This window comes from Vibrio sp. GLN_1, from assembly GCF_043106015.1.
GTDB lineage: Bacteria > Pseudomonadota > Gammaproteobacteria > Enterobacterales > Vibrionaceae > Vibrio > Vibrio parahaemolyticus.
In genome coordinates, this window is record NZ_JBICMD010000035.1 from 1 (window position 1) to 57671 (window position 57671).

General features: G+C 45.5%; 53 protein-coding genes and 9 tRNA genes. 33 read left to right on the forward strand and 29 right to left on the reverse strand.

The window, feature by feature from the left end:
- Nucleotides 1-41: 41 nt before the first annotated feature.
- The 13 genes from ACF8OV_RS15060 to lolB form a co-directional block, all read right to left on the reverse strand.
- A tRNA-Gln gene (locus ACF8OV_RS15060) sits at nt 42-116 on the reverse strand.
- Between the two features lie 48 nt (nt 117-164).
- Nucleotides 165-249, reverse strand: a tRNA-Leu gene (locus ACF8OV_RS15065).
- A 30-nt stretch (nt 250-279) separates the two neighbouring features.
- A tRNA-Leu gene (locus ACF8OV_RS15070) sits at nt 280-364 on the reverse strand.
- 77 nt (nt 365-441) lie between these two features.
- A tRNA-Met gene (locus ACF8OV_RS15075) sits at nt 442-518 on the reverse strand.
- A 77-nt stretch (nt 519-595) separates the two neighbouring features.
- Nucleotides 596-670, reverse strand: a tRNA-Gln gene (locus tag ACF8OV_RS15080).
- Nucleotides 671-701: 31 nt separating this feature from the next.
- Nucleotides 702-786 (reverse strand) — tRNA-Leu (locus ACF8OV_RS15085).
- Nucleotides 787-826: 40 nt separating this feature from the next.
- A tRNA-Met gene (locus tag ACF8OV_RS15090) sits at nt 827-903 on the reverse strand.
- 18 nt (nt 904-921) lie between these two features.
- A complete protein-coding gene (locus ACF8OV_RS15095; RefSeq protein WP_011105709.1) occupies nt 922-1182 on the reverse strand; it encodes a hypothetical protein in 261 nt (86 codons plus the stop codon).
- Nucleotides 1183-1186: 4 nt separating this feature from the next.
- Entirely contained in the window at nt 1187-2278 is a 1092-nt protein-coding gene (gene ychF, locus ACF8OV_RS15100) for a redox-regulated ATPase YchF (RefSeq protein ID WP_203504870.1), read from the reverse strand.
- A 10-nt stretch (nt 2279-2288) separates the two neighbouring features.
- Nucleotides 2289-2879, reverse strand: coding sequence for an aminoacyl-tRNA hydrolase (pth, locus tag ACF8OV_RS15105; protein ID WP_005496173.1), 591 nt, complete (start codon nt 2877-2879; stop codon nt 2289-2291).
- A gap of 152 nt (nt 2880-3031) precedes the next feature.
- The gene (locus ACF8OV_RS15110) at nt 3032-3976 is read right to left on the reverse strand and encodes a ribose-phosphate pyrophosphokinase (RefSeq protein ID WP_005496171.1); all 945 of its coding nucleotides are present in this window, start codon (nt 3974-3976) and stop codon (nt 3032-3034) included.
- Between the two features lie 28 nt (nt 3977-4004).
- Entirely contained in the window at nt 4005-4877 is an 873-nt protein-coding gene (ispE, locus tag ACF8OV_RS15115) for a 4-(cytidine 5'-diphospho)-2-C-methyl-D-erythritol kinase (RefSeq protein ID WP_015296354.1), read from the reverse strand.
- Entirely contained in the window at nt 4874-5512 is a 639-nt protein-coding gene (lolB, locus tag ACF8OV_RS15120) for a lipoprotein insertase outer membrane protein LolB (protein WP_015296355.1), read from the reverse strand. Before lolB ends, ispE begins: the two co-directional genes overlap by 4 nt.
- Nucleotides 5513-5646: 134 nt before the next feature.
- Here lolB and hemA point away from each other — a divergent pair, with 134 nt between their 5' ends.
- The 8 genes from hemA (at nt 5647) to ybaK (ending at nt 13516) form a co-directional block, all read left to right on the forward strand.
- Nucleotides 5647-6903 carry a glutamyl-tRNA reductase gene (gene hemA, locus ACF8OV_RS15125; protein ID WP_025793415.1) on the forward strand — a complete coding sequence of 419 codons (1257 nt, stop codon included), beginning with the start codon at nt 5647-5649 and terminating at the stop codon, nt 6901-6903.
- A gap of 29 nt (nt 6904-6932) precedes the next feature.
- Complete coding sequence (gene prfA, locus ACF8OV_RS15130) at nt 6933-8021, forward strand: peptide chain release factor 1 (RefSeq protein ID WP_005456867.1); 1089 nt, start codon at nt 6933-6935, stop codon at nt 8019-8021.
- 3 nt (nt 8022-8024) lie between these two features.
- Nucleotides 8025-8882 (forward strand): peptide chain release factor N(5)-glutamine methyltransferase, encoded by an 858-nt coding sequence (gene prmC, locus ACF8OV_RS15135; protein ID WP_020904133.1) that lies wholly within the window; start codon nt 8025-8027, stop codon nt 8880-8882.
- A gap of 41 nt (nt 8883-8923) precedes the next feature.
- A complete protein-coding gene (locus ACF8OV_RS15140) occupies nt 8924-9307 on the forward strand; it encodes a SirB2 family protein (protein ID WP_005468486.1) in 384 nt (127 codons plus the stop codon).
- A 5-nt stretch (nt 9308-9312) separates the two neighbouring features.
- Nucleotides 9313-10122: a SirB1 family protein gene (locus ACF8OV_RS15145; RefSeq protein ID WP_005481357.1), complete on the forward strand. Its 810-nt coding sequence runs from the start codon at nt 9313-9315 to the stop codon at nt 10120-10122.
- Between the two features lie 54 nt (nt 10123-10176).
- On the forward strand, nt 10177-11028 hold the full coding sequence (gene kdsA / locus ACF8OV_RS15150) for a 3-deoxy-8-phosphooctulonate synthase (RefSeq protein ID WP_005457350.1): 852 nt from the start codon (nt 10177-10179) through the stop codon (nt 11026-11028).
- Nucleotides 11029-11251: 223 nt separating this feature from the next.
- Nucleotides 11252-12934, forward strand: a complete 1683-nt coding sequence (ushA, locus tag ACF8OV_RS15155; RefSeq protein WP_203504860.1) for a bifunctional UDP-sugar hydrolase/5'-nucleotidase UshA — start codon at nt 11252-11254, stop codon at nt 12932-12934.
- A gap of 108 nt (nt 12935-13042) precedes the next feature.
- On the forward strand, nt 13043-13516 hold the full coding sequence (ybaK, locus tag ACF8OV_RS15160; RefSeq protein ID WP_025552458.1) for a Cys-tRNA(Pro) deacylase: 474 nt from the start codon (nt 13043-13045) through the stop codon (nt 13514-13516).
- Nucleotides 13517-13572: 56 nt separating this feature from the next.
- Here ybaK and rluF read toward each other — a convergent pair whose 3' ends face one another.
- The 3 genes from rluF to ACF8OV_RS15175 all read right to left on the reverse strand — a co-directional run bounded on the left by rluF (nt 13573) and on the right by ACF8OV_RS15175 (nt 15641).
- The gene (gene rluF, locus ACF8OV_RS15165) at nt 13573-14688 is read right to left on the reverse strand and encodes a 23S rRNA pseudouridine(2604) synthase RluF (protein WP_005496155.1); all 1116 of its coding nucleotides are present in this window, start codon (nt 14686-14688) and stop codon (nt 13573-13575) included.
- Nucleotides 14689-14787: 99 nt separating this feature from the next.
- Entirely contained in the window at nt 14788-15369 is a 582-nt protein-coding gene (gene smrA / locus ACF8OV_RS15170) for a DNA endonuclease SmrA (protein ID WP_005481355.1), read from the reverse strand.
- A gap of 131 nt (nt 15370-15500) precedes the next feature.
- Nucleotides 15501-15641, reverse strand: a complete 141-nt coding sequence (locus tag ACF8OV_RS15175; RefSeq protein ID WP_005489851.1) for a DUF3149 domain-containing protein — start codon at nt 15639-15641, stop codon at nt 15501-15503.
- 259 nt (nt 15642-15900) lie between these two features.
- On the opposite strand from ACF8OV_RS15175, the gene ACF8OV_RS15180 reads away from it, so the two are divergent.
- Nucleotides 15901-15977, forward strand: a tRNA-Pro gene (locus ACF8OV_RS15180).
- 305 nt (nt 15978-16282) lie between these two features.
- Here the strand turns inward: ACF8OV_RS15180 and ACF8OV_RS15185 are convergent.
- Nucleotides 16283-17155, reverse strand: coding sequence for a TraB/GumN family protein (locus tag ACF8OV_RS15185; protein WP_025521421.1), 873 nt, complete (start codon nt 17153-17155; stop codon nt 16283-16285).
- Between the two features lie 560 nt (nt 17156-17715).
- Between ACF8OV_RS15185 and ACF8OV_RS15190 the strand changes: the two genes are divergently transcribed.
- Together ACF8OV_RS15190 and ACF8OV_RS15195 are read left to right on the forward strand one after the other, a co-directional pair.
- The gene (locus ACF8OV_RS15190) at nt 17716-20367 is read left to right on the forward strand and encodes a beta-N-acetylhexosaminidase (protein ID WP_005489828.1); all 2652 of its coding nucleotides are present in this window, start codon (nt 17716-17718) and stop codon (nt 20365-20367) included.
- Nucleotides 20368-20802: 435 nt separating this feature from the next.
- Nucleotides 20803-21495, forward strand: a complete 693-nt coding sequence (locus ACF8OV_RS15195) for an oligogalacturonate-specific porin KdgM family protein (RefSeq protein ID WP_005453980.1) — start codon at nt 20803-20805, stop codon at nt 21493-21495.
- Nucleotides 21496-21559: 64 nt separating this feature from the next.
- Here the strand turns inward: ACF8OV_RS15195 and ACF8OV_RS15200 are convergent, their stop codons facing one another.
- Both ACF8OV_RS15200 and ACF8OV_RS15205 read right to left on the reverse strand, forming a co-directional pair.
- Entirely contained in the window at nt 21560-22009 is a 450-nt protein-coding gene (locus ACF8OV_RS15200; RefSeq protein ID WP_005454003.1) for a DUF411 domain-containing protein, read from the reverse strand.
- Between the two features lie 21 nt (nt 22010-22030).
- Nucleotides 22031-24766, reverse strand: a complete 2736-nt coding sequence (locus ACF8OV_RS15205; RefSeq protein ID WP_203504847.1) for a heavy metal translocating P-type ATPase — start codon at nt 24764-24766, stop codon at nt 22031-22033.
- Between the two features lie 475 nt (nt 24767-25241).
- On the opposite strand from ACF8OV_RS15205, the gene chiP reads away from it, so the two are divergent.
- The 4 genes from chiP to ACF8OV_RS15225 all read left to right on the forward strand — a co-directional run bounded on the left by chiP (nt 25242) and on the right by ACF8OV_RS15225 (nt 30282).
- Nucleotides 25242-26363, forward strand: a complete 1122-nt coding sequence (gene chiP, locus ACF8OV_RS15210) for a chitoporin (RefSeq protein ID WP_203504845.1) — start codon at nt 25242-25244, stop codon at nt 26361-26363.
- A gap of 122 nt (nt 26364-26485) precedes the next feature.
- Entirely contained in the window at nt 26486-27082 is a 597-nt protein-coding gene (locus tag ACF8OV_RS15215) for a DUF2057 domain-containing protein (RefSeq protein ID WP_005453993.1), read from the forward strand.
- A gap of 178 nt (nt 27083-27260) precedes the next feature.
- Nucleotides 27261-28685, forward strand: coding sequence for a glutamate--tRNA ligase (gene gltX / locus ACF8OV_RS15220; protein WP_392404381.1), 1425 nt, complete (start codon nt 27261-27263; stop codon nt 28683-28685).
- Between the two features lie 637 nt (nt 28686-29322).
- Nucleotides 29323-30282 (forward strand): OmpA family protein, encoded by a 960-nt coding sequence (locus ACF8OV_RS15225; protein ID WP_025500673.1) that lies wholly within the window; start codon nt 29323-29325, stop codon nt 30280-30282.
- A gap of 244 nt (nt 30283-30526) precedes the next feature.
- Here ACF8OV_RS15225 and ACF8OV_RS15230 read toward each other — a convergent pair whose 3' ends face one another.
- The 3 genes from ACF8OV_RS15230 to ACF8OV_RS15240 all read right to left on the reverse strand — a co-directional run bounded on the left by ACF8OV_RS15230 (nt 30527) and on the right by ACF8OV_RS15240 (nt 32692).
- Nucleotides 30527-31033 carry a hypothetical protein gene (locus ACF8OV_RS15230; RefSeq protein WP_005482262.1) on the reverse strand — a complete coding sequence of 169 codons (507 nt, stop codon included), beginning with the start codon at nt 31031-31033 and terminating at the stop codon, nt 30527-30529.
- A gap of 269 nt (nt 31034-31302) precedes the next feature.
- A tRNA-Arg gene (locus ACF8OV_RS15235) sits at nt 31303-31379 on the reverse strand.
- A gap of 179 nt (nt 31380-31558) precedes the next feature.
- Nucleotides 31559-32692: a flagellar assembly protein FlgT gene (locus ACF8OV_RS15240; protein ID WP_005496141.1), complete on the reverse strand. Its 1134-nt coding sequence runs from the start codon at nt 32690-32692 to the stop codon at nt 31559-31561.
- Nucleotides 32693-32862: 170 nt separating this feature from the next.
- Between ACF8OV_RS15240 and ACF8OV_RS15245 the strand changes: the two genes are divergently transcribed.
- Together ACF8OV_RS15245 and flgP are read left to right on the forward strand one after the other, a co-directional pair.
- Entirely contained in the window at nt 32863-33501 is a 639-nt protein-coding gene (locus ACF8OV_RS15245) for a FlgO family outer membrane protein (RefSeq protein WP_005382013.1), read from the forward strand.
- A 9-nt stretch (nt 33502-33510) separates the two neighbouring features.
- Nucleotides 33511-33942, forward strand: coding sequence for a flagellar assembly lipoprotein FlgP (gene flgP / locus ACF8OV_RS15250; RefSeq protein WP_005453982.1), 432 nt, complete (start codon nt 33511-33513; stop codon nt 33940-33942).
- 113 nt (nt 33943-34055) lie between these two features.
- Here flgP and ACF8OV_RS15255 read toward each other — a convergent pair whose 3' ends face one another.
- The 3 genes from ACF8OV_RS15255 to flgA all read right to left on the reverse strand — a co-directional run bounded on the left by ACF8OV_RS15255 (nt 34056) and on the right by flgA (nt 35699).
- Entirely contained in the window at nt 34056-34481 is a 426-nt protein-coding gene (locus tag ACF8OV_RS15255; RefSeq protein WP_005454011.1) for a flagella synthesis protein FlgN, read from the reverse strand.
- A 26-nt stretch (nt 34482-34507) separates the two neighbouring features.
- Nucleotides 34508-34825 (reverse strand): flagellar biosynthesis anti-sigma factor FlgM, encoded by a 318-nt coding sequence (flgM, locus tag ACF8OV_RS15260; protein WP_005453996.1) that lies wholly within the window; start codon nt 34823-34825, stop codon nt 34508-34510.
- Between the two features lie 127 nt (nt 34826-34952).
- Entirely contained in the window at nt 34953-35699 is a 747-nt protein-coding gene (flgA, locus tag ACF8OV_RS15265) for a flagellar basal body P-ring formation chaperone FlgA (protein WP_005486752.1), read from the reverse strand.
- Between the two features lie 76 nt (nt 35700-35775).
- Between flgA and ACF8OV_RS15270 the strand changes: the two genes are divergently transcribed.
- The 16 genes from ACF8OV_RS15270 to ACF8OV_RS15345 all read left to right on the forward strand — a co-directional run bounded on the left by ACF8OV_RS15270 (nt 35776) and on the right by ACF8OV_RS15345 (nt 53439).
- The gene (locus tag ACF8OV_RS15270; RefSeq protein WP_005462297.1) at nt 35776-36702 is read left to right on the forward strand and encodes a chemotaxis protein CheV; all 927 of its coding nucleotides are present in this window, start codon (nt 35776-35778) and stop codon (nt 36700-36702) included.
- 11 nt (nt 36703-36713) lie between these two features.
- Nucleotides 36714-37541 carry a protein-glutamate O-methyltransferase gene (locus ACF8OV_RS15275; protein WP_017448766.1) on the forward strand — a complete coding sequence of 276 codons (828 nt, stop codon included), beginning with the start codon at nt 36714-36716 and terminating at the stop codon, nt 37539-37541.
- 312 nt (nt 37542-37853) lie between these two features.
- Nucleotides 37854-38249, forward strand: coding sequence for a flagellar basal body rod protein FlgB (gene flgB / locus ACF8OV_RS15280; protein ID WP_005462294.1), 396 nt, complete (start codon nt 37854-37856; stop codon nt 38247-38249).
- 5 nt (nt 38250-38254) lie between these two features.
- Nucleotides 38255-38668, forward strand: a complete 414-nt coding sequence (gene flgC, locus ACF8OV_RS15285; protein ID WP_005462293.1) for a flagellar basal body rod protein FlgC — start codon at nt 38255-38257, stop codon at nt 38666-38668.
- A 17-nt stretch (nt 38669-38685) separates the two neighbouring features.
- A complete protein-coding gene (gene flgD / locus ACF8OV_RS15290) occupies nt 38686-39393 on the forward strand; it encodes a flagellar hook assembly protein FlgD (protein WP_005462292.1) in 708 nt (235 codons plus the stop codon).
- Nucleotides 39394-39424: 31 nt separating this feature from the next.
- On the forward strand, nt 39425-40738 hold the full coding sequence (gene flgE, locus ACF8OV_RS15295; protein ID WP_005462291.1) for a flagellar hook protein FlgE: 1314 nt from the start codon (nt 39425-39427) through the stop codon (nt 40736-40738).
- Between the two features lie 293 nt (nt 40739-41031).
- On the forward strand, nt 41032-41781 hold the full coding sequence (locus ACF8OV_RS15300; protein ID WP_005462290.1) for a flagellar basal body rod protein FlgF: 750 nt from the start codon (nt 41032-41034) through the stop codon (nt 41779-41781).
- Nucleotides 41782-41799: 18 nt separating this feature from the next.
- Nucleotides 41800-42588, forward strand: coding sequence for a flagellar basal-body rod protein FlgG (flgG, locus tag ACF8OV_RS15305; RefSeq protein WP_005382032.1), 789 nt, complete (start codon nt 41800-41802; stop codon nt 42586-42588).
- 30 nt (nt 42589-42618) lie between these two features.
- Complete coding sequence (flgH, locus tag ACF8OV_RS15310; protein WP_005462288.1) at nt 42619-43398, forward strand: flagellar basal body L-ring protein FlgH; 780 nt, start codon at nt 42619-42621, stop codon at nt 43396-43398.
- Nucleotides 43399-43442: 44 nt separating this feature from the next.
- The gene (locus ACF8OV_RS15315) at nt 43443-44534 is read left to right on the forward strand and encodes a flagellar basal body P-ring protein FlgI (protein WP_203488644.1); all 1092 of its coding nucleotides are present in this window, start codon (nt 43443-43445) and stop codon (nt 44532-44534) included.
- A gap of 16 nt (nt 44535-44550) precedes the next feature.
- Nucleotides 44551-45477: a flagellar assembly peptidoglycan hydrolase FlgJ gene (gene flgJ, locus ACF8OV_RS15320; RefSeq protein WP_005454015.1), complete on the forward strand. Its 927-nt coding sequence runs from the start codon at nt 44551-44553 to the stop codon at nt 45475-45477.
- A gap of 161 nt (nt 45478-45638) precedes the next feature.
- Nucleotides 45639-47579: a flagellar hook-associated protein FlgK gene (flgK, locus tag ACF8OV_RS15325; protein ID WP_005482264.1), complete on the forward strand. Its 1941-nt coding sequence runs from the start codon at nt 45639-45641 to the stop codon at nt 47577-47579.
- 13 nt (nt 47580-47592) lie between these two features.
- The gene (flgL, locus tag ACF8OV_RS15330; RefSeq protein WP_005482245.1) at nt 47593-48786 is read left to right on the forward strand and encodes a flagellar hook-associated protein FlgL; all 1194 of its coding nucleotides are present in this window, start codon (nt 47593-47595) and stop codon (nt 48784-48786) included.
- 440 nt (nt 48787-49226) lie between these two features.
- Entirely contained in the window at nt 49227-50390 is a 1164-nt protein-coding gene (locus tag ACF8OV_RS15335) for a flagellin (RefSeq protein ID WP_025795297.1), read from the forward strand.
- A gap of 671 nt (nt 50391-51061) precedes the next feature.
- Nucleotides 51062-52198, forward strand: a complete 1137-nt coding sequence (locus tag ACF8OV_RS15340) for a flagellin (protein ID WP_005481079.1) — start codon at nt 51062-51064, stop codon at nt 52196-52198.
- Nucleotides 52199-52314: 116 nt separating this feature from the next.
- Nucleotides 52315-53439, forward strand: a complete 1125-nt coding sequence (locus tag ACF8OV_RS15345; protein ID WP_203505148.1) for a flagellin — start codon at nt 52315-52317, stop codon at nt 53437-53439.
- A 93-nt stretch (nt 53440-53532) separates the two neighbouring features.
- Here ACF8OV_RS15345 and crr read toward each other — a convergent pair whose 3' ends face one another.
- From crr to cysK, 4 genes are all read right to left on the reverse strand, one after another.
- Complete coding sequence (crr, locus tag ACF8OV_RS15350; RefSeq protein ID WP_005382041.1) at nt 53533-54042, reverse strand: PTS glucose transporter subunit IIA; 510 nt, start codon at nt 54040-54042, stop codon at nt 53533-53535.
- Between the two features lie 121 nt (nt 54043-54163).
- A complete protein-coding gene (ptsI, locus tag ACF8OV_RS15355) occupies nt 54164-55888 on the reverse strand; it encodes a phosphoenolpyruvate-protein phosphotransferase PtsI (protein WP_005489822.1) in 1725 nt (574 codons plus the stop codon).
- Between the two features lie 140 nt (nt 55889-56028).
- Nucleotides 56029-56286, reverse strand: coding sequence for an HPr family phosphocarrier protein (locus ACF8OV_RS15360; RefSeq protein ID WP_005436894.1), 258 nt, complete (start codon nt 56284-56286; stop codon nt 56029-56031).
- A 298-nt stretch (nt 56287-56584) separates the two neighbouring features.
- Nucleotides 56585-57553, reverse strand: coding sequence for a cysteine synthase A (cysK, locus tag ACF8OV_RS15365; protein ID WP_005489833.1), 969 nt, complete (start codon nt 57551-57553; stop codon nt 56585-56587).
- Between the last annotated feature and the right edge of the window lie 118 nt (nt 57554-57671).

A 57671-nucleotide genomic window follows, 5' to 3' on the forward strand; every position in this document is an offset into this window, starting at 1 on the left:
TTCCGCATAGTTACTGAGTAAAACTCAATAACGTAAAATAATGGCAGGTCTACCTGGATTCGAACCAGGGAATGGCGGCATCAAAAGCCGCTGCCTTACCGCTTGGCGATAGACCTGCAGACAATAGTCATGAGACTATATCATCTCTATTTCTAGAGAAAGAATGGTGCGGAAAGAGAGACTTGAACTCTCACACCTTGCGGCGCCAGAACCTAAATCTGGTGCGTCTACCAATTCCGCCATTTCCGCATATATTCTTTATATAGAGTTGAATCAAGATGGTGCGGAAGGAGAGACTTGAACTCTCACACCTTGCGGCGCCAGAACCTAAATCTGGTGCGTCTACCAATTCCGCCACTTCCGCGTCTTGAACTCTATAAACCATCAGTTAATTGGTAAAAACTAACAGTTATATTTCTTATTTCTTTCATTAAGAAAGAATGGTGGCTACGACGGGATTCGAACCTGTGACCCCATCATTATGAGTGATGTGCTCTAACCAGCTGAGCTACGTAGCCATCTTTTGGAGCGAGACAATATAAACCTTCGCGCTCTCAGTGACAACCCTTTTATCAAGGAATCTCACTTTGAATAATGGCAGGTCTACCTGGATTCGAACCAGGGAATGGCGGCATCAAAAGCCGCTGCCTTACCGCTTGGCGATAGACCTGCAGGCAGTAGTTTTTCAACTACTTAAAATATGGTGCGGAAGGAGAGACTTGAACTCTCACACCTTGCGGCGCCAGAACCTAAATCTGGTGCGTCTACCAATTCCGCCACTTCCGCATATATTCCTAAGTACTCTTAATTAAAGAACGTTTAGGAATGGTGGCTACGACGGGATTCGAACCTGTGACCCCATCATTATGAGTGATGTGCTCTAACCAGCTGAGCTACGTAGCCAAAACCACATTTTTGCTCTCAACGCTTTGTTGCCTTGTCGTTGGGAACGGCGCGCATTATGCGAAGTTGAGTGAGATCCGTCAACAGTTTTTTTAAATAAATCCCCCAAAAAACATCGTTCGCTTTCTTTTTAAACAAAGAGGCGTGTTTATGATCTAAAACTGGAAATAAATTAGCTTGAAGCAAGGAACTTAACTTTGTGGCGTTTATTGCAGACATAAAAAAAGCCAGCATTACTGCTGGCTTTTTATGTAAATGAAGTGTTTGAATTTCATTCACTTAATTATACGTTGAAGCGGAAGTGTACAACGTCACCATCTTTTACGATGTAGTCTTTACCTTCAAGACGCCATTTACCTGCGTCTTTTGCTCCGTTTTCACCGTTGTATTGGATGAAGTCTTCGTAACCAACGACTTCTGCACGGATGAAGCCTTTTTCAAAGTCAGTGTGGATCTTCGCTGCTGCCTTTGGTGCTGTTGCGCCAACAGGAATTGTCCATGCACGAACTTCTTTTACGCCAGCTGTGAAGTACGTCTGTAGACTTAGCAGTTCGTAACCAGCACGAATTACGCGGTTTAGACCAGGTTCTTCGATGCCTAGATCCGCTAGAAACTCTTCGCGTTCGTCGTCTTCTAGTTCAGCCATTTCTGATTCGATCGCTGCACATACAGGAACAACCACGTTGTTTTCTTTTGCTGCGAACTCACGTACTGCGTCTAGGTACGGGTTGTCTTCAAAACCATCTTCATTTACGTTTGCAATGTACATGGTTGGTTTTAGCGTTAGGAAGTTTAGGTAACTTACTGCTGCTAATTCTTCTTTAGAAAGCTCAACGGTACGCGCTGAACCACCTTCTGTTAGTACAGGAAGCAGCTTTTCTAAAACTGTCAGCTCGAACTTCGCGTCTTTGTCGCCGCCTTTTGCTTTCTTCGCGTTACGCTGAATCGCGCGCTCACAAGAATCAAGGTCAGCCATAGCTAGTTCAAGGTTGATTACTTCAATATCTTCGATTGGAGATACTTTACCTGCAACGTGAACGATATTTTCGTTTTCGAAACAGCGTACAACGTGACCGATAGCGTCTGTTTCACGGATGTTCGCTAGGAATTTGTTACCTAGGCCTTCACCACGAGATGCGCCCGCAACCAAACCAGCGATGTCTACGAATTCCATTGTAGTAGGTAGAACTTTCTGTGGGTTAACGATCTTTGCTAGTGCGTCTAGACGTAGATCTGGCACAGGAACCACACCAGTGTTTGGTTCGATGGTACAGAACGGGAAGTTTGCTGCTTCAATACCCGCTTTAGTTAGTGCGTTAAACAGAGTTGATTTACCAACGTTAGGTAGACCAACGATGCCACATTTAAAACCCATGATAGTAACCTTATTCAGCTTTGAACGTGTGGAGGCGGTTTTGTGCTTTGGATAGGCCATCCTTAATCAGGATGTCTAGACAACGAACAGCTTCATCTGCTGCGGCATCTAGTAGCTCTTGCTCTTTCGCTGGAGCTTTACCTAATACAAAACCTGCCACTTTATCTTTGTGTCCCGGATGGCCAATGCCGATACGAAGACGATAAAAATCTTTGTTGTTGCCCAGTTTGCTTATTGTGTCACGTAGTCCGTTGTGGCCCCCGTGGCCACCACCTTTCTTAAACTTAGCGACACCTGGCGGTAAGTCTAGCTCGTCGTGAGCAACCATGATCTCTTCTGGCTTAATTTGGTAAAACTTCGCCAAAGCAGCGATCGCTTTTCCAGAGAGGTTCATGAAAGTGGTAGGGATAAGCAAACGGAGATCCTGGCCGTTGACCATGATGCGTCCGGTTAGGCCAAAGAACTTTGGTTCGTTCTTCAGGGTAACGTTATGGACGCGTGCTAATTCTTCTACAACCCAAGCGCCCGCATTATGGCGAGTTTTGGCATATTCTGGTCCCGGATTAGCAAGACCAACAAGAAGTTTGATTGGTTGAGTCAAGGTTAGGATCTCTCTGGAATCTCAAAAAGCGCAGTATAATAGCACAGAATTCTCACAGTGGGCGACCAAGGGATTTTCTGCCTATCGATACAAATAAAAAAAACACCCCATAGAGGGGTGCTTTTGAAATCAGTCTAACTGAAATGTTCAGATTAGTTGAACATTGCAGAGATTGACTCTTCGTTGCTGATGCGACGGATTGCTTCAGCTAGCATACGAGATAGGCTTAGTGTGGTTACTTTGCCTGTCGCCGCCATCTCTTTAGAAAGAGAGATAGAGTCAGTTACGATAACTTGGTCAAGAACAGAGTTCTTAATGTTGTCTGCAGCGTTACCAGAGAATACAGCGTGAGTTGCGTAAGCGAATACACGCTTAGCACCGCGCTCTTTTAGCGCTTCAGCTGCCTTACATAAAGTGCCACCTGTATCGATCATGTCATCAACGATCACACAGTCGCGACCTTCAACATCACCGATTAGGTTCATCACTTCAGAAACGTTTGCACGTGGACGACGCTTATCAACGATAGCAATATCGATGTCGCCTAGCGCTTTCGCCGTTGCACGAGCTCGAACCACACCACCTAGGTCAGGAGAAACCACTACTGGGTTATCTAGACCGCGAGATTGCATGTCTTCAAGTAGTACAGGAGTACCGAAGATGTTATCTACAGGAACATCGAAGAAGCCTTGGATTTGCTCTGCGTGTAGGTCGATAGTAAGAACGCGGTCAACACCAACGTTAGATAGGAAATCAGCAACAACTTTTGCAGTAATTGGCACACGAGCAGAACGTACACGACGATCTTGACGGGCGTAACCAAAGTAAGGGATAACTGCAGTGATACGGCCTGCTGAAGCACGGCGCATTGCATCAATCATAACAACCAATTCCATTAGGTTGTCGTTAGTCGGTGCACAAGTGGATTGAATGATGAAAACATCGCTACCACGAACATTCTCATTGATTTGAACTGCAACTTCGCCATCAGAAAAGCGAGAAACAGATGCATCACCAAGAGAGATGTAAAGACGATCAGCAATACGTTGGGCTAGTTCAGGTGTTGCGTTACCAGCAAATAGCTTCATATCAGGCACGGTGGAAACCTCGGGTTTGCGTCCAGTTTTAAATAGGTCGGTGTGAGGCTGATTGGTATTCAGCCAAAGTCTCTTTTAGTGGCGAAATATTGCGCCCTTGAGCGACAAATGCCGAGACTTTATCAGAGAGTTGTGCAAGGATAGTTTCTGCTTCCGATTTGCTCGAAAATTCAGCAAAAACGCAAGATCCTGTCCCCGTCAATCTTGACGGCGCGTATTGTAGCAGCCATGAAAGTTGCTTATCAACCTCTGGGTAGAGCATTCGTACAATTTTTTCGCAATCGTTTACGCTCGGCGCGTTCAAAAGTGTTTCTAGATCTCGTTTTGGTGTGTTTCGTGTCAGATCTGGATGACGGAATATATCCGCTGTCGCAATAGAAACATTTGGTCTCACGACGAGATACCACTTTTCTTCCGGGTTGGCTGGAGAAAGCTTCTCACCCACACCTTCAGCAAAAGCGGAAAAACCGCGCACAAAAACAGGCACGTCAGCGCCCAGTTTTAGGCCAATTTCGGCTAATTCATCATCAGTTAAATTGAGCTGCCACAAGTAGTTGAGTGCCACAAGTGTCGTAGCGGCATTTGAAGAGCCGCCGCCAATTCCACCACCCATTGGTAAAACTTTGTGCAGTTCGATATGTGCACCAAAAGAGCAGTGAGTGTAATTTTGCAGCGCAGTTGCAGCTTTCCAAATTAAATTGTCTTGAAGAGGCACACCTTCTATCTCTGGAGAAATCGTAACATCACCAGAATGGTTTGCTTGAATGGTGAGCTCATCTCCATGATCGACGAATTGGAATAAGGTTTGTAACTCGTGATAGCCGTTTTCTGTGCGGCCATTGATGTATAGAAAGAGATTCAATTTCGCCGGAGACGGCCAGCGGGTTGAAGTTTCGATCATTGGGTGATGTTCCATTTTGTGATCACTAGATTGATTTTTACGTCTGATGTCGTCAGCTTTAGTTTATTCGGTAATGGAAGCGTCTGTTCGTGCCATTCTACGTCGCCATAACGTTCGTAAGCGATTTTCCAGTCGTTAAGACCTATCTGTTTGTCTAAGGTTTGCAGTGTGTTGGCTGGAGAAAGCTGGAATGTATCTGCATCGGTAGGTAAACCGAGTAACCAGTCGGGCATGTGGTCAACTGGCATCATCAAGCCTGTGAGGCGATAAATCAGTTGATTAGCGTTGCGTGCGGAAAGGACTTGGTCATCATACGTTTCAACCGTTGCCCCTTGTGGGGTAATCGTCAGTTTTAATGCGGTTTGTCCCAAGACAGTGGTTAATCGAAGTTGGCTTAAAGCGGTGGAGTGCTTCCAAAAAAAGTTCAGACTTTGTCTTTGGTCGGGGCCGATGTAGCCTAATTTCCCGGTCGCTTGAAAATCATGGATGGTTTCAAGACGTTGTTCATGAGCTTGCCATTCGACGCTGGTGACGCTTTCAGGAACGGAACTACACCCAGCGAGAATAAGGCTCGACAAGAGAAAGATGAGAAAGGAACGTAAGGTCATGTTTGATGGCTTATTAATCAGTTTCATCGGGAATCGCTCACAACTATAGCATTGAAAAGACGGACTTAGGAAAACAAATCCGGCTTACCCTTTCAATAAATGCGTGCTTACAGTAAAATTCTGAACCTATTTTATAACCGATCTCAGAGATACCACGTTAGATGTCCTTGCTTGCTATTGGAATTAATCACAATACAGCGTCTGTTGACTTGCGAGAGAAAGTGGCGTTCGGGCCTGATAAGCTCGGCCCTGCACTTGAGCAACTCAGAGAGCACGAAGCGGTTAACGGCAGTGTGATTGTTTCAACCTGTAACCGTACTGAGTTGTACTGCGACGTTAAGCAAGGAGCGCGAAACAAGCTGATCGATTGGCTCGCTCAATTTCACCAAGTGAGCCGTGAAGACCTGATGCCAAGTTTGTATGTACACGAAGAACAAGCGGCAATTAAACACTTGATGCGCGTCTCGTGTGGCCTTGATTCACTGGTACTTGGTGAGCCGCAGATCTTAGGTCAAGTGAAACAGGCATTTTCTGATTCACGTGATCATCAAGCTGTAGACTCGTCGATTGATAAGCTGTTCCAAAAAACGTTTTCTGTTGCAAAACGAGTTCGTACGGAAACTGATATCGGTGGCAATGCTGTGTCGGTGGCTTACGCCGCATGTACATTAGCAAAACACATTTTCGAATCGTTATCTGACTCGACAGTCTTACTCGTCGGGGCAGGTGAAACCATCGAACTGGTCGCGAAGCACTTAGCGTCGAACGGCTGCACAAAAATGATAGTCGCAAACCGCACCAAAGAGCGTGCTCAAGGGTTAGCTGAGCAGTTTGGTGCAGAAGTAATCAGCCTGAACGAAATCCCAGACCACCTCGCAAGAGCGGACATCGTGATTAGCTCAACAGCGAGTCCGTTGCCTATTATTGGTAAAGGCATGGTCGAAACAGCGCTGAAACAACGTCGTCATCAACCTATTCTGTTAGTCGATATTGCTGTACCACGTGATGTGGAAGCGCAAGTTGGCGAATTGAACGATGCTTATCTGTATTCGGTGGACGACTTGCAGTCGATCATCGATAGCAATATTGAGCAACGTAAAGTTGAAGCGATTCAGGCCGAAGCCATTGTTAGTGAAGAAAGTGCGTCGTTTATGACGTGGCTACGCTCACTGCAAGCGGTTGATAGTATTCGCGATTATCGCAATTCGGCGAACGAAATACGTGAAGAGTTACTGAGTAAAAGCCTGCAATCATTGGCAGCTGGCGCAGATCCGGAGAAAGTACTGCGCGAACTTAGTAATAAACTCACCAACAAACTGATTCACGCCCCAACACGCGCACTACAAAGTGCGGCGGAACAAGGCGAACCAGCAAAATTAACGATTATCCGCCAAACGCTTGGCTTAGATGATCTGTAACTCACGCTTTTTATTAAGAAAACGACACTATGAAAGCCTCTATTCTGACTAAGCTAGAAACGCTAGTAGAACGTTACGAAGAAGTTCAACATCTTCTTGGTGATCCTGATGTAATTGGAGATCAGGACAAATTCCGTGCTCTATCAAAAGAGTACTCTCAGCTAGAAGAAGTAACTAAGTGCTTCCAAGCTTACCAACAAGCTCAAGACGATCTTGCTGCCGCTGAAGAGATGGCAAAAGAAGACGACGAAGAAATGCGTGAAATGGCTCAAGAAGAGATCAAAGACGCGAAAGAAGCGATTGAACGTCTTGCTGATGAGTTGCAAATTCTTCTTCTTCCAAAAGATCCAAATGATGATCGTAACTGTTTCCTTGAAATCCGCGCTGGTGCTGGCGGTGATGAAGCAGGTATCTTCGCTGGCGACCTATTCCGTATGTACAGCAAATACGCAGAAAAGCGTGGCTGGCGCATTGAAGTGATGTCTTCAAACGAAGCGGAGCACGGTGGTTACAAAGAGATGATCGCGAAAGTGAGCGGCGACGGTGCATACGGCGTGCTGAAGTTTGAATCTGGCGGTCACCGTGTACAACGTGTACCAGCGACAGAATCTCAAGGTCGTGTGCATACTTCTGCGTGTACAGTAGCGGTCATGGCGGAAATCCCAGAGGCGGATCTGCCAGAAATCAAAGCGGCAGACCTAAAAATCGATACGTTCCGTGCATCTGGCGCGGGTGGTCAGCACGTTAACACCACGGATTCTGCAATTCGTATTACCCACTTACCAACGGGTACAGTGGTAGAGTGTCAAGACGAGCGTTCACAGCATAAGAACAAAGCGAAAGCGATGGCAGTACTGGCTGCTCGTATCGTTCAAGCGGAACAAGAGCGTCGTGCAGCAGAAGTGTCTGACACGCGTCGTAACCTACTAGGTTCTGGTGACCGCAGTGACCGTATCCGTACTTACAACTACCCGCAAGGCCGTGTTTCTGACCACCGAATCAACCTAACCATCTACCGTTTGAACGAAGTGATGGAAGGCGACCTACAAAGCTTGATTGACCCAGTGGTTCAAGAACACCAAGCAGACCAACTAGCGGCGCTAGCTGAGAACGCTTAATCGATGAGCCAAGTTCAATCCATTGAGCAAGCACTGAAAAGTGCGACGGCAAAACTGACAGAAGGCGGCAAAGAGTCGCCTTCTCTCGATGCAGCTGTCCTTCTTTGCCATGTTCTTGGCAAACCGCGAACCTATTTGCTAACGTGGCCAGAAAAAGCATTAGAACCAGAGCAACAAGCGCAGTTTGATGCTTTACTCGCAAGGCGCTTAGCAGGCGAACCCGTTGCTTACATTATTGGTGAGCGCGAGTTTTGGTCTCTACCTCTCAAAGTTTCTCCTACTACCTTGATCCCAAGACCAGACACCGAGCGTTTGGTGGAAGTTGCTTTGGATAAAACCTATGGGCAGACCGGATCGATTCTAGATTTAGGCACAGGGACAGGAGCAATTGCGTTGGCATTAGCGTCTGAGCTACCGAATCGTCAGGTAATGGGAGTTGACCTCAAACAAGAGGCCAAAGAGCTTGCTGAGTACAATGCCGCGCAGCTAAACATCAAAAATGTGACGTTTGACCAAGGTAGCTGGTTCGAGCCTATTGCAGAGGGAACAAAGTTTGCTTTAATTGTTTCCAATCCGCCGTATATTGACGAGAAAGATCCGCATTTATCCCAAGGTGACGTTCGTTTTGAGCCAAAATCCGCGCTGGTCGCTGATGAAAATGGCTTAGCGGATATTCGCCATATCTCCGATTTGGCTCGTCAGTATCTTGAAGAGGGCGGTTGGCTTGCCTTCGAACACGGTTACGACCAAGGCGAGGCGGTTCGTGAGATCATGAGTGGCTTTGGCTATCAGCAAGTTGTCACCGAAAAAGATTATGGTGGGAATGATCGAGTGACCCTCGGTTGCTACCAGCCTTCATAAGAACGAGCAAGTCAGTAGTAATTTATTAAAAGAGAAGAAAAATGTACGTAGCTCTAAAACATATTCACCTTGTCACCATCGCACTGAGTGCCACATTGTTGTCGATTCGATTCGCGTTAATGATGATGAACTCTCCAAAGCGCAACCATCGTTTTCTGAAAGTTTTTCCACACATTGTTGATACCGCGCTGTTGTTGTCAGGTGTTGCTTTGATCTTTGTTACTGGCTTCATTCCATTTACAGACTCAGCACCTTGGCTAACCAACAAGATCACGTGTGTGTTGGCGTACATTGCTCTGGGCTTCTTCGCTCTGAAATTAGCTAAAAATAAATTGCTGCAAATTTTCGGTTTCTTTGGCGCACTCGGTTGGTTGGTCATGGCGGCTAACATCGCCGTGTCTAAGAGTCCAACTTTATTTGGGTAATCGTCATGCTTGAGTTTTTTGACGAAGATTTTGACAACATGGCGCTGGTGGAAGGAGCGTTAGAGCTCAATAAATCCGTTAATCCAGAAACCAACGTCCATTGGGCTAAGCAAGAGCTAGAGCGTCTGTACCAAGAAGCAGAAGCAACGCTTATCCATGAAACAGATGAAGAGCAGCGTTTCGACTCTTTCCTACGTCTGTTTTTCCATGAGTGGGGCTTCAAAGGTGACGACCAAGAGTACTTTATCTCTGACAACAGCTTTATCGATAAAGTACTAGAGCGTAAAAAAGGTATTCCGGTCAGCTTAGGTGCAATTTTATTGTACTTAGGCAATCGCCTTGGCTTCCCTATGAAAGGTGTGACATTCCCAACTCAGTTCCTAATTAAAGTGGATTGGATGCACAAAACACCAGACTACATTAACCCGTTCAACGGGGAGTATGTTGGTGAGAAAATCCTTCAAGCTTGGTTAATCGGTCAAGAAGGACCGTTAGCGCAACTTAAACCAGAACATTTTGACGAAGCGGATAATCCGACAGTGATTGGTCGCTGGTTGGCGTTGATTAAAAGCGCGATGCTGAGAGAAGAGCGTTACACACTGGCGCTGCGCTGTACTAATCTGGCGTTGACCTTTGTGCCAGATGACCCATACGAGATTCGTGATCGCGGTTTTATCTTCCAACAGCTTGAGTGTCATCAGGTCGCGGTATCTGACTTTCAGTACTTTATTGACCAATGTCCTGACGATCCTGCGTCTGAGCTACTAAAATCACAAGTTAATGCGATGAGTGAAAAACACGTCACACTTCACTAATTTTATCGGAGTGCCCAAGTGTGGCATACCGTGGACAGAAAAAAGAGAATCATAATGGAACAGAAAATAGTTAATATCGGCGACATCCAGGTTGCTAACGACAAGCCATTCACCCTATTTGCAGGCATGAACGTTCTTGAGTCTCGTGATCTTGCTATGCAGATCTGTGAGCATTACGTAAAAGTAACAGACAAACTGGGCATTCCTTACGTATTCAAGGCGTCGTTCGACAAAGCAAACCGCAGTTCTGTTCATTCATACCGTGGCCCAGGCCTTGAAGAAGGTATGAAAATCTTCCAAGAGCTAAAAGACACTTTTGGTGTCAAGATCATCACTGACGTTCATACAGAAGCGCAAGCTCAACCTGTCGCTGACGTGGTAGACGTTATTCAGCTTCCTGCATTTCTAGCTCGTCAAACTGACCTAGTTGAAGCAATGGCGAAAACAGGTGCAGTGATCAACGTGAAGAAACCTCAATTTATGAGCCCTGGTCAAGTGGGTAACATCGTTGAGAAATTCGCGGAATGTGGTAACGACAAGATCATCCTATGTGAGCGCGGTTCTTGCCACGGTTACGATAACCTAGTTGTAGACATGCTTGGCTTTGGTGTAATGAAGAACGCGTCGAAAGGTAGCCCAATCATTTTTGACGTAACGCACTCACTACAAATGCGTGACCCATCAGGCGCAGCATCTGGCGGCCGTCGTGAGCAGACAGTTGAGCTTGCAAAAGCGGGTCTAGCGACAGGCATTGCGGGTCTATTTATCGAAGCGCACCCGAACCCAGATCAAGCACGTTGTGATGGCCCATCTGCACTGCCTCTAGACAAACTAGAGCCATTCTTGGCGCAAATGAAGTCACTAGATGACTTGATTAAGAGCTTTGAAAACATCGATATCAAGTAATGAATCGTTACTGTTCATGATGAAAAATAAAATAGCCAACCTAGAGTTGGCTATTTTTTTATCTGATAAACCGTAAATTCTCAAACTTGTTACTGATGAATTTGTTATTGCTAAACAATGCATCATAATTATGAAATCAATGTGTTAGGGTGCGCGTGGTTTTCAAATAGCTCTAATGTTTGAAAATGTGCATCAGTAATCCCGATAAGAAAAAGGAAAAAAAATGAATCAGCGTCTGATTATCAAAACCGCTTTGAGTGCCGCTATTTTGGCCTCGCTGGCTGGATGTGCTTCGCAACCTGCTCATGAATGGAATGCAGATACCACTTATAAATTGACTGTCTTACACACCAACGATCACCACGGTCGTTTTTGGCAGAATAAACACGGTGAGTACGGCATGGCCGCGCGCAAGACGTTGATCGATGATCTGCGTGATGAAATTCAAGCAGAAGGAGGTAGCGTGCTGTTGCTGTCTGGTGGTGATATTAATACCGGCGTTCCTGAATCTGATTTACAAGACGCTGAACCAGATTTCAAAGGCATGAGTAAGATTGGCTACGACGCGATGGCGTTAGGCAATCACGAATTTGATAATCCGCTAGACGTGCTATTCAAACAGCAAGATTGGGCTAACTTCCCAATGCTGTCAGCCAACATCTACGACAAAAAAACGGGCAAGCGTTTATTCCAACCTTACGCGATGTTCAATAAGCAAGGCATTAAAATTGCGGTTATTGGTCTGACAACAGAAGATACCGCGAAGTTGGGAAATCCTGAGTTTATCGGTCAAGTGGACTTCCGCGACCCGAAAGCGGAAGCGAAAGAGCTGATTGCAGAACTGAAAAAAACAGAAAATCCGGATCTGATTTTCGCTGTTACGCACATGGGTCACTACGAAAATGGCAACCGTGGCATCAATGCGCCGGGTGATGTAGCTTTGGCGCGTTACCTTAATGAAGGCGATTTGGACATGATTGTGGGTGGTCACTCACAAGAGCCCGTTTGTATGGAAGATCCTAACGTTATCAAAAAGAACTTTAAACCGGGTGATGAGTGTCAGCCAGACCAACAAAACGGTACTTACATTGTTCAGGCGCATGAGTGGGGTAAATATGTTGGCCGTGCCGATTACGAATTCCGTAACGGCGAACTATCAATGGTGAGCTACGATCTTATTCCGGTAAACTTGAAGAAAAAAATCAATGTGGATGGTCAATCACAACGTGTGTTTGTTCAAGATGAAATTACTCAAGACAAAGCGATGTTGGACTTCCTTCGTCCTTTCCAAGAAAAAGGCCAAAGCCAGCTGAATGTGAAAATTGCGGAATCAAACGGTAAGCTAGAGGGTGACCGTGATGTCGTGCGATTCCAACAGACGAATCTAGGTCGTTTAATTGCAACGGCTCATATGGAACGTGCAAAAGCTGATTTCGCAGTGATGAACTCAGGTGGTGTGCGTGATTCTATTGAAGCTGGTGAAATCACATACAAAGATGTGCTGACCGTGCAGCCATTTGGCAACATGGTTTCTTACGTCGATATGTCTGGGCAAGAAGTCTTGGATTACCTAAACATTGTTGCAACCAAGCCAGTTGATTCAGGTGCTTACGCGCAGTTTGCGGGTATCTCTATGCGTATTGAAAATGACAAAGTCACCAATGTATTTATCGGTAACAAGCAACTGCGTTTAGATGGTCGTTACCGCTTCACAGTACCAAGTTACAACGCTTCTGGTGGCGATGGTTACCCTAAAATTGATACGCACCCTGGCTACGTCAACACAGGTTTTACCGATGCAGAAGTCTTGAAAGACTATCTAGAAAGCCATAGTCCAATTGACGTTAACGAATACGCACCTTCTGGTGAGGTGATGTACCAAACAAACAATGTGGTCAATCAATAGAGTTTGATTGCGAAAAAGCGTTTGACTCAAACTCGCTGATATCATTAACTAAAAGCGCAGCTCCCATTGATGGGGGCTGCGTTTTTTATTTTTATAAGGAGAATCTTGATGACTCCGGCCATTAATCTTGCGAAAAAGAAAAAAGTTCCTCACACCATTCACCAGTATGAACATGACCCGAGAGCAGACAGCTATGGGTTAGAAGCGGCTGAAGTGTTGGGGCAAGATCCTAAAAAAGTATTCAAAACCCTGTTGTTTTGCCTTAATGGCGAGCCCAAAAACTTGGCAGTAGCCATCCTTCCTGTGGATCAAAAACTGAATCTAAAATTGGCAGCCAAAGCAGCAAAGGGTAAAAAAGCCGACATGGCAGATCCAGACATCGCCCAAAAGACAACGGGTTATGTAGTTGGCGGCATTAGTCCACTTGGACAAAAGAAAGCGTTGCCAACCTTTCTACATGAAAGTGCAAAAGAACAAGAGACGATTTGTGTGAGCGCGGGTAAACGAGGCTTAGAAATTGAGCTTGCTCCGCAAGATCTTGTGGCTTTGACCAGAGGGCAGTTTGCCCCATTATGCTTGTAAGCCAGTTTGGGTTGAATGACCAACAAAGAAAAAGGACGCGAAAGCGTCCTTTATTGTTATTTTTTGAGGCTTAATGTGCCACTAGTGCGTTTTGCCGGTTTACTTGTCGTATTCGGATTGACGTAATGCTGCTTCGGTTTGCTCGGTGTTTGAGGCTTGTTTTGCGGTCTGCCATGCTCACCTTGTGGCTTCGCGCGTTCACCTTGAGGTTTCGCTTTGTAATGCTCTTTCGCAGGGCGTGAGTTCTCATCATCACGTTGACGGCGCTTTTGCTGGCCTTTTTTAGAGTTAGGTGCATGACGGAACTCGTCAGCGTTATTACCACGGAAGGTGCGCGTTTTTTGATTGCGACGAGCAGTCGAACCTTGGTTCTCTTCTCGGCTATCAAACAGTTTCGCATCAGTCGCTTTACGAATATTACGACCTCGAGAATCTGTCTTTGACGCTTCCTCGGTACCAACTGAGCCATCGCACATTGCTAAAATTTCTGCGACTTCGTCATCGGTTAGGTAACGCCATTTACCATTTGGAATACCATCTAGAGAGATGTTCATGATGCGTACGCGGCGAAGTTTAAATACTTCGTAGCCGAGTGCTTCACACATACGGCGGATCTGACGGTTTAGGCCTTGCGTCAAAACAATACGGAAAGAGAACTTGGTTTCTTTCGTAACTTTACAAGGGAGTGTTACGGTATCGAGGATTCGAACACCACTCGACATCTGTTTTAGGAATTCGTCCGTAATCGGCTTGTCGACACGCACCACGTATTCTTTTTCGTGGTTGTTACCAGCGCGCAGAATCTTGTTCACAATGTCGCCATCGTTAGTCAAGAAGATCAAACCATCCGAAGGTTTATCGAGTCGACCAATTGGGAAAATACGCTTTTTGTGACCGATGAAATCGACGATATTGCCGGGGATATCACGCTCAGTCGTACAGGTGATGCCTGTTGGCTTGTTGAGGGCGATATAAATCGGCTTTTCTTTTGAAGCGACAGGCTTGCCATCAACACAAACGTCGTCACCAGGTAGTACTTTGGTGCCCATTTCTGGCTGTTTGCCGTTAATGGTCACTCGACCTTCTTCGATCAGTTTATCGGCAGCGCGACGCGAGCAAAAGCCCGTTTCGCTGATGAATTTATTTAAGCGTTTCGCGTTGTCTTGTGACATATTGGTCTCCTAACGTTTCACAACGGCGGTGAATTTGATGACCCTTCCCGCGAGTGGGAAGGGGAAATAAGGTTGGGCATTCTAGCACCGAGGAGAAACTTAACCTAACCGTTTTTGATGACGTTCGCGGTTTTCTAGTTTCTTGTCTGCGCTTTTTCTTAGCAATACATAAACAGCACCACTGCCACCGTGAAAGCGTTGTGCACTGTGCACGCATTGCACTTCTTTTATTTGTTGTAACCAACTGCTGACGAAGCTTTTCATTAATGCTGGTGGATTCGAACGTTCGCCGCGGCCGTGCACAATCACAACAGTACGAATATCCATTGAGATACATTGCTTTAAGAACTTCACTACTTCATCACGTGCTTCTTTCAGCGTTTTACGATGCAAGTCTAAACGGGCTTGGATAGGGTACTTCCCAAGGCGAAGTTTGCGAAATACACCATCTTGAACACCATCTCGTTTGAACTCGACGAAGTCATCGGGTTTGAGCATTTCTGCATGATCGAGAGAAAGGTATTCTGGGTCATCTTCGGTGAGCCAAATCGCTGCTTCGCGTTTGGCAATATGTGCATCAGTCACTTGGTGGACTTTTTTGTGTTCAGCAGTGTCTTGGTTGATTGGCTTAACATCGCCCATCATCTGTTGAAACAGTTCAAAATCGTCATCGTGAGACATAGTGGCAATCTCATAAGAACAGGATAGGTAGGTAGGATTATATCAACGAGATGTGGCAGAAGATCAAATAAAAAACCGGAGCAGGCAAGTAACCGGCTCCGGTGCAAAGCGTTTCTAGAGCTAAGCGAGATCTAGTGAGGAGATTTGTCGTTCATGATCTTATAGATGAAGAAACCGCCGTAAAACAGCATCAGACCAAATGCCCCAAAGATTACTATCATTGACGATAGACCCACTGCATTACCAAATAGGAGATCAAGCCAAAAGTCCATATGTTTCCTCCAAGATATTCCCGACAGGCATAAAACTAAATGGCGGTGTTTTTTTGCACACTGATCTGGATCAATTATGTTGCTAAGGTTAACAAACTGTGTTTTATTGTGGGTTATCAATCACATTTTACGTGCTAGTGTTCAGTTATTCATCAAACGAATTAAGACATTACGTTTTTTTGCAAAAAGCACTTGCGTCTCCGATCAGAATCCGTAATATACGCATCGTTGACGGGGACAAGACCCCAGTTAAACATCTCGGTGAATAGCGCAGCTTGGTAGCGCATCTGGTTTGGGACCAGAGGGTCGGGGGTTCGAATCCCTCTTCACCGACCACTTTCAAAGAAGCCGCAGCAGAAATGCTGCGGCTTTTTGCATTCTATGCATTTGCATTCGAACATCGGGTTTGGGTCGGGGAGCCCAGCCGCGTCGAATCTCTCTTCACCGACCATTTTTAGAAAGCCTGCTCAATGAGCAGGCTTTCGTCGTTCTAGCGCTAGCAATTTTAGAGGTCAATGGTATAGAGCTAAATAGGGTTTGCCTGAAGTTAGAACATAGCTCTTCATCGACCATATTAAGAAAAAGGCTCTACAGAAATGTAGAGCCTTTTTCGCATGTGTAATGATGGTTTTGGCTGGGTTTTAAATATTGCACTTTGCTTTGCGTGTTTTACCAAGCGGGGTAATTTCAAATCCCCGTTGTGCGAGCAAATCGATAAGGTTGTCTTTCCCCACCAGATGCAGACTTCCAACCACAACGGTGTAGCTACCTGACTTTTTAGGCAGCACACTGCCAGTATCGAGTTTTTTCGCCCAATCACGGTTACGAGAATATAAGAACGCTTCGTTAAAATCTGCCGTCGCTTTGTCTGTTAAAGATGCCTCTTCCAGCATACTGCCATCACCACTTTTCCAGCTTTCTATCAAACACTGTACAAGCTTGTCACCACCTTCGTATTCGTCTATCGAGGACAGCAGCATTTCTTGCCCACCATTTGGCTGACCAGCAATAAGATCGATTTGAAACTGCACCGATTCTAACGAGAGGACTGGCAGGTGCTTTTTCTCAGCTAAACCAATTAGATGCATGTCTACACCTTTGTCCGATACGTAGCCAAGCTTATTGACTAGCGCGAGTTGGATGGTCAGAGCTGCGGTCCAAGGTGGCGCATTGAGAAGTTGCGCTTCTGCCATGCCTAGATCTTTGGCGATGTTCACTAACAGTTGGCGTTGAGTTTTGTCGAGTACGTCTTTAGAGAGAATCGAACTCTCTGGGTACACCACACCTTCAGAGCTTCTTACATCGGCTTCAATAATTAAGCCCGAGCTTTGTTCCAAAAACTTAGTGATGTTTTTCGGAAGTGGATACATGCTTTTATCACCGACATGTACGGAGCCGATAATCATGTATTCCGTATCGCCTTTTTTAGCTCGCCAGTGTTGAGGCTCAGCGTAGGACGAAAAGGAGGTAAAGATAACAATAAGAGATGACATCAGTGTCATTAGGCGAAACATAGTTTTTATCCTCGGCTGAATCTTATGGTGAGACTCTGATTTCAGCATCTACAACTCACAGGGGATATTACTTTATACCCAAATAAAGCTTAGACACCAGAGCTCACTTTAAAACTCTTTTTTGCAACGATTGGATAGACCAACCAATCGACAAAAACGTCATTTCAAACAATATTGACGAGTTTTGACACGCTAAAAATGAGATTGACTTCACGAAAGCTAAATTGGTTAGTTTGTTATTAATGGTTCACAAAATAATCAGATGTGATCCGAATCCTACAAAGTCATACCAAATCAATCGGAATCGGTGATTTAGATCGCAACAAACTCGTCAAAATAAGTTGTTCGATTTTGACGTTGGTTGTAAGTACATGAAATAAATGTGTTTATATTTTTTCTTGGTGAGTGGAGTTTGAGCTGGATCACTTCTTACTTTTATTTATTTTACGCTTAGAAATAACTGCTTGTATGTTGAATGACATTGTTGAGCACCACAGATTTGGGTGCTTTTAAATTGCGTAATTGTCGTTTTGAACCACTGACTTTTTGGGGAAAGTAAGATGTTGAAACCTAGTTTGATTGCTGCTTCTGTTATTGCAACACTAGCAGGTTGTTCTGCTCTGCAAAGCTCTGAGCAACAAGTTGTAAATTCACTGGCTGATAACCTTGATATCCAGTATCAAGTGCTCACCAACCATGGTGCTAATGAAGGTCTTGCATGTCAGGATTTGGGCGCTGAGTGGGCATCTTGTAACAAGGTCAACATGACGCTAGTAAACCAAGGCGAAGCAGTTAACTCAAAAGATTGGGCGATCTACTTTCACAGCATTCGTTTGATCCTAGATGTCGACAATGAACAGTTTAAAATCTCTCGCGTAACGGGTGATCTACACAAACTTGAACCAACTGATAAGTTTGATGGTTTTGCAGCGGGTGAAGAGGTTGTTCTTCCTCTGATCGGTGAATACTGGCAGCTTTTTGAAACAGACTTTATGCCGGGTGCATTTGTTGCAGCGCCAAACGCTGAACCTAAAATGATCGCTTCTCTCAATACTGAAGATGTGGCTTCTTTTGTCACTGGTCTTGAGGGTAATAACCTAAAACGTACACCAGATGACAACAACATCTTTGCCAGTGCGGTATCGCGTTTCGAGAAGAACGACGACTTAGTTAAACAAGATGTCTCCACGACGTTGTTACCAACGCCAATGCACGTTGAGGCGGGCAAAGGCAAAGTCGATATTACAGAAGGTATTGCGCTGCCTAAAGACGTATTTGATGCGGCTCAGTTCGCAGCGATTCAAGATCGTGCAGAAGTGGTAGGTGTGGATGTTCGTGGTGATCTTCCTGTAAGCATCACTGTTGTTCCTGCAGACTTCACCGGTGAATTAGCAAAATCGGGTGCTTACGAAATGAGCATCAACGGCGACGGTATCGCGATTAAAGCATTTGATAAAGTGGGTGCTTTCTACGCGGTACAATCTATCTTTGGCCTGGTAGATAGCCAAAATGCTGATTCTCTACCACAACTGTCCATCCAAGACGCACCACGTTTTGACTACCGTGGCGTGATGGTGGATGTGGCTCGTAACTTCCACTCTAAAGATGCCATCCTTGCAACGCTAGACCAAATGGCGGCGTACAAGATGAACAAACTGCACCTTCACCTAACGGATGATGAGGGTTGGCGTCTTGAAATTCCGGGTCTGCCAGAGCTGACTGAAGTAGGTTCTAACCGCTGTTTTGACCTTGAAGAAAAAAGTTGCTTGTTGCCACAACTAGGTTCTGGCTCAACTTCTGACAACTTCGGTTCAGGTTACTTCAGCAAAGCAGATTACGTGGAAATCCTAAAGTATGCGAAAGCACGTAACATCGAAGTAATTCCTGAAATTGATATGCCAGCACACGCTCGAGCAGCAGTTATCTCAATGGAAGCACGTTACAACCGCCTAATCGAAGAAGGTAAAGAAGCGGAAGCGAACGAGTACCGTCTGATGGATCCTCAAGATACATCGAACGTAACAACGGTTCAGTTCTACAACAAGCAGAGCTTTATCAACCCATGTATGGAATCTTCCACTCGCTTCGTAGATAAAGTGATTTCAGAAGTGGCAGCAATGCACACGGAAGCAGGCGCGCCTCTAACAACATGGCACTTTGGTGGTGATGAAGCGAAGAACATTAAGTTAGGTGCGGGTTTCCAAGACGTTAACGCACAAGACAAAGTTAGCTGGAAGGGCACGATTGATCTGTCGAAACAAGACAAGCCATTCGCGCAGTCTCCACAATGTCAGACGCTAATCGCAGACGGTACAGTAAGCGATTTTGGTCACCTTCCAAGTCACTTTGCAGAACAAGTGTCGAAGATCGTAGCAGAGAAGGGCATTCCAAGCTTCCAAGCATGGCAAGATGGCTTGAAGTACAGCGAAGGTGAGAAGGCATTTGCAACCGAAAACACACGCGTTAACTTCTGGGACGTTCTGTACTGGGGCGGTACTTCATCAGTGTACGAGTGGTCTAAGAAAGGTTATGACGTGATCGTTTCTAACCCAGATTACGTGTACATGGACATGCCATACGAAGTAGACCCGAAAGAGCGTGGTTACTACTGGGCAACACGTGCAACAGATACTCGTAAGATGTTCGGTTTTGCACCAGAGAACATGCCTCAGAACGCGGAAACCTCAGTTGACCGCGATGGCAATGGCTTTACTGGTAAAGGTGAAATCGCAGCGAAACCTTTCTACGGTCTATCTGCACAGCTTTGGTCTGAAACCGTGCGTAACGACGAGCAGTTCGAGTACATGGTATTCCCTCGCGTACTTGCTGCGGCAGAGCGTGCATGGCACCGTGCTGAGTGGGAAAACGACTACAAAGTGGGTGTTGAATACTCGCAAAACTCTAACCTAGTTGATAAAGCATCGCTAAACCAAGACTACAACCGCTTTGCAAACGTGCTTGGTCAACGTGAGCTGGCTAAGTTAGAGAAATCTGGTATCGACTACCGCCTGCCTGTACCAGGTGCGAAAGTAGAAGATGGTAAGCTAGCAATGAACGTTCAGTTTCCTGGCGTGAAGCTTCAATACTCTCTAGACGGCAAAAACTGGCTGAATTACGTAGACAATGCTCGTCCAAATGTGAAAGGTGAAGTGTTCATCCGATCTGTATCGGCAACAGGTGAGAAAACAAGTCGTGTGACTAGCGTAAAATAACACGATTCTTGTAAGTTAATTTTTGGCAAAGCCTCACGTATGTTGAGGCTTTCTTTATTTTCAAGGGAAATTAAGTGTGATCGAAGTCTTAATATTTTGCATTGATAAATAAGTTTTGGTGTTAAAGATAGAAATTAAATGTGAAGTGAGTCGGGTTATTTCGCCATTTATTAAATCGTTAGTTGTTTATGATCACATTTTATTTTTTTGACGAATTTTTATAAATCAACGCAAGTGTCTGTAATTACCAGTGTTTTTATTATGGTTATAGAGTCGGGTTTGAACGAGATCACTTTTTAAACGGATTTATTTTCCATTGCGAATTAATTATTTCAGTATGGCCACCGCCACGGAGGCACATTCCAAGGCTTGCGATGATCGGGAAAAGAAGCCCATGGAACCATCGCATAACGTGAATAATTAAAGGCAGTAATTATGAAAAACATCTTTGCACTGAGTGCTCTTTCACTCGCTTTCGCTTCTAGCGCTTTTGCTGGTTCTTCTTACGTAACGGGTAACGTTCAATTCCACGATGATGGTCGAATTCATGGCTCTGACGTGACGTCTACCCTTGAAGCTGGTCATACTTTTGATAACCAATTTGGTGGCTTTACGGTTTACACTGAGTTTGATGGTATTCAACTGGGTAAGTTGGAAACTGAAAATGGCGGAGCAGGCAATACGACTCCTGCAATTACCGTGGGTGGTGAGCAGTCATTCAACATTACCGATCATCTATGGGTTGCGGCGGGTTACCAACACCTGTTTTCTGCCGGTGAGAACGTGCAATATCGTCCACTGGTTAAGATCGGCTACAACTTCGATAACGGCATCTCATTAAGTAACCGTACTCGTGCTCACATCGACGCTACAGACGCAGATGCGGATACAGATTACCGCATGGATAACCGCATCGGTTACGTGATGAATGAAGATGTGACGCTGAGCTACAACAACGTTTACATGATTGAAGCAGAAACTATGGATCACGAGTTCCGTGCGACATGGACGCGTAAAGGTGTTCAGCCTTACTTTGAATTACGCTCTCAAGCTCATGGCGCAGAAAACGCGAGTGGTGACAGCCTAGTGAATAACGCTTTTGTATTTGGTGCTTCTTACGGCTTCTAATTTTATATTTGTCTTAACTGTCCATTAAGAAAAAGCCCAGCAATTGGTTTGCTGGGCTTTCTTATTACTTGTCGTTACCTTCGTGGCGGCGGTATTCGAAAACTTGGCCTTTTTCGTTAAAGGCGTAGACCGTGTAGCTGTCTTTTTTGTCGCCATATTCCATACCCGGAGAGCCCATTGGCATACCTGGTACAGTTAAACCTTTCGCGTTACGTGGTGGATTTTCTAAGAACGCTTTAATGTCTTCGGCTGGAATGTGACCTTCGAACACATAGCCGTTGATCTCTGCCGTGTGGCAAGAATAAAGCTGTTCGTTCTTGATGCCTAGATCGCGTTTGATGGCGTTCATGTCATCGTGCAATTTTTCTTCGACCGTAAAGCCGTTCTCTTCCATGTGTTTTGTCCATTCTCCACAACAGCCACAGTATGGCGATTTGTGGTTAATGACATCGGCTGCCAATACGTTGGCGGACACGGTCGCAAGCATTGCAAAGGTCAATAGTTTCAACTTCATAATACCCTCAAAAAGAAGTGGTTATTTTACTGAAAACAGTCGTAGTCGATTTGCATTACTAACGACAGTAATTGAAGACAGTGCCATTGCCGCTCCTGCGACAACAGGACTGAGCAAAAATCCAAATGCTGGGTAAAGCACGCCAGCGGCAACTGGAATACCCAACGAGTTGTAAACAAAGGCACCAAATAGGTTTTGCTTCATATTTTTAAGTGTAGCGCGAGACAGTTCAATCGCATGTACTACCGCCATTGGTGACGTGTTCAGGATGGTCATTTGCGAACTTTCAATGGCGACATCACTTCCGCTACCCATGGCAATACCAAGGTTGGCTAACGCGAGAGCAGGGGCGTCGTTAATACCATCCCCCACCATTGCCACGACATGTCCTTGAGATTGAAGTTGCTCAATGTGCTGAGCTTTTTCATCTGGCATTACTTGGGCGATCACTTCATCAATGCCAAGTTCTTGGCCGATAGCATTGGCAACGTGTTGGTTATCTCCCGTCAGCATTACCGTTTTGATGCCTTGCGATTTTAATGCAGAGAGCGCTTGTTTCGCATCTGATTTGATTGGGTCGGCAATGGCAATCAGACCGATCAGTTCGCCGTTCAATGCCACAGCTACCGGAGTCCACGCATTTTTTGCGCATTCATCGATGGCAGGTTTTAATGCGCTGGTCTCTACGTTTTCTGCTTGCATGAACTGCAGCGAACCAATAAGCAGCGGTTTATCTTGATACGTCGCCAAAATGCCGCGTCCGCGAACGTTCTCAAACTTGTCTAATGAGACGTCTTTTGCGTTGTGTTGTTTGGCATAATCACACACCGCTTTTGCCAGTGGGTGCTCAGACTGACGCTCTGCCGCATACGCTAAAGCCAATAGATCTTCTTGGCTGGTGGCGTGAGTAAACACTTGCTGAACGCTCGGTTTTCCTTGGGTTAGTGTGCCCGTTTTGTCGAATACAACCGTGTCGACTTTGCTTGCCAATTGCAGGGCATCGGCGTCTTTGATCAAAATGCCGAGTTCAGCGGCCTTACCCACTCCCACCGTGACAGAAAGTGGGGTTGCTAAGCCTAGAGCGCAAGGGCAGGCGATGATCAGTACCGTTGTGGTGACCACAAGCATATAACTCGCTTTTGGCTCTGGGCCAACGGCAAACCAAACGAGCGCGGCCAGTATTGCTATACCAACAACGACAGGGACAAACACCGATGAAATCTGGTCTGCCAATTTCGCGATGGCAGGCTTACTGCTTTGCGCTGTACGCACCATGCGGATGATTCGAGCCAGCATGGTATTTGCGCCAATGCCCGTTGCCTCAATGATTAAGGCTCCATCTGTGTTCAAAGTACCTGCGGAGACTTGAGCCTCTTGCGCTTTTAATACAGGAACAGGTTCACCAGTGAGCATAGATTCATCAATGTACGATTCACCTTGAGTCACAACGCCATCAACAGGCACTTTTTCGCCGGGTTTGATACGCAGTTTCATGCCCAACGTGATTTGCTCAACCGTTATTTGTTGGTCGCCTTGTTCCGTGATTACCGTAGCTTGCTGAGGTTGTAAGTTAATCAACGCTTGTAAGGAACGCGTTGTGTTCGCCTTAGCTTTAGCTTCTATATAGTGACCAAGTGAAATCAAACCAATGATCATCGCGCTGGCTTCAAAATAGACATGACGAGAAGCCATTGGGAACCAGTCAGGAAAAATCACCACCAACATCGAGTAAAACCATGCCGCACCCGTACCGAGTGCAACCAAGGTATCCATTGTGGCGCGTTTGTGAGTGGCCGCTAACCAAGCGTTACTAAAGAAGTGTTTACCCGCCGTGGCAAGAAGGAGCAAACATACGATACCGATCGCGCCCCAAGCTAATTGGTCGTTGGTGTTGCGAATCATCATATTGCCGCCAGCAACGCCCCAAATCATTAAAGGGGCACCGACGACAAGGCCAGCAATAGCATCCAGTTTGAAGCGTTTTTGCTGCTGACGTTGTTGCTGCGCTTGTTTTTCTTGCTGGGTTGCGGCGTCTTGTAGAATTTCACCCTGATACCCGGCTTGTTTAACCGATTCTAAAATCTCGGCGTGCAAGTCGTCAGAATCGTTATCGACAAAGACCAACGCACTTTGCTCAGCCAGGTTGACTTGCGCTTTTTCAACGCCTTGGACTTGAGTCAGCGCTTTTTCAACAGAGGCAACACAGCTGGCACACGTCATCCCTTGAATCAGCATTTGTAATTGTGTCGCGCCTGCTGGTGGTAGCTCTTCAATTTTAACTTCAGGCTCACCGTGATGTTGCTGCTCAACTTGAGTTAGCGTGTCTGCCTTTTGGGGAGCTGATACATTTGTTTCTGTATTTGCTTCTATGATCACTTCGGAACTTGCGCTATAGCCTAAGCTTGCCACCAAATCGATGATTTGCTCTTGTGTCAGCAGAGTATGAATGCGTAAGTGCGTTGTCGAAGCTTCGAAAGAGACAATATCTTGATTGGACTCTAATAAAGAAGAGAGTTTTTTCACGCAGCCACCGCAGCTTAGCCCCGATAGTTGGAGCTCATAATGGGTGCCAGCTTGGTAACCAAGGGATTCAATTGAGGCGACCACGTCAGATAAAGACGCATCCGTCTTTAATTCTACAGAGGTCGGAGACAAATTGATGATTTCAACATCGTGATTAGCGTGTAACGCTTTCTCTACTTTCCTTGCACAACCCATGCAGTTGAGCCCCGATAACGGTACAACGAACTGGTTCATAAACTTGTCCTCAATAATAGCGATGTAGAGAGCTTAAACCTTACATCAAGGGGAAGGTCAAGCATTTCATTGGCGAAACAATTTCGTCAAAACAGTCAGTAAAGCTCCGTTTCTTCCTCTGTTGTGTTGCGAGTGATCTCAAGGTTTTTTCTCTCTGAATATAAAGTTCCGTTAAAACTCCTAAAACATGAATGAAGTCGCTCACGAATTTGAAGCTTTTCTTATGTCAGAACAGCGTAAAAACTCACTTTTGACGTTTTTATGTTTTTATTTATCTATATAAGTAATTGAAAAATAATGGTTGATATTGTTTTTGATCTTCTCATTTTGAACTTGCTCAGATTGCTGCTGGGAAAGTTTTTTACTGCGAAAAAAGTTTGTCATATTTGCCCCGTCCAAACATTGTTTCAAGTTCCTGCAATGTCCTAGTTAGCGAATTTGAAAATGGAAAAAACTAAAAATATAGGGGTTAAAAATGTCTTACCTAAAGAAAAGCCTACTTGCTACGGCAATCACAGGCATGATGTTCAGTGGTGCAGCTCTTGCTGATGGCGCAAACAGCGATGCTGCGAAAGAGTACCTAACAAAAGATTCTTTCTCTTATGAAGTTTACGGGATCATCGCGATGCAGGCCGCGTACCGCGATTATGATTCTGGTGATGCAAAGCAAGATGACAAACTTGGTGGCATGCAGCTAAACAACGAATCTCGTATCGGTTTCCGTGGTAAAAAACAATTTGCTAACTTCGGTCCTACCTTTATTTGGCAAATCGAAGGTGGTTACGTAGACCCTAGCTTTGGTGGCGAGGGTGCTGGTCTTGGTGAGCGTGACACATTCGTCGGTTTTGAAAGTGCTTCTTGGGGTCAAGTTCGTCTAGGTCGTGTTTTGACACCTATGTACGAGTTGGTTGACTGGCCAGCATCTAACCCAGGTCTAGGCGATGTTTACGACTGGGGTGGTGCAATCGGTGGTGCTAAGTACCAAGACCGTCAATCAAACACCATTCGTTGGGACTCTCCAATGTACGCAGACAAGTTCTCTCTAGACATCGCTGCGGGTGCTGGTGATAAAGCGGGTCTGGGTGACGGTGATGATTACTGGGGCGGCATCGCGGCTCACTACAAGTTAGGTCCACTACAATTGGATGCTGCTTACGAAGGTAACCGTAACATTGAATCTGAAGGTCAAACTTGGGAAAACAACACGTACCTAGTTGGTGTTCAAGGTTGGTTTGATAACGGTATTTCGTTCTTCGCTCAATACAAATACATGGAAGCGGACGCAAGCAACGGCGTGAACGAGAAGCAAGATGCAATGTCTGCAGGTCTGATGTACACAACAGGTGACTGGCAGTACAAGCTAGGTTACGCAGCGAACTTCGACCTAGAACGTGACGGTAAGACAATTAACGATACAGCAGACGATGTACTATCTGCACAAGTTATGTACTTCGTAGACCCATCTGCAGTGCTTTACGTACGTGCTCGTACTCTAGACTTCGGTGACGGTGCGTCTCCATTAGATGCACCATCAGGAGCGCGTTGGAAGTCAGCTGACTACGATGAGTTCTCTGTAGGTGTTGAATACTACTTCTAATAAAGAAGCAGCTTAAAGGGCGGAAACGCCCTTTTTATCTTGATACTTATTCATATAAGCCATTGAAATGACTGGCCTGTAAGTTTCAGTGGCTTATCTAAATTGGTATAAAGTGAGAAACCATGATGAAAAAAACAACGACACTTCTTGGAATTTGCGCAATCCTTTCTGCGCCTGCCTTCGCTGCTCAGTTGACTCTGCAAAAGGAATTAGTGCCTCGCGTTATTAATGGTGAGTTCGTTTACCCTGAGTGGATCTCTGACAACAACAGTATCGAGCTAAAAGACGGTGAAAACCAGTTAGCGGTGACTGTTGGTCAAATTGTGTTTGAAGATGGAAAGCGCCGTAAGTTTGATTCGCAGCCTCTTTTATTAGAGTTTGATGCAGAAAAAGATGCTGAACTTTCTCTGACTTACAAAACCTTCCGCACCATTGAAGAAGCGAAAGCCTTCGAACTCGATCCAAAAGTGGTACTAAAGGATAAAAACGGAAAAGAAGTGGATTTCTCTATGGTTCAGCTCCGTAAAGGTGGTTTGCAAGGTTTTCGTGATTACGAGCGAGAAGTGGCCGACTACAACAACGCAATGAACAAACAAGCGACTAAGAGCAGCATCGCGCAATCTCCGGCGGTGACGAAAACATTGAAAGAGTCGTTCAATGAACTCAGCCGTGAAGAGCAACAAGAGTTCATGCAATGGGCGATGCGTAACCTGAAGTAATTTCGTCTCGCGCTTAAACAATAAATAAGAGGGCAGTACCTATATTGGTGCTGCCCTGTTTGTATTTCTGGTGTCAAACCGATTGTAGAATTGACTTACGGTGGTAAAATGTCGCCACTTTTATCCTTGACATCACAACGAGAGCCCTCTCGTTGCTCATTACCCCTAAGGAACTCAAATGACGGTTAAAACTCGTTTTGCTCCTAGCCCAACTGGCTATCTACACGTTGGTGGTGCGCGTACTGCACTTTACTCTTGGCTATACGCTAAAAACCAAGGTGGCGAATTCGTTCTACGTATCGAAGATACAGACCTTGAACGTAACTCTCAGGAAGCCGTTGATGCGATTCTAGAAGGCATGGAATGGCTAGGCTTGGAGTGGGATGAAGGTCCTTACTACCAAACTCAACGTTTTGATCGTTACAACGAAATGGTTGATAAGCTTCTTGCTGAAGACAAAGCGTACAAGTGTTACGCGTCTAAAGAGCTGCTAGATGAAATCCGTGCAGAGCAAGAAGCAAACAAAGAAATGCCTCGTTACGATGCAAACCATCCAAAAATCAAAGCGGCAAACGAAGCGGCAAAAGACGGTGACCCATGTGTTATCCGTTTCCGTAACCCAAAAGAGGGTAGCGTAGTATTCGAAGACCAAATTCGTGGCCGTATCGAAATCCGCAACGATCAAATGGATGACCTAATCATTCGTCGTACAGACGGTTCACCTACTTACAACTTCTGTGTAGTAGTGGATGACTGGGACATGGGTATCACTCACGTTATTCGTGGCGAAGACCACATCAACAACACGCCTCGTCAAATCAACATCTACGAAGCATTGGGTGCGCCAGTACCAACGTTTGCACACTGTGCAATGATCTTAGGTGATGACGGTGCGAAACTGTCTAAGCGTCATGGTGCAGTATCAGTAATGCAATACCGTGATATGGGTTACCTGCCTGCGGCACTAAACAACTACTTAGTGCGTCTAGGTTGGTCTCATGGCGACCAAGAAATCTTCTCTCAAGAAGAGATGATCAACTTGTTCAGCCTAAACGCAGTATCTAAGTCAGCGTCTGCTTTCAACACGGATAAACTGCAATGGTTGAACAACCACTACATCAAGAACTCAGATCCTGCGTATGTTGCTGAGCATCTACAATGGCATCTAGATCAGCAAAAACTGGACGTAACAAACGGCCCTGCGATCACTGACGTGATCAAGCTAGTCGGTGAGCGTTGTCATACTCTTGTTGAGCTTGCTGAACAAATTCGTTACTTCTACGAAGATTTCTCTGAGTTTGAAGCGGGCGCAGCGAAGAAGCACCTGCGTGGCGTAGCGAAAGAACCTCTAGAAGTAGCACTTGCGAAAGTGGAAGCGATCACAGAGTGGACGACAGAAAACCTACACCAAATGATCGCTGACGTATGTGCAGAGCTTGAAATTGGCATGGGTAAAATCGGTATGCCACTTCGTGTTGCAGTGACAGGCGGCGGTCAATCACCTTCTGTTGATGCTGTAATGGCGTTGATCGGCAAAGAACGTTGTGTTGCTCGCATCAAAATGGCGCTAGAGTTCATTGCTGAACGTGAAGCAAACGCATAATTAGACTGAATAAATAGTCATTCTAAGCCGCGATATTTGTCGCGGCTTTTTTGTATCTGAAGGTTCACAGCACTATAAAGCTTAATCTTGCTAAGAATATAAACTGCTCGTTTTGCTTTTTAGTTGTTCAAAAATGGATAAGTTTTTGTAATCCACATATGCCTAATATGAATGAAAATTAACCGTTCGCATTCAAAATATCTCTCTGATTTATATTTATAAATCCTAAAGTTCCCTAATTATTGTCTCAACATTGAGAAATAAACTTGCTTTAGCTGCCTGGTTTTAAAAAGTGACGCAAACGTTTGCTTGGTTGGTAGGGTGGGTCTTTGAGTGCTCAAGATCACATAATGTGGAACTTTTTGATGACATGAAATTGACAGTTTTGGGATTTGTCTCGTGATTTCTTAGCGTTATAGTTCAACCCGTCAGTGAGAACTCGATAACGATATGCATCACTGCACTGGAAATATACTCAAGTGACTTTCCATAAATTTTTTGCATGTGCATAAAGCGGAAGTTGCTTCGGTATCCACTCAAGGAATGAATAAAAAGAATTGAAATACAACGTCAGTGTTATTAGGCGGCGCATTTCGTCATCGAATTAAAAAAAAGTACTTCTTTAGAGGAATCAATAATGAAAAAACTAGCAGCGGTAATTTCAGCGTCTTTACTTATGGCTTCAGCAGCTCAAGCAGAAGTATACGTGGGCGGTAAAATGGGTAAATCTTGGTTGGAAGATGCTTGTGTAGCAGGTCAATCTTGTGACAAAGATGGCTCAACTCTTGGTGCTTTCGTTGGTTACGAATTCAATGACTACATTGCACTAGAAGCTGGTTTCGACAACGTTGGTGATTTCGATCAAACTTCTTTCGGTGGCCACGTAGAAGCAATCACTCTTGCTCCTAAATTCAGCCTACCAATCACTCAAGACATCGCACTTTACGGTAAAGTTGGTGGTGCTTACGTAATGTTCGACGGTAAAGACGATTACTCTTACCTAGGCGCAGCTGGTGTTGAATTCAACCTAAGCCAAAACGTTACAGCACGTGCGGAATACCAAACAATTACTGACATTAGCAACAACGTAAGCAAAGCAGCTGGTAACTCTGCAACTCTAGGTGTTTCTTTCAAATTCGGCGGCAACGATGAGCCAGTAGTAGTTGAAGAAGAGCCGGTAGTTGAAGAAGTTGTTGTAGAAGAAGTTGTTGAGCCAGTAGTGGTTACTAAAACTTTCGAAACTCAAACTATCGGTACTGGTAGCTTTGACCTAAACAGCACAACACTTAAACCAGAAAGCGCTTCTAAACTAGACAACCTAGTTGCTTTCCTAAACGAGCACCCACAAGCGAAGGTTGAAGTAATTGGTTACACTGATACTTCAGGCGCTGCAGCATACAACCAAAAAGTTTCTGAGAAACGTGCTGAGTCTGTAGCAAACGCGCTAGTTGAAAAAGGCATCGATGCATCACGCATCCAAGCTCGCGGTGAAGGTGAAAACAACCCAATCGCATCAAACGATACTCGTGAAGGTCGTCAACAAAACCGTCGCGTAGAAATCGTTGTACCTGAGTTCGAATACCAAGTTCAGCAATAAGCTCCTATCCGACCGTAGAATAGCAGCCTAAAGCTGAATGCCCCGAAGAGTTCGCTCTTCGGGGCTTTTTTTATCTGTTCATTTTGTATCGCTTAATTTGTGAATGGTGGACACAAAAAAAGAGAACCGGTTGATGACGGGTTCTCTTTTTGCGTTCGATAGAGGTTCAACTCTCGAAATCATTTTTAGCAGTGAAGCGAAATTTGTCTGAAGCGCTTTTAAGCTGTGTAAGTACGAGAGTGGATTACTTCAGATCGATGCTGTTGAGTCGGCCCATAAAAGTGAGGATTTCTAAGTTCTCTTTGTGGGCTTCTAGTAGTGCCTTTTTCGTTTGCATGTAAGCGGCAAGTTTGCCGTATTTGTTAATCGAACGTACTACCGTCTTGTATTTGTATTCACCCTTATCGTTAAACTCGCGCCATTTCGCAATGTAACAAGTGTCTCGGTTGTCTGGGTTCTCTAGGGTAGGGTTAGGCTTATGAACGATTTTAGGCTCCACGCTGTGCGGCAGACGCGTCATTAAGTACGGGTCTTTTAATAGACGTCGCCAAAACTTGCCCCACATTTCTCTACCCAACTCATTTCTTAGTTTGATGGCTTTCTTCAAGCCCTTTTTCTCTCCAATACGAACAAAACCCACTGAGCGATGCAAAACAGTATCGTCAGGAGTATGAATGTGGATCTTAAAGGCAGTCTTGCCTTTCGAAATAAAGCGGTGTCCAGTGTTAGTAATTAAATTGCTCTTAGACATAGTGCTAACTAATATTTTTATTAATAGTCGAGAGGGTAAGCAAAACTCATAAATAATTAAAGTAATAAAATACAAAACTGTAAATAGTGACTGTGAAGTAATTAAGGGCGACGGCGAGCGTTTTCAACCCGCATGAGGTTTGACCAGAAGCGGCAATATGCTGCTGGTGGGCGTTTGGATTATCGGGAAGAGAACCTTGTGTGCGGGAAATGAGCTCGATAAACGCGTATAAAAAAGCCTTAGCTCAACGGTGAGCTAAGGCTATGATATGGCGCCCCCAGTAGGATTCGAACCTACGACCTGTCCCTTAGGAGGGGACTGCGCTATCCAGCTGTGCCATGAGGGCGTAATACCAATCACAGTAACTATTGGGTTATTGCTACAGGTTAAACAAATTCACAGCCATGTTGCTGATTTCTTTAACCCTAGTGCTAACTTGTTAGTTACTTAGACAGGCATAATCAAATAAGATGCGTTGTCTATGATATTCAAAAGTAAGCATATCTCAAGGCTTAATGTGACCTTTTATAAGATCTTGTTCATTACATCGCCAATTTGAACGCTGGACGCCAAATTCGGCTGATCAATCGTCAATTCTGCTTCTTGCTCATAGATGCGGGAGACCGTCAAAGTGATCTCGCTTTGCGACACTTTATTACGTGGTAAACCCTTTTGATCGATGAATGATGCCGTGTGCCACAGTTGCAGTTTGTCACCTTCTTTTACGCCGTGCATGCGGCCCAGATCCATCGTGACGGTGTTGCCAAAAACGGCCACCACTTCCGGTAGGGTAATCTTGCAAGACAGTTCGGACTCGAGGTCTAACATGATGTTGCGGCTGACGCGTAGCATCATTTCGCCATAGGTCGATGCCCAGAAACGTGCGCTGCGAGTATCAACTTGGCTGGTTTTGGCGAATGGCCAACGCGCGACTTCGCGGTAGGCTTTGTTGAAGACTTCATGGCCTGTCTTGCCATCGAAGACTTTCATCTCTAAAGCAAACTGACGGTTAATGATGTCGTCTTTTAAGAGTTGAGATTCAATCGTTGCCGTTAAGTCAGTAATCACGCCGCCAATAATGTATTGTGCGCCGTTGTCCTGCGCAATCATTTGAGTGCGAGCTGGATAATTGCTGCTGATTGAGTAGTCTGTCGTGCCAACAGAAACGAAGCTGCGTGAGGTTTGATCCAATTGGCGATTAACGACTTTGCTGAAATCGTCACCTACTTGGTAGATTTGCCCCATGACTGCTTGTTGGGGGGAGGCAACGTCAATGTTACCGACCAAAATAGTCTTTTTGTATTGATCCGTGTGGCAACCCGTTGCCGATGGATAGATGTCCACTCGGATCTTCATTTCCATTTTACCACCGCGTTTGCGCTCAGATTCCACGAGAATGTAGCGCACCTCATGGTTAGTAAACTGATATTCTTTGCGGTTTTCTTCCAATAGCGGCATCAAGTTACTGATGCTGCCAATGTCTGCGCCCGAAAAGTTGACGGCTTTGAATAGAGCGTCTTCCAACGCATGGAGCCTTGCCGCATCTTCAGAAGAAACGATCGTGGCAACGCCTGTCACTTCGTACCAAGACGCCACTGCACGAAATGGCAGAAGCATAACGAAAGTGATTGAAAGTAGGCTAAATAATATTTTTTTCATTGGGTATGACCGTTCGGGTATAAATATTGCTATATCAATTTCAGTGAAGTTTGGTGGCGTTTTCTTAGTTCGACAAACAAAGAAAAGCAAAGACTGTTCCAATATTACCTTTACTCAGTAAGGAATTGTGAAAGAACAGTGCCACCCAAGATTATCTGGAGAATCAAACCATGAAAAAGTGGCTTGTCGCCGCATCGATGATGACGCTTTTGACATCGTGCGCGTACTCACCGATTTATAATGGTAAAGAACCGTATTCAGGCAGCCAGTTCATGTTGATGGACAGTCCTCGTCATACGATGGACTTCTTTATTGAGAGCATGACAGAAGATTTGATGGTATCTAACGTTGCCGTTTCTGCACGTACACCAATTGCTATCACATCGTTTGTTGATCTGCAAAATATGGATGCGACCAACTGGTTGGGCAACTCTGTATCTGAAGGGTTTATCCATCAGTTCCAACGTCGCGGTTTTAAAGTCGTCGATTTTAAAACGACAGGATCTATCCAAGTGACGCAGCAAGGCGACTTTGCCTTAAGCCGTGACTGGCAAGATCTGGCGCAAGAGCAGCAAATTCAGTATGTGTTAACGGGAACCATGCTTCGTCAAGAAGGTGGCGTATTGGTTAATGCTCGCGTTGTTGGTATGCAAAGCCGTGTTGTGGTTGCCACAGCGCAAGGGTTCTTGCCTGCAGACCGAATCGGCCGTGATTTGGATACGCTAAATAGCATCCGTACCCAAGATGGCGTGTTGATTCGTTCAGACCCAACCATTCGCCAGCCATACACTGTGATTCTCCGCCCATAGGATAGAACCATGAAGAAGTTATTATTTATTATTGCCACCTTGGTACTTGTGGGATGTCAGCCATTACAACAGATGCGCCAAGATGAAATTTTAGTGGCGGTAGGTTATGCAAGCGTAAGCGAACAAACTGGCCGCACGGTAGAAGAAAAACGTGTGCGCGCGATGCGAGCATCAAAAATTGATGCGTATCGTGAGTTAGCAGAGCAAGTTTACGGCATGCGAGTAAGCGGTCGTGCCGAACTTGAAGATCAGCGTCTTGGCATTGAAAGCACGAGTGGTGCGGTCGATGGCGTGATTCGCGGTGCAGAGGTCGTGCGCAGTTACTTAGTTGAAGACAGTTACGTAACAGAGTTACGTTTGGATATCCGTAAGATGGATAAGCTACGCGATTACGGTGAAGTTCAACAAGTGCCTGAGAAGCGTCAGCAAACTTTGTTCTAAAACCTCTTCACTAAACAGATAATCTTTTCGAGCGGCTGATTGGCAACAATTGGTCGCTTTTTTTATGGGTTGATTTGATGGCTTTGCCTAATGAGGAAGGAGAGGCTAGAGCGTTAGGCTTTAATATTGGTGCCTAGCGTTGAAATAGTGTGGGTTTTTCCGCCGGCATTGTAGGTCATACCGATCTTGCCGTGAGTGTGTTGAAGCATGTTATTGAGCTTGTTAAAACTCAATTGAGCGCGGCTGAGGGATTCTCCATTCACACGATTGACCTGTTGACAGTCCAGCACGATGGATTGGATTTGGGCTACAACCTGACTTAGGTGCTCATCTTCGGTAAGTTGATTGACATGCGGGTGAGAGGCAATTCGCTGATCAGTGGTTCTTAGCTGATCAATGAGTGTCATTTTTTGTTTGGCGATGCTTTCGATTTCAGAAGAGACACGCGCAGTAATCGCCTGTGTTTCCTGACGTAAAACAGTAGAAAGTGCCTTAGCATTTTCTAGTTGAAAGTTTACGAGATCGACTAATGCTGCCATAAATACTTACCTTGGGCCTAAGTCAGTTAGCTTTTGCCTTGCAATTCGTTTTCAAACTTGATCATATTGTCGGCCAGTTTTTCTGGGTCAACGCGGTATGAACCGTTTGCGATTGCTTCTTTGATTGCCGCTACTTTCGCACTGTCGTAAGCCGGAGAAGCTGCCATATCCTTTTGGAGTTTGCTGACGGCTTTACTTTGTTGGCTTAGCGATACAGCGTCTTGTTGAGCTGGCGCTTTTTTCGATTCAGTTGCGCTTGATGTCGCACTTGAATCGTTACGTGCAGGCGCGCGACTGGTCGTCGACATCATTTGCCCTGAACGTATATTATCTATACCTGCCATGTTTAACCTTTGCCTTGTATCGTAATACTGGTATCCAGACTATCGACCAACCAAACGATAACTTTAATCATTTTTTGCATTTTTATTGATCAATTTTCACAATGCGGTTGTGCCACCTAAATAAAGGTTAAAAGGTGACGGTAATTTCCGCAATGTCAGTCACTATGCCCTCTATTATACGTTGTGACTTGTCATTTTTCACTCTTACTTGATCGCCCGTGGCTCCATCTTGCAATGCTGTGCCTTGTGTTGTGATCGTCATGCCTGATTTTACGGCCTTTATTGTCACTTTTTCATTACGGCAAACCACGCAAACATCATTGCGCTCAACCACATCACCAAGGCGAACGCTACGTTTTAACTTTGCACCGACCACTTGTTCGAAGCTGGAAAAGCCATCTTTGCGAAAGCGTTGAAGCTCAATCATGGACGTTGTGACATCGGATGCGCTGATGATCTCACCTCGGCCAAGTTGTCGAGTTGCGACGATCATTGGTACTGAAGAGGAGACACGAACAGGGACATACACTTTCCAGTCATCAGCAGGGCATTCTACCAACACATTGATATTGCTGCGGGTGCTGCTGGTGGAAGAAGCTGATGTATCGAGTGGTTCAGGGCAGTCTGTTGCCTTGATTCGAGAGTCAATGTCTGCCGCATTCACAGTCAATTCACCTCCGGCTGGCTGCTCTACCGTGGCAAGAATATGTTGTTCTGCTGCCAATTTTATTTGTTCTATCTGATTATCTGTTGCCGAATGCACAAAAAAACTAAACATACTGAGCAAAATGCCGATAGACTTAGCGTACTTTGTAAATAGCGCTCTACATATTGTCATAGTCAATGTTGTCGAAGTTATAGTGAAATACGCCATACTGTTTCCCTGGTATCATGCTTGCCAGTGGTAGAGTATCATTTAAAAACAAAAAGTTTGAGATGGAGATGAGCATATGACGGGGATTCTTGACTCGGTGAATCAGCGTACGCAACTCGTCGGTCAGAACCGATTGGAATTATTGACCTTTCGACTGATGGGGCGACAGCGTTACGGCATCAACGTATTCAAAGTAAAAGAAGTACTTCAGTGCCCTAAGCTGACTTCTATGCCAAATCTACACCCTCTGGTAAAAGGTATTGCTCATATCCGTGGCCATACCGTGTCAGTAATTGATTTGAGCCTGGCAATTGGTGGCCGCCCAACCACCGATATTGATAAATGTTTTGTTGTTATCGCTGAATTTAACCGTACGATCCAAGCATTTTTGGTATCATCGGTTGAGCGTATTATCAACATGCACTGGGAAGCGATTTTGCCGCCGCCAGATGGCGCAGGTAAAGCGCACTACCTAACTGCTGTGACGAATATTGATAACGAACTTGTTGAAATCCTAGACGTGGAAAAAATCCTGGCTGAAATCGCGCCAGTTGATGAAACCATGGATTCAACCATCGGTGAAGAAATCGCACAAGCGGAGCAAGAAAAGCCTATCGTACGTCGTATTCTAATTGCTGATGACTCAACGGTTGCACGTAAGCAAGTTGAGCGCGCGATTACTTCGATTGGTTTCGAGGTCGTATCTGTCAAAGATGGCAAAGAAGCGTACAATAAGTTGCTTGAAATGGCTCAAGAAGGCAGCATTTACGATCAGATTTCTTTGGTGATTTCTGATATCGAAATGCCAGAAATGGATGGCTACACATTAACGGCTGAAATCCGCAGAAATGCAGATTTGAAAGATCTTTATGTTATCCTTCATTCCTCATTAAGTGGCGTTTTCAACCAAGCCATGGTTGAGCGCGTAGGTGCAAACACCTTCATTGCGAAATTTAACCCAGACGAATTGGGTAACGCGGTTAAATCTGCATTAACACAATAAAAGAGACATTAATGACTGCTATTACAATCAGTGATCAAGAGTATCGTGACTTTAGCCGTTTTCTAGAATCGCAATGTGGCATCGTATTAGGCGATAGCAAACAATACCTCGTGCGCAGCCGACTGAGTCCTCTAGTGACTAAGTTCAAGCTTGCGTCGTTGTCTGATTTGCTACGCGATGTTGTTGCTGGCCGCAATCGTGAACTGCGTATTGCTGCTGTGGATGCGATGACGACTAACGAAACATTGTGGTTTCGAGATACTTATCCGTTCACGGTTTTAGCTGACAAACTATTGCCAGAAGTTGCGGCAAATAAACGTCCAATTAAAATTTGGTCTGCGGCCAGTTCATCTGGTCAAGAACCTTATTCAATCGCGATGACAATTCTGGAAACGCAACAGCGTAAGCCAGGTTTGCTGCCAAGTGCTTCCATCACAGCGACGGACATTTCTGCAAGCATGCTCGAAATGTGTCGTGCAGGTGTGTATGACAACCTAGCTTTAGGTCGTGGCCTTTCGCCTGAGCGTCGCCGCACTTTCTTTGAAGATGCAGGCGATGGCCGTATGAAAGTGAAAGACAACGTTAAACGTTTGGTGAACTTCCGTCCTCAAAACTTGATGGATAGCTACGCACTGATGGGTAAATTCGACATCATTTTCTGTCGTAACGTGCTGATTTACTTCTCTCCAGAGATGAAATCTAAAGTGCTTAACCAAATGGCGAGTAGTTTAAACCCTGGTGGTTACCTATTACTGGGTGCGTCAGAGTCGTTAACCGGTCTGACTGATAAATTTGAAATGGTGCGCTGTAATCCAGGTATCATTTACAAGCTTAAATAGCGGTATCTCTTATTTGAAAACAAAGCCTGACCTCGTGTCAGGCTTTTCTTTTTCTGCATTCTTTCTTTTGTCTACATGAGATGAGCTTTCGAGTTTCCCCTCGCTAATCTGTTGTCGGACTTTGCCCTGTTCCCTCTGCAGGGTGTATCTTTATTCAAGTAAGCGAAGTGATACGACATTCCAGTTACTTTGGCTTGCTTATTGCAACCTAAAACGTCAATAGCTGATAGGTGCTTTAGCGTTTCCGGTTTTTGGCACGCTAATTGCTATTTAGTTATTAATAACGGTCAGTTCTTAATTGTAGAGGCAAACATGGCTATATCTTTTGACAAGGCACTAGGCATCCACCAGCACACGGTGGGCGTACGTGAGCGCAATGCAGAGGTGATTTCCACCAACATCGCGCAAGCAAACACGCCTGGTTACAAAGCAAGAGGTCTAGACTTTGCCAAGGAGTTACAAGCGGCAACATCTGGGGCAAGCATTGGTCTTAGCCGAACAGATGGTCGGCATATTCCTGCCACTACAACGTTGATGGGGGACAAACTGTATCGTCTTCCTACGCAACCAGACACGGGTGATGGCAACACCGTTGATTTGGATTTAGAGCGTAACTTGTTTATGCAAAACCAAATCAGACACCAAGCATCACTCGACTTTCTAGGCGGCAAATTCAAGAACTTAACCAAGGCAATCAAAGGGGATTAATTTAGATGAGCTTATTTAACGTTTTCAATGTGACAGGTTCCGCAATGAGCGCTGAGTCTGTTCGTCTGAATACTACCTCGAGCAACTTGGCGAATGCCGACAGTGTCAGCAGCTCTGCGAAAGACACCTACAAAGCGCGTCATGCTGTATTTGGTGCTGAGTTAAGTAACGCCATGCGTGGCGGTGATACTGTGCCAGTGAAAGTTCTGGGAATTGTAGAAAGTGATAAGCCGCTTAGTGCGGAGTACAACCCTGATCATCCTCTTGCAAACGACGAAGGCTACATCTACAAGCCAAACGTCAATGTAATGGAAGAAATGGCAAACATGATTTCGGCTTCTCGCGCATACCAAACGAATGTGCAGGTTGCTGATTCTAGTAAACAAATGCTGCTGCGTACGCTGCAGATGGGTCAATAAGGATAAGGAGGTAGCGTATGGCCGGAATTAACAACGTTGGTCAAAGCGGCTTGTCCTATATCGACCAGCTTAAAAGTCTTCAAGAGAACAAAAAAGCGGAAGGGAGCACAGGTAAGCAGGACCTAAAACAGGAAGACTTCTTATCGTTGCTCACGAAACAATTGTCTCAACAGGACCCTTTTAAGCCGGTAAGTAATGACCAGATGATTGCACAAATGGCGTCATTTGCGACCGTAGATGGCATTGGCAAGATGAACACTCAGTTTGAGAGTTTGAACTCGTCAATGACATCGAACCAAGCGTTGCAAGCTTCCTCTTTGGTAGGGCGCGACGTATTGGTCCCAGGTGCGGCGGGTGTGAAGCAAGACGATGCGCCTATGGCGGCAATGGTTAAGCTTTCGAAATCTCTCGACAACTTGTTTGTTCGTGTAGAAGACGAAGCTGGCCAATTGGTTCGTACTTTTGAGGTAGGTGCGAAACCAGCCGGCGACACACGCGTACTTTGGGATGGTAATGATGAAAGCGGTAATCCATTGCCTGCTGGCAAATACAAAGTGAAAGCGTCTGGCTTAGTGGATGGGGAGTCACAAGAGTTCCCAGTGTCTACTTATGCCAACGTAAACAGCGTATTGCTGGGTAAAGGTGACGGAAACGTATTACTCAATCTGGCTGGTTTTGAATCACCAGTTCGACTTGCAGAAGTACTGGAAGTTGGCAAAGCGTAATCCATAACACGCTAGATTAGGAGATTTTGGAATGTCATATGTATCTTTAAGCGGTTTGTCCGCGGCTCAACTGGATTTAAATACAACCAGTAACAACATTGCGAACGCCAACACGTACGGCTTTAAAGAGTCTCGTGCGGAATTTGCTGATGTTTACTCAAACTCTTTGTTTACTAACGCGAAAACCACTCCGGGTGGCGGTGCACAAGCAAGCCAAGTGGCACAACAGTTCCACGAAGGCTCAAGCATTTACACCAACAACCCAATGGATTTGCGTGTATCGGGTACTGGTTTCTTCGCGGTAGCGAAAGATCGTCTCATCCCTCAACAAAATGAAATGACACGTAACGGTGCATTCCATTTGAACAAAGAAAACTACATGGTAACCGCGAACGATGAGTTCCTACTTGGTTATCAAGTAAACCCAGAGTCTGGTGAGGTTTCATCTTACGAGCCACAACCAATCAATATTCCTGCGGAATTTGGTAAGCCAAAACAAACAGCGAACATTGAAGTGGGCGTGAACTTACCTGCTAACGGTGATTTGAAAGATCCAACTCAGTTTGATTTTTCAGACCCAGATACATACAACCGTTCAACCTCTTCGACCATTTATGACTCGATGGGTCAATCTTACAAGTTAACAACGTACTACTTGAAAGATCAGACTCAGCCAAACACGTGGAACACTTACTACACAGTAACAGACAAGAGTGGTGAGAAGCCGTTAAACGTTGCTGGTGGTGATGCGCAAACACCAACAGGTCATATTGGCCACACCATGAAGTTCAACAACGATGGTACGTTGGCAAGCCTAAACAGCGGTAACCCGATTACTTCTGTTGCATTGGGTGATCCTGCAACAAACACCACGCCGCTTGATATGAATGGTGCCGATCCTGCTCAGACGCTTAATTTTGGTCTGGGTGCTGCGACACAATTTGCCGCCCCATTTGAGCTGACTAAGTTCGATGAAGATGGTGCGACAACGGGTTTCCTAACCAAAGTTGACTTTGATGAAAACGGCAGCGTATTGGGTACTTACTCAAACGGTGAAAACGTAACGTTGGGTCGTGTGGCGCTAGTTCGTGTTCCTAACGAGCAAGGTCTGGATAAGAAGGGCGGTACGCAATGGGATTCGACTCAGTTCTCTGGTGACAAGATTTGGGGTGAATCAAACAAAGGCTCTTTCGGTACTATCAACAACGGTATGCTGGAGCAGTCAAACATTGATATGACTCAGGAGCTGGTGGATCTGATCTCTGCTCAGCGTAACTTCCAAGCAAACTCACGTTCGCTAGAAGTACATAACCAGCTACAACAAAATATCCTGCAGATTCGATAATCTGCATTATCAAGTTAGGCGTGCTTTCGTCGCTTGGCTTGATAACATCATGACATTCATCTGATGCTTAGCCTGAAAACACCTCAGTTCAGGCTAAGCATGCTTTGATCTCTGGTTTGCCGCTGTTGCCGCCACATGGATCAAAATCTTGCCTCCCTTTGCAGTTTTCCTTCATTGAACATCCTTCTTGATGGCCTTTGATTTAATTCAAGTTTTTGATAAATAAGTCTATTTTCATCTTGGCATAACTATTGCTTTTACTCCGAAGTACAGAGACTTTTTTGGAGTAAATTATGGATCGCGCACTGTTTCTCGCAATGAGTGGCGCCAAGCAAAATATGCAGGCTTTGCAATTGCGTGCTAACAACTTGGCTAACGTCAGCACGACGGGTTTTCGTGCGGATTTAGCACAGGCTCGCTCAATGCAAGCGTATGGCGATGGTTTGCCGTCACGCGTGTTTAGCATGACAGAGCGTCCGGGACATAATTTTGCTCAAGGCAGCGTGATCACGACTGGTCGCGATTTGGACATTACCGTCGAAGGCAGCGGTTGGATTTCTGTATTGGATCACACCGGCAAAGAAGGTCTGACCCGTAACGGTAACCTCAAAATTGACCAAAATGGCATGCTAACCAACGCAAGCGGTCATGCCGTTTTGGGTGAGAACGATGCGCCAATCACTCTGCCAATCCCACTCTCCAAAATCGAAATCGGTCGTGATGGCACCATCTCTGTACTTCCACAAGGTGCGCCGGCTGAAGAATTACAAATCGTTGATCGTATCAAGCTTGTGAAAACTGACGATCAAAGCTTATTTAAAGACACCAATGGCTTATTTCGCCATAAAACTCCAAACCAGCCTTACGAAGCAGATGGCACTATCAGCATCCAAACTGGTGCGATTGAAGGTAGTAACGTGAATGCCGTAGGTGAAATGACCGCGCTGATTGACCTTCAACGTCAATTCGAAATGCAGGTCAAAATGATGAGCACCGCTGAAGAGATGGATAAATCTTCAGATTCATTGCTTCGTATGAGTTAACAGAGTTAGAGGTTCACTATGCATCCAGCACTATGGGTAAGTAAAACAGGTCTAGACGCCCAACAAACCAACATCGCTACGATTTCGAACAACTTGGCGAACGCCTCGACCGTGGGCTACAAAAAAAGCCGTGCGGTCTTTGAAGATTTGTTCTATCAAAACATCAACCAGCCGGGTGGTCAGTCTTCTCAAAACACCGAGCTGCCAAGTGGCTTGATGCTTGGTGCTGGTTCTAAAGTGGTTGCAACGCAAAAAGTGCACACGCACGGTAATGCGCAAACCACCACCAACGCATTGGACATGATGGTGGAAGGCGATGGTTTCTTCCAAGTGACTCTGCCTGACGGCAACATCGGTTACACCCGTAACGGCCAGTTCACGCTAAATGGTGAAGGCACGTTAGTGACATCTGGTTCTGGTTACCCAGTAGAACCTGAAATTGTGATTCCTGAAGATGCGATTTCTATCACTGTCGGTACGGACGGTGAAGTATCTGTGCGCGTACGTGGTCAGCAAGATAACCAAGTCGTTGGTCAGTTGACTATTACAGACTTTGTTAACCCAGGTGGCCTAGAGCCAATCGGTCAGAACCTTTACTTGCCAACAGGCGCAAGTGGCGACCCGCAAGAAGGTGTTCCGGGTTTGGACGGTTTGGGTGAAATTCGACAATCGATGCTAGAAGCCTCCAACGTAAACGTGACAGAAGAATTGGTCAACATGATCGAAGCTCAGCGCGTGTACGAAATGAACTCTAAAGTGATCTCATCTGTCGATAAGATGATGAGTTTCGTTAACCAGCAGTTGTAACGGCGAAAGTTAGCCATTAAGGAGCTCATAATGAAACGTATCTGTTTACTTGCGCTGATCACAACCATGTCTGGCTGTGCGATGTTAGAACCCATCGAAACGGATGAAGTGACGCAAGCGACTACCGTTGTGGATGCGGTTGAAGGCGATAAGTCGAAAGACGAGAGTAGCGGCATCGTTGATACACTGCGCGGCAGAAATGATCCGGTTGCTGGTGATCCAGCGTGGGCTCCAATCCATCCAAAACAAAAGCCTGAGCATTATGCTGCGGCGACGGGTTCTCTGTTTAGCCCAGAGCACATTACCGATTTGTATGACGACTCTAAACCTCGCGGCATTGGCGACATCATCACAGTCACGTTAGATGAAACCACCAGTGCGACGAAGAGCGCTAACGCGGACTTGTCGAAAACCAACGAAGCGCAAATGGATCCGTTACAAGTGGGCGGTGAAGAGCTGAAAGTAGGCGGCAAGTACAACTTCTCGTATGACCTAAACAACACCAACACCTTTGCTGGTGACTCTTCTGCGAAGCAGAGTAACAGCATCAGTGGTTACATTACGGTCGAAGTGATCGAAGTGCTGGCAAACGGCAACCTCGTGATCCGTGGTGAGAAGTGGATGACGCTAAATACGGGTGACGAGTACATTCGCTTAAGCGGCACAATTCGTCCTGATGACATCAACTTCGACAACACAATTGCGTCAAATCGTGTGTCTAACGCAAGAATTCAATACTCAGGAACCGGTCTGTCACAAGATATGCAAGAGCCTGGCTTCTTGGCACGATTCTTTAATGTAGCGCTATAAGACGCCGCACTGACGGCAAATTGACTGCAAGAGATTAAGTAAGCATGAAAAGAATCGTTTTATTACTGATGAGCGTTGCTCTGTTTTCTACAGCCGCCCAAGCCGCACGAATCAAAGACGTCGCGCAAGTGGCAGGCGTGCGAAGCAACCAACTCGTGGGTTATGGTTTGGTTTCAGGCTTACCAGGTACGGGCGAAGCGAACCCATTTACTGAGCAAAGTTTCGCGGCCATGCTGCAAAATTTCGGCATTCAGCTGCCGCCGGGTACCAAGCCAAAAATCAAAAACGTTGCCGCGGTTATGGTCACGGCAGAGTTGCCGCCATTTTCTAAGCCGGGTCAACAAGTGGACGTGACTGTATCGTCAATCGGCAGTGCGAAAAGCCTACGTGGTGGTACGCTTCTACAAACGTTCCTTAAAGGTCTAGACGGTCAAGTTTACGCGGTTGCCCAAGGTAACTTAGTGGTGAGCGGTTTCAGTGCTGAAGGCGCTGACGGTTCAAAAATTGTTGGTAACAACCCAACCGTTGGTCTTATCTCTAGTGGTGCGACGGTAGAGCGCGAAATTCCAAACCCATTCGGTCGTGGTGATTACATTACTTTCAACTTGCTTGAATCTGATTTCACGACCGCACAACGCATGTCGGATGCGGTAAACAACTTCCTTGGCCCACAAATGGCTAGCGCAGTAGATGCGACGTCGGTACGCGTGCGTGCCCCGCGTGATGTCAGCCAGCGTGTGGCGTTTTTGTCCGCGATTGAAAACCTAGAGTTTGACCCAGCTGATGGCGCGGCGAAGATCATTGTTAACTCCCGTACTGGCACGATTGTCGTTGGCAAACACGTGCGTCTTAAGCCTGCGGCAGTGACGCATGGTGGCATGACTGTCGCCATCAAAGAAAATCTAAACGTTAGCCAACCAAACAGCTTCTCTGGCGGCCAAACGGTCGTGGTGCCCGATTCAGATATCGAAGTGACGGAAGAAAAAGGCAAGATGTTCAAATTCGAGCCGGGTTTGACGCTGGATGACCTAGTACGTGCGGTGAATGAAGTGGGCGCAGCACCTTCTGATTTGATGGCCATCTTACAAGCATTGAAACAAGCTGGTGCCATCGAAGGCCAGTTGATCATCATTTAATGGTTAGGAGGTTGCGATGATGAAGAATCCTAACGATATCGGTTTTATTCACGACATTAGCTCACTCGATAGCCTGCGTCAGAAAGCGGTGAAAGAGGGCAAAGATGGCGAGCAAGAAGCACTGCATGCGGCTGCTCGTCAGTTTGAGTCTATCTTTACATCCATGATGCTGAAGTCGATGCGCGAAGCGAACGAAGGCTTCGAGTCGAACATCATGAATAGCCAAAATGAGAAATTTTACCGCCAGATGCTTGATGAGCAGATGGCGAGTGAACTGAGCGCAAATGGCTCTATGGGCTTGGCAGATATGATAGTGGCACAGCTGACGGCTGGCCAAGGCAATGATAAGAGCGAAACGGCAATGCGCGATGCGGCAAACAGCGCCGTAGAATATCGTCGCGTGGACCCTAAAAAAGCGCGTGAAATTGAAAAGCGTTTGATTGAGTCCGGCGAACTTTCCCGTACCAGCCATACTCCCGCTAAGTTTGATTCGCCAGAATCTTTTGTGAACTCCATGAAGCCATACGCTGAAAAGGCGGCGAAAGCGTTGGGTGTCGAACCATCATTGCTTCTTGCTCAAGCAGCTCTGGAAACTGGCTGGGGACAAAAAGTGGTGCAAAATGCTCGTGGTAGCAGTAACAACTTGTTCAACATCAAAGCAGACAGAAGCTGGCAAGGTGACAAAGTCACCACGCAAACATTGGAATTTCATGACAATACGCCAGTGAAAGAGACGGCAGCGTTTCGTTCTTACTCGAACTATCAAGATAGTTTCAACGACTACGTCCGTTTCTTGAATGACAACCCGCGTTACGAGACGGCATTGCAGCAACGTGGAGATTCTGAATCCTTTATTCGCGGTATTCATCGAGCAGGTTATGCGACGGATCCAACCTACGCCGACAAAGTTCTGCAAGTGAAGCAGAAAATCGAAAGTATGTAACCTTTTGGGGTTGCCGCGTACGCGAATCATTGAGGCTTGCCATCGTGCAAGCCTTTATTTTACTTGAATTTACTACTCTAAATTTCACTTGGCACATCTTTTGCTTTTACTTGTCTAGGTGATCGGTATTTACCGATCTTATTTCGTTTTTGGGGGCAGGTATGGCGTCAGATCTTCTGAATGTAGGTACTCAAAGTGTGCTTACTGCTCAGAGGCAGTTAAATACTACTGGTCATAACATTTCTAATGTTAATACAGAAGGTTACAGCCGTCAGTCAGTGATTCAGGGTACCAACGATCCACGTATGTTTGGTGGTTCGACCTACGGCATGGGTGTGCATGTGGAAAATGTTCGCCGCTCGTGGGACCAATTTGCCGTTAATGAACTCAACCTGTCCTCTACAAGCAATGCGAATAAAACGGATACCCAAGATAACTTAGACATGCTTTCTAGCATGTTGAGCTCTGTTGCATCGAAGAAGATCCCAGAAAACCTCAATGAGTGGTTTGATGCTGTGAAAACCATGGCTGACACACCAAACGATTTAGGTGCGCGTAAAGTTGTGTTGGAAAAGGCAAAAATCTTTTCAGACACATTAAACGACTTTCACGAAACGGTGCGATTGCAGTCAGACGTAACCAATAAAAAATTGGACATGGGCATTGAGCGCATTAACCAACTGGCGCTAGAAATTCGTGACATTCACCGCTTGATGATGCGTACTCCTGGTCCACATAACGATTTGATGGATCAGCATGAAAAGCTGATTACCGAGCTGTCGGAATACACTAAGGTCACCGTGACCCCACGTAAAAACGCTGAAGGTTTCAACGTGCACATCGGCAATGGTCATACCTTGGTGTCGGGCACAGAGGCAAGCCAATTAAAAATGATTGATGGCTACCCAGACGTGCACCAACGACGTCTAGCGATGGTCGAAGGCGATGGTATTAAAGCGATTAAGGCCGACGACATGGACGGCAAAATCGGCGCGCTACTCGACATGCGTGATAAACACATTCCGCAACTGTTGGATGAAATGGGGCGCTTAGCTACCGGATTCTCTTACAAGGTCAACCAACTGCAATCGCAAGGTTTGGATCTCAACGGCAAAATCGGTAAAGACGTTTTCACTGATGTGAATTCTGAGCTGGTGGCTAAATCACGAGTGTTTACTGCACCAAATTCGAAAGCGGACGTTGCCGTTTATGTCGATGATATTTCGGCGTTGAAAGGTGGCGAATATGCGCTGCGCTTCGATGGTGATCGCTACAGCGTGACAACACCGAAAGGCGAGCAAGTTCAGATAGATATAGACCAGTCGGATTCTACCTTCGTATTGGATGGCATGAGAGTGCAAATCGGCGAAGGCCTTGCCGCTGGCGAACGAGTGCTGCTGCGTCCTACTCGCAGTGGTGCTGCCATCATCAAGATGGAAACCAACGACGCTAAATCCATTGCCGCACAAAGTTATGAAGCGTCTACGACGTTTGCTCAAGGCAGTGCGAAATTCAATATTCGTGAAGCGGGTGATGTAAAAGAGTTTGAAGTAACGGTTCAGCCACCCGATGAAAAGCACGACAAAGCGTGGCTAAAGATTACCGATAACAAAGGTAACTTATTGTCCGATAAATACTCTTATCCGTTAGACAAAGATGATCCGCTGATTGAAATCTCAGTGCCGAAAAGTCATCCGCTATACAAAAATGGCGATGCAACCATCTTTGAACTGACAGAAGGCGCACTGCTGAACGACAAATTTACGGCCAACTTGGTGCCGTCAGAAGGTGGTAACGGCAACTTGAGAAAGATGCAGCAATTACAAACCAACAAAATGATGGATGGTAAATCGAGCACTTTGATTGACGTTTACCACAATCTTAATACTGAAGTGGGTTTGAAATCGGCAACGGCTAACCGCTTAGCATCGGTTGCGCGTTTAGAGCATGAAGCCGCACAAGAACGTGTAGCATCGATTGCGGGTGTAAACCTCGATGAAGAGGCCGCCAACATGATGAAGTTTCAACAAGCTTACATGGCTTCATCACGCGTGATGCAGGCGGCAAATGACACCTTCAACACCATTTTGCAACTGAGGTAAGGAGAAGAGATAAGTGTTAACCCGAATTTCTAGTTTCCATAACTATCAGTCTGTACAAAATGACTTGCGCCGCCAAGAGAACAAGATCCATCACAACCAAGAGCAACTTGCCTCAGGTAAGAAGCTGCTTAAACCAAGTGATGATCCGCTGGCTGCGCATTACATTCAGAATATTGGCCAGCAGCAAGAGCAGTTAAAGCAATATTTAAGCTCGATTGTGTTGGTGCGTAACCGTTTAGAAAACCACGAAGTGAACATCGCGAACGCAGAAAGCTTCGCTGATGAATCGAAACGTCTCACTATGGAAATGATCAACGGTGCGTTTTCTGCCGAAGACCGACAAGCGAAAAAGCGTGAGTTGGAAGAAATTGCAAATAACTTCCTTAACTTAGTGAATGCGCAAGATGAATCGGGCAACTACGTGTTTGCGGGGACAAAGCCGAAAAGCCAGCCATTTTATCGTGATAAAGATGGCAGCGTGCAATACGCTGGTGATGATTACCAACGCAAAATGAAAGTGTCCAGCATGCTGGATATGCCGATGAACGATCCTGGTAGCAAACTGTTCATGGAAATCCCAAACCCGTTTGGTGATTACCAGCCTAGTTACGATTTACAAAGCGGCTCTGACTTACTGCTAAGCAAAGCAACCAATGTGGATGCGAAGGACACCGCTTCTTATCGCGTGACGTTTGTCGATATGAATAACGGCAAGTTTGGCTACCAATTGGAGCGAAACGGCAAAGTGGTGGACGCTGACGAATTTTCGCCAGAAAAAGGCATCGAGTACAAAGGACTTAAAGTGCATGTGAAAGGGCAAATTACCCCTGGAGACAGCATCGGCATCGAAAAACGTGAGTCCTTCAGTATTTTCGATACCTTTAAGGAAGCGATGTCTTGGTCGGATAAATCCGTCTCCGATACATCAGCGACCGCGAAGTTGCACCAAATGACAGAGGAATTTCAAGCCGCGTTCATCCATTTGAACAAAGCTCGAACCGACGTGGGTGCAAGGCTGAGCACGCTCGATATTCAAGAGCAAAACCACGAAGACTTTAACTTGTCTTTGGCAAAAGCAAAGAGCAATTTTGAGGATTTGGATTACTCCAAAGCCGTGATCGAGTTCAGTGAGAACTCGCGTGCATTGCAGGCCTCGCAACAAGCTTTTGGCAAAACAAAAGACCTGACATTGTTTAACTACATTTAATGATTTGACGGCCAGCGGCGAATAACGACAACGAGATATTTTGATGCCTTATGTGCCAAGCCTTAAGTGCGAGAAATATCAAAAGTCGTTTAGCTGAGGTGAGTGAGCGGCATGTTTTTACCGAATGCGGCAAAGGCACCGGTGGCAATGTGAGCGGCAAACTTCTCTTGGTGTGAAAATATCTTCATCTCATAGAGAAAGAGGTCGAAAACTGCGAATGTGTTATCTAACTTATTGTTTATTTATCTATTTTAATTTGGAATCGACATCTTAAATAAGTTGGCACACAAATTGTATTGAATAATGTCAGAACAGATTTCGAGATTCTAAACCCTGCGTTAAAGGCAGATTTAGCAAGTAATTTTTACGGTCAGTGCTTATCCAAATGAGAGTAAAGCTGGCCGCTTCGCAAAAGCTTGCGAACTCAAAAGGAGAGCAAAATGGCTGTAACAGTTAGTACTAACGTCTCCGCGATGACCGCGCAGCGTTACTTAAATAAAGCGACCAACGAGCTGAATACCTCGATGGAGCGTCTATCATCAGGTCACAAAATTAACAGTGCAAAAGACGATGCAGCAGGTCTACAGATCTCCAACCGTCTAACGGCACAGTCTCGTGGTCTTGATGTGGCAATGCGTAACGCGAACGATGGTATCTCTATCGCTCAAACGGCTGAAGGTGCGATGAACGAAGCAACGTCAGTGATGCAGCGTATGCGTGACTTGGCTATCCAGTCATCAAACGGTACTAACTCTCCAGCTGAGCGTCAGGCAATCAACGAAGAATCAATGGCGTTGGTTGACGAACTGAACCGTATCGCAGAAACCACATCATTCGGTGGCCGTCGTCTATTGAACGGCTCATTCGGTGAAGCGGCATTCCAAATCGGTGCGAGCTCTGGTGAAGCGATGATCATGGGTCTAACCAGTATTCGTGCAGATGACACTCGTATGGGCGGTGTGACATTCTTCTCTGAAGTAGGAAAAGGTAAAGATTGGGGTGTTGATCCAACTAAAGCCGATCTAAAAATCACGCTTCCTGGCATGGGTGAAGATACCGACGGAGATGGTGATAAAGAAGATGATCTAGAAATCAATATCAACGCGAAAGCGGGTGATGACATCGAAGAGCTAGCAACGTACATCAATGGTCAATCAGACATGATCAACGCGTCTGTAAGCGAAGATGGCAAGCTGCAAATTTTTGTTGCTCATCCAAACGTTCAGGGTGACATCTCGATCTCTGGTGGTCTTGCTTCTGAGCTAGGCCTAAGTGATGAGCCAGTAAGAACATCAGTACAAGATATTGATATGACAACGGTTCAAGGCTCTCAGAACGCGATTTCTGTACTGGACTCTGCACTGAAATACGTGGATTCACAACGTGCGGATCTTGGTGCGAAACAAAACCGTCTGAGCCACAGCATCAACAACTTGGCAAATATCCAAGAAAACGTTGACGCGTCGAACAGCCGAATTAAAGACACGGACTTTGCGAAAGAAACAACGCAAATGACCAAAGCACAAATTTTGCAACAAGCAGGTACTTCTATTCTTGCTCAAGCGAAACAGTTGCCAAACTCTGCAATGTCACTATTGCAGTAGTTTATACCAATTACAGTGAATAAGAGTTCATAAATGGCGTAGATTCAATGCTTGAGAACGAGGCAAAGTTTTTCGATAAGTAGTCATTCTACAGTCAAAAACTTTAACGTAGTTATCGAGCATTTTAGCAAGCTAGGGTGGGCAGTTATTTACTACGATTGGTATCCTCTAGCCTGTATTCAATACATTCAGACGTGGATGGGAATGCGGGCTTTTGGCAAGCAACTTTATAACAGAATGAATGGCTCTCTCATCTCTCACCTGCCAATCATTTTCAATGTAGAGTTGCACCCGGTATGCCGGAAATGTGTTCATTTCTCTTGATCTCCACATAGGCTCTGGCGACCAACCTAGCCCCAGTTCTCTCAAAGGAAAAGGGGCTTTTTCTTTTCTGCATTTTCCTTCTTTTATGTTCTCTATTCATTTCCTTATCTCTTATTTTTGATGCTTTTCTGTACAATTTAGCCCTCTCGGCTCAATTTGTAGAAACTTGAGCACTTTTTCTGACTTTTCTTCAATTTTTTTAGCCAAATCTCGCAATGTTATTTTTTTAATTTTTTTTCTAAAGCTTCTGAATTTGGTGTCGTTAATAGAAGTAACTTTGAGAGAACTACTTGGTTTTCCGAGACGTCGGAAACCGCTACATCGGAAAATCAATTGGAGAAATCACCATGGCAGTGAATGTAAACACTAACGTATCAGCGATGACCGCTCAGCGTTACCTAAACAACGCAAACTCAGCACAACAAACCTCAATGGAGCGTTTGTCTTCAGGTTTCAAAATCAACAGCGCAAAAGATGACGCTGCGGGTCTACAAATCTCGAACCGTTTGAACGTACAAAGCCGTGGCCTGGATGTGGCTGTTCGCAACGCGAACGACGGTATCTCTATTGCACAAACTGCTGAAGGTGCAATGAACGAGACCACCAACATCCTACAACGTATGCGTGACCTGTCTCTACAATCAGCAAACGGCTCAAACTCGAAAGCAGAGCGCGTTGCGATTCAAGAAGAAGTGACAGCACTAAACGACGAACTAAACCGTATCGCAGAAACCACATCTTTTGGTGGTAACAAGCTACTAAACGGCACTCATGGCGCGAAATCGTTCCAAATCGGTGCTGATAACGGTGAAGCAGTAATGCTTGAGCTTAAAGACATGCGCTCAGACAACAAAATGATGGGCGGTGTGAGCTACCAAGCTGAAAGCGGTAAAGGCAAAGACTGGAACGTTGCACAAGGCAAAAACGACCTAAAAATCAGCCTAACTGACAGCTTTGGTCAAGAGCAAGAAATCAACATCAACGCGAAAGCGGGCGATGACATCGAAGAGCTAGCAACGTACATCAACGGTCAAACAGACCTAGTGAAAGCGTCAGTAGACCAAGATGGCAAACTGCAAATCTTTGCTGGTAACAACAAAGTAGAAGGCGAAGTGTCATTCTCTGGCGGTCTATCTGGTGAACTAGGTCTAGGCGACGACAAGAAAAACGTTACAGTTGATACTATCGACGTAACTTCAGTTGGCGGCGCACAAGAATCAGTCGCGATCATTGATGCGGCACTGAAATACGTAGACAGCCACCGTGCAGAGCTGGGTGCATTCCAGAACCGTTTCAACCATGCAATCAGCAACTTGGACAACATTAACGAGAACGTGAACGCGTCGAAGAGCCGTATCAAAGATACCGACTTCGCGAAAGAAACGACGGCAATGACCAAGTCACAAATTCTATCGCAAGCGTCAAGCTCAATCCTTGCGCAAGCGAAACAAGCGCCAAACTCAGCGCTAAGTCTTCTAGGTTAATCTACCTAACACGACAAGATACAAAAGCCAGGCTCATCCCTGGCTTTTTGCTTATCGGCTATACCGATTTAGATGCGTCCTAACAGGGTGTTCGACAAGGCATTCATATCGATTAGATGGTCTCTTTAAATACCAATGTTGCCGCAATGATGACGCAGCGACATCTTAGCCAAGCAGCTGATCAAAACGTTGAGTCACAGAGAAACCTGTCTTCGGGATATCGGATTAACTCAGCAAGCGACGATGCTGCAGGCCTACAAATATCTAATACTCTCCATGTTCAAACGAGAGGGATTGATGTCGCCTTAAGGAATGCTCACGATGCCTATTCGGTCGCTCAAACCGCAGAAGGCGCGTTGCATGAGAGCAGTGATATTCTGCAACGGCTACGCTCTCTCGGACTTCAGGCCGCAAATGGCAGCCATGAACAGGATGATCGTAAAAGTCTTCAACAAGAAGTGATTGCACTACAAGATGAATTGGATCGTGTGGCAATCACGACGACATTCGCGGATAAAAACCTCTTCAATGGCTCTTATGGTTCTCAGAGTTTTCATATTGGCGCCAATGCGAACTCCATATCATTGACGCTCAGAAACATGCGTACGCACATACCTGAAATGGGCGGGCAACATTATCTGGGTGACAGTTTAGACAAAGACTGGCGGGTGACGAGAGATAACCAACAGTTCGCGTTTGGATATCAAGACAATGAAGGCCAAGCGCAATCTAAAGTATTAACACTCAAAGTAGGCGATAACCTTGAAGAAGTGGCAACCTACATTAATACCCAGCAATCGGTAGTCGATGCTTCCGTAACGCAAGATCATCAACTGCAGTTTTTTACCTCGACACTGAATGCGCCAGAAGGCATCACATGGAAAGGCAATTTTGCCGATGAGATGGATATAGGTTCCGGTGAGTTGGTGACCGTTGATGATCTCGATATGTCGACAGTAGGAGGCGCTCAGCTTGCCATTGGTGTGGTGGATGCGGCGATAAAGTATGTTGATTCTCATCGCAGTGAAATCGGTGGATTTCAGAATCGTGTGAGTGGCACGATCGATAATTTAAACACCATTAACCGGAGTGTTTCGGAATCAAAAGGGCGAATTCGAGATACAGACTTTGCTCGGGAGTCGACAGTAATGGTGCGCTCTCAGGTGCTGCAGGATGCGACAACTGCATTACTCGCTCAAGCGAAGCAAAGGCCGAGCTCAGCACTAGGCTTGCTCAGTTGAACGTGTTTCAGCGATGCGCATCGGTCAGAAAAAAGTCAGATAATAAAAAACGCTGCCATTGGCAGCGTTTTTTCGTGTTCGGATAAGTAAAAATTACTTAGTTACACGTAGAACTGGAGTTTCACCAACAGTTACAGAACCAGAAAGCTTGTTCAGCTCTTTGATTTCGTCCATGTTAGAGATAACAACTGGAGTTAGTGTTGACTTCGCTTTCTCTTCTAGAAGAGCTAGATCGAATTCAATTACAGTGTCGCCAGCTTTAACAGTTTGACCTTCTTCTGCGATACGCGTGAAGCCTTCGCCTTTAAGTTCAACTGTATCGATACCGAAGTGAACGAAAAGCTCAACACCGTCGTCAGACTCGATAGAGAATGCGTGGTTAGTTTCGAAGATCTTACCGATAGTACCGTTTACAGGAGCTACCATTTTGTTGCCTGCTGGCTTGATAGCAATACCGTCACCAACGATTTTCTCAGCGAAAACAACATCTGGCACATCTTCAATGTTTACGATTTCACCAGATAGTGGTGCGATGATTTCGATTGCACCAGCGTCAGCGCTGTCATCAGATACAAGCTTCTTAAGTTTGTCAAACAGACCCATTGTGTCATGCTCCTAAGGTTTGGTTTTATTCTGTCGAATTATAGTATACCAATATAGCCCATTAGACGACTTTTTTCGCCGTCTAATGGCCATTAAGTATTGAATAACTTGGTACTACTGATTATTGAGTTTTCTCAGCAATGAACTTTTCAACTACTGCTTCAATTTCTGCTGCAGTAGGTAGAGAAAGCGCTTCTTCAGCCATTGCTTTCACTTCTGCGAAGTTAGAGTTACGAATAACTTTCTTCACTTTAGGGATAGAGATACCGCTCATTGAGAACTCATCCAGACCCATACCTAGAAGTAGAAGTGTTGCACGCTCATCGCCTGCAAGCTCACCACACATACCAGTCCACTTACCTTCAGCGTGAGAAGCGTCGATAACTTGCTTGATCACGGTTAGTACAGCTGGTGATAGAGGGTTGTAAAGATGAGAGATCATCTCGTTACCACGGTCTACCGCTAGAGTGTACTGAGTAAGGTCGTTGGTACCGATAGAGAAGAAAGATACTTCCTTCGCTAGGTGGTGTGCGATCGCTGCTGCTGCAGGTGTTTCAACCATTACACCGATTTCGATGTTTTCGTCGAATGCAAGACCTTCAGCACGTAGCTCTGCTTTGTACTCTTCGATTGCGTTCTTAAGCTCGCGGATTTCTTCAACAGAGATGATCATTGGGAACATGATACGTAGCTTACCGTGTGCAGACGCACGTAGGATGCCACGTAGTTGATCACGAAGGATTTCACGACGATCCAAGCTGATACGTACTGCACGCCAACCTAGGAACGGGTTCATCTCTTGAGGTAGATCCATGTATGGTAGATCTTTATCGCCGCCGATATCCATGGTACGGATGATCACAGCTTGACCGTTCATTGCTTCTGCAACTTCTTTGTACGCTTGGTACTGTTCTTCTTCAGTTGGTAGCGCAGTACGGTCCATAAATAGGAATTCAGTACGGTACAGACCAACGCCTTCACCACCGTTACGGATGATACCGTCACAGTCTTTCACTGTACCGATGTTGCCGCAAACTTCTACGCGGTGACCATCTGTTGTTTCTGCGTGTAGGTCTTTAAGTTTTGCTAGCTCTTCTTTCTCAGCTAGGAATGCAGCTTTAACTGCTTTCGCTTCTTCTACTTCAGCTTCTGATGGATTAACAACGATCTTGTTGTTCATCGCGTCAAGAATCAGCATGTCGCCATTCTTAACTTTCTTAGTGATGTCGTTAGTACCAACGATAGCAGGAAGCTCAAGAGAGCGAGCCATGATAGAAGTGTGTGAAGTACGACCACCGATGTCACAAGCAAAACCCAGCACGTAGTCTAGGTTGATTTGCGCTGTTTCAGATGGCGTTAGGTCGTAAGCAACTAGGATAACTTCTTCATTGATGTCGCTTAGCGAAACGATGTTGATGCCTAGTGCGTTCTTCACGAAACGAGAACCGATATCACGGATGTCAGTTGCACGTTCTTTTAGGTATTCGTCGTCTAGAGACTCAAGAGCACATGCTTGCTCTTCGATCACTGAGTGGATAGCGTGATCAGCAGTCATCTTGTCGTTTTTGATAAGTGCTAGGATTTCCTCTTCTAGCTCTTCGTCTTCAAGAAGCATGATATGACCTTCAAAGATCGCTTCTTTTTCTTCGCCGAAAGTTTCAAGCGCTTTTTGCTTGATAGTTTCTAGCTGAGCTGCAGATTTGTTACGAGCGTCAAAGAAACGTGCAACTTCTGCTTCTACTTGATCATCAGAAATAGTGTTTGTGTTTAGGACAATTTCATCTTCTTGAAGTAGTAGTGCTTTACCGATTGCAATACCAGGAGATGCTAGGATGCCTGAAATCATAGCCTTACCTTAAGTTTGGTCAACTTTATAAAACGGGAGAATAATGGGTGCGCTAACGAATAGTTTTAGCTTAGTTTTGAGCCTATTTCCAACGAAGCCATTTTGCTTTCACAAAATGGCTTCTGGAGTAGGAGACCGGATTAGTGTAGTTGGTCCATTAGAGCAACTAGGTGGTCTACAGCTTGCTGAGCTTGTGGGCCTTCAGCAGAAATAGTAACAAGAGTACCTTTTACTAGGCCTAGTGTTTGTAGTTTGAATAGGCTCTTAGCGCTAGCGCTTTTACCGTTAGAAGTCACAGTGATGTCCGCGTCGAATGCTTTAGCTTCTTTAACGAACTGTGCAGCTGGACGAGTGTGAAGACCGTTTTCTGCTGTGATTTCTACTTGCTTCTCGTACATGTGATATACCCCAATAAATGTATTTTTTTGTTAGTTTGTGACTAGATTTAGCTTAACTGCTTTATATCTTGTGCGCTAGCACGGGAGAGTTCAAAGCGTGTCAGTTCTGATACTAGTCAAAAGTTTGGTAACTACGCAACTGTTTGCGTGCGCAATTACTTTGAAACCTTTTTGTGTTCTGCTTCTTTATTTTGAAGCTAGAAATAAAACACCCTGATATTACCAAAGGTAGGGCAGGGATCAACAAAAAAGCCCCTGAACGGGGCTTTTTTAGACGAAAAATTGATTTGACCACATATTATTGTTGGTTCTCTTTTTCGGTAAAGATACCAGCAAATAGCGCCGTACTTAGGTAACGTTCACCTGAGCTTGGCAGAATTGTCACGATGGTTTTTCCTTCAAATTCAGGTAGTTCTGCAATTCGGTTCGCAGCAACGACAGCGGCGCCTGAAGAGATGCCCGCAAGGATGCCTTCTTCTTCCATTAGTCGACGAGCCATCTCAATTGCTTCTTCAGAAGTCACTGGCTCAACTCGGTCGATAATGTCCAAATCTAGGTTTCCAGGAATGAAACCTGCACCGATACCTTGGATTTTATGTGGTGCTGGTTGAATTTCTTCGCCTGCTAGCGCTTGCGCGATTACTGGTGATTCTGCAGGTTCTACAGCAACAGAAGTGATCGCTTTACCTTTCTCACCTTTAATGTAACGGCTTGTACCAGTGATAGTGCCACCCGTACCAACGCCTGCTACTAGCACATCGATTTCACCGTCTGTCGCATCCCAGATTTCAGGGCCAGTTGTTTTCTCGTGAATTTGCGGGTTAGCAGGGTTGTTGAACTGTTGTAGAAGAAGGTATTTTTCAGGATTGCTTGCTACGATCTCTTCTGCTTTAGCAATTGCGCCTTTCATGCCTTTCGCTGCTTCAGTTAGCTCAAGGTTTGCGCCTAGTGCTTTAAGTAGCTTGCGGCGCTCAAGGCTCATTGATTCAGGCATAGTTAGAGTCAATTTGTAACCGCGAGCGGCTGCTACGAACGCTAATGCGATACCTGTGTTACCACTGGTTGGTTCTACTAGCTCTACGCCTGGCTTTAAAGTGCCAGCTTTTTCTGCTTCCCAAATCATGTTTGCACCGATACGGCACTTAACGCTGAAGCTTGGGTTGCGTGCTTCAATTTTCGCTAGAACGTTACCTTTGCTCACTTTGTTTAGGCGAACTAGGGGCGTATTACCAATGGTAAGAGAGTTATCTTCGTAGATTTTGCTCATAGTGATGTTCCTTCATTACACGTTGTGTGAATATGGATAGAAGAATATGCGGTATAAAAAAAAGGGAAAAGGATTAAAAAGTTATATCTTATTAGGTTGGCCGAGAATTTAGTAAAAA

Coding starts and splice junctions, on each gene's coding strand:
- ACF8OV_RS15190 (WP_005489828.1), top strand. CDS start 17,716: ATGTTGAAACCTAGTTTGATTGCTGCTTCTGTTATTGCAACACTAGCA.
- ACF8OV_RS15345 (WP_203505148.1), top strand. CDS start 52,315: ATGGTCTCTTTAAATACCAATGTTGCCGCAATGATGACGCAGCGACAT.
- ACF8OV_RS15315 (WP_203488644.1), top strand. CDS start 43,443: ATGAAAAGAATCGTTTTATTACTGATGAGCGTTGCTCTGTTTTCTACA.
- ACF8OV_RS15340 (WP_005481079.1), top strand. CDS start 51,062: ATGGCAGTGAATGTAAACACTAACGTATCAGCGATGACCGCTCAGCGT.
- flgG (WP_005382032.1), top strand. CDS start 41,800: ATGCATCCAGCACTATGGGTAAGTAAAACAGGTCTAGACGCCCAACAA.
- ybaK (WP_025552458.1), top strand. CDS start 13,043: ATGACTCCGGCCATTAATCTTGCGAAAAAGAAAAAAGTTCCTCACACC.
- ACF8OV_RS15140 (WP_005468486.1), top strand. CDS start 8,924: ATGTACGTAGCTCTAAAACATATTCACCTTGTCACCATCGCACTGAGT.
- ACF8OV_RS15225 (WP_025500673.1), top strand. CDS start 29,323: ATGAAAAAACTAGCAGCGGTAATTTCAGCGTCTTTACTTATGGCTTCA.
- smrA (WP_005481355.1), bottom strand. CDS start 15,369: ATGTCTCACGATGACGATTTTGAACTGTTTCAACAGATGATGGGCGAT.
- ACF8OV_RS15270 (WP_005462297.1), top strand. CDS start 35,776: ATGACGGGGATTCTTGACTCGGTGAATCAGCGTACGCAACTCGTCGGT.
- flgA (WP_005486752.1), bottom strand. CDS start 35,699: ATGGCGTATTTCACTATAACTTCGACAACATTGACTATGACAATATGT.
- flgJ (WP_005454015.1), top strand. CDS start 44,551: ATGATGAAGAATCCTAACGATATCGGTTTTATTCACGACATTAGCTCA.
- ACF8OV_RS15335 (WP_025795297.1), top strand. CDS start 49,227: ATGGCTGTAACAGTTAGTACTAACGTCTCCGCGATGACCGCGCAGCGT.
- ACF8OV_RS15175 (WP_005489851.1), bottom strand. CDS start 15,641: ATGGACTTTTGGCTTGATCTCCTATTTGGTAATGCAGTGGGTCTATCG.
- ACF8OV_RS15360 (WP_005436894.1), bottom strand. CDS start 56,286: ATGTACGAGAAGCAAGTAGAAATCACAGCAGAAAACGGTCTTCACACT.
- ACF8OV_RS15240 (WP_005496141.1), bottom strand. CDS start 32,692: ATGAAAAAAATATTATTTAGCCTACTTTCAATCACTTTCGTTATGCTT.
- flgE (WP_005462291.1), top strand. CDS start 39,425: ATGTCATATGTATCTTTAAGCGGTTTGTCCGCGGCTCAACTGGATTTA.
- ACF8OV_RS15185 (WP_025521421.1), bottom strand. CDS start 17,155: ATGTTTCGCCTAATGACACTGATGTCATCTCTTATTGTTATCTTTACC.
- ACF8OV_RS15145 (WP_005481357.1), top strand. CDS start 9,313: ATGCTTGAGTTTTTTGACGAAGATTTTGACAACATGGCGCTGGTGGAA.
- flgH (WP_005462288.1), top strand. CDS start 42,619: ATGAAACGTATCTGTTTACTTGCGCTGATCACAACCATGTCTGGCTGT.
- flgD (WP_005462292.1), top strand. CDS start 38,686: ATGGCCGGAATTAACAACGTTGGTCAAAGCGGCTTGTCCTATATCGAC.
- flgB (WP_005462294.1), top strand. CDS start 37,854: ATGGCTATATCTTTTGACAAGGCACTAGGCATCCACCAGCACACGGTG.
- gltX (WP_392404381.1), top strand. CDS start 27,261: ATGACGGTTAAAACTCGTTTTGCTCCTAGCCCAACTGGCTATCTACAC.
- crr (WP_005382041.1), bottom strand. CDS start 54,042: ATGGGTCTGTTTGACAAACTTAAGAAGCTTGTATCTGATGACAGCGCT.
- chiP (WP_203504845.1), top strand. CDS start 25,242: ATGTCTTACCTAAAGAAAAGCCTACTTGCTACGGCAATCACAGGCATG.
- ACF8OV_RS15245 (WP_005382013.1), top strand. CDS start 32,863: ATGAAAAAGTGGCTTGTCGCCGCATCGATGATGACGCTTTTGACATCG.
- cysK (WP_005489833.1), bottom strand. CDS start 57,553: ATGAGCAAAATCTACGAAGATAACTCTCTTACCATTGGTAATACGCCC.
- ispE (WP_015296354.1), bottom strand. CDS start 4,877: ATGATCGAAACTTCAACCCGCTGGCCGTCTCCGGCGAAATTGAATCTC.
- lolB (WP_015296355.1), bottom strand. CDS start 5,512: ATGAAACTGATTAATAAGCCATCAAACATGACCTTACGTTCCTTTCTC.
- flgK (WP_005482264.1), top strand. CDS start 45,639: ATGGCGTCAGATCTTCTGAATGTAGGTACTCAAAGTGTGCTTACTGCT.
- ACF8OV_RS15300 (WP_005462290.1), top strand. CDS start 41,032: ATGGATCGCGCACTGTTTCTCGCAATGAGTGGCGCCAAGCAAAATATG.
- prmC (WP_020904133.1), top strand. CDS start 8,025: ATGAGCCAAGTTCAATCCATTGAGCAAGCACTGAAAAGTGCGACGGCA.
- rluF (WP_005496155.1), bottom strand. CDS start 14,688: ATGTCACAAGACAACGCGAAACGCTTAAATAAATTCATCAGCGAAACG.
- ushA (WP_203504860.1), top strand. CDS start 11,252: ATGAATCAGCGTCTGATTATCAAAACCGCTTTGAGTGCCGCTATTTTG.
- flgP (WP_005453982.1), top strand. CDS start 33,511: ATGAAGAAGTTATTATTTATTATTGCCACCTTGGTACTTGTGGGATGT.
- ptsI (WP_005489822.1), bottom strand. CDS start 55,888: ATGATTTCAGGCATCCTAGCATCTCCTGGTATTGCAATCGGTAAAGCA.
- ACF8OV_RS15275 (WP_017448766.1), top strand. CDS start 36,714: ATGACTGCTATTACAATCAGTGATCAAGAGTATCGTGACTTTAGCCGT.
- ychF (WP_203504870.1), bottom strand. CDS start 2,278: ATGGGTTTTAAATGTGGCATCGTTGGTCTACCTAACGTTGGTAAATCA.
- ACF8OV_RS15255 (WP_005454011.1), bottom strand. CDS start 34,481: ATGGCAGCATTAGTCGATCTCGTAAACTTTCAACTAGAAAATGCTAAG.
- flgM (WP_005453996.1), bottom strand. CDS start 34,825: ATGGCAGGTATAGATAATATACGTTCAGGGCAAATGATGTCGACGACC.
- ACF8OV_RS15205 (WP_203504847.1), bottom strand. CDS start 24,766: ATGAACCAGTTCGTTGTACCGTTATCGGGGCTCAACTGCATGGGTTGT.
- kdsA (WP_005457350.1), top strand. CDS start 10,177: ATGGAACAGAAAATAGTTAATATCGGCGACATCCAGGTTGCTAACGAC.
- ACF8OV_RS15230 (WP_005482262.1), bottom strand. CDS start 31,033: ATGTCTAAGAGCAATTTAATTACTAACACTGGACACCGCTTTATTTCG.
- ACF8OV_RS15215 (WP_005453993.1), top strand. CDS start 26,486: ATGATGAAAAAAACAACGACACTTCTTGGAATTTGCGCAATCCTTTCT.
- hemA (WP_025793415.1), top strand. CDS start 5,647: ATGTCCTTGCTTGCTATTGGAATTAATCACAATACAGCGTCTGTTGAC.
- ACF8OV_RS15200 (WP_005454003.1), bottom strand. CDS start 22,009: ATGAAGTTGAAACTATTGACCTTTGCAATGCTTGCGACCGTGTCCGCC.
- ACF8OV_RS15195 (WP_005453980.1), top strand. CDS start 20,803: ATGAAAAACATCTTTGCACTGAGTGCTCTTTCACTCGCTTTCGCTTCT.
- flgC (WP_005462293.1), top strand. CDS start 38,255: ATGAGCTTATTTAACGTTTTCAATGTGACAGGTTCCGCAATGAGCGCT.
- prfA (WP_005456867.1), top strand. CDS start 6,933: ATGAAAGCCTCTATTCTGACTAAGCTAGAAACGCTAGTAGAACGTTAC.